The sequence below is a fragment of the Olivibacter ginsenosidimutans genome (assembly GCF_039542865.1).
Classification (GTDB): Bacteria; Bacteroidota; Bacteroidia; order Sphingobacteriales; family Sphingobacteriaceae; genus Olivibacter; species Olivibacter ginsenosidimutans.
Window position 1 is genome coordinate 115,343 of sequence record NZ_BAABIQ010000040.1, and the last position, 57,671, is coordinate 173,013.

At 42.6% G+C, this 57,671-nt stretch carries 33 protein-coding genes (2 of these 33 running past the window's edge); 9 read left to right on the forward strand and 24 right to left on the reverse strand.

Annotation, left to right across the window (positions count from 1 at the left end):
• On the reverse strand, positions 1–2,015 hold the 5' portion of the coding sequence (locus ABD930_RS15380; protein ID WP_345232665.1) for a glycosyl hydrolase. Its footprint begins 1,243 nt before the window's first position; 2,015 of the gene's 3,258 nt are visible here — the first part of the coding sequence; the start codon lies at positions 2,013–2,015; its stop codon lies off the left edge, out of view.
• 200 nt (positions 2,016–2,215) lie between these two features.
• Positions 2,216–3,190 carry a glycoside hydrolase family 43 protein gene (locus ABD930_RS15385; RefSeq protein ID WP_345232666.1) on the reverse strand — a complete coding sequence of 325 codons (975 nt, stop codon included), beginning with the start codon at positions 3,188–3,190 and terminating at the stop codon, positions 2,216–2,218.
• 222 nt (positions 3,191–3,412) lie between these two features.
• On the opposite strand from ABD930_RS15385, the gene ABD930_RS15390 reads away from it, so the two are divergent.
• The gene (locus tag ABD930_RS15390) at positions 3,413–4,600 is read left to right on the forward strand and encodes a DUF4185 domain-containing protein (RefSeq protein WP_345232668.1); all 1,188 of its coding nucleotides are present in this window, start codon (positions 3,413–3,415) and stop codon (positions 4,598–4,600) included.
• A gap of 87 nt (positions 4,601–4,687) precedes the next feature.
• Entirely contained in the window at positions 4,688–5,458 is a 771-nt protein-coding gene (locus ABD930_RS15395; protein WP_345232670.1) for an SDR family NAD(P)-dependent oxidoreductase, read from the forward strand.
• On the opposite strand, the gene ABD930_RS15400 is transcribed toward ABD930_RS15395, so the two are convergent.
• The 12 genes from ABD930_RS15400 to ABD930_RS15455 all read right to left on the reverse strand — a co-directional run bounded on the left by ABD930_RS15400 (position 5,455) and on the right by ABD930_RS15455 (position 29,402).
• Entirely contained in the window at positions 5,455–7,740 is a 2,286-nt protein-coding gene (locus ABD930_RS15400) for an alpha-L-rhamnosidase-related protein (protein ID WP_345232672.1), read from the reverse strand. The two genes, ABD930_RS15395 and ABD930_RS15400, sit on opposite strands and share 4 nt — an antisense overlap.
• Positions 7,741–7,775: 35 nt before the next feature.
• Positions 7,776–10,676, reverse strand: coding sequence for a glycosyl hydrolase (locus ABD930_RS15405; RefSeq protein WP_345232674.1), 2,901 nt, complete (start codon positions 10,674–10,676; stop codon positions 7,776–7,778).
• 21 nt (positions 10,677–10,697) lie between these two features.
• Positions 10,698–12,419: a RagB/SusD family nutrient uptake outer membrane protein gene (locus ABD930_RS15410; protein WP_345232676.1), complete on the reverse strand. Its 1,722-nt coding sequence runs from the start codon at positions 12,417–12,419 to the stop codon at positions 10,698–10,700.
• Between the two features lie 172 nt (positions 12,420–12,591).
• Positions 12,592–15,990 carry a SusC/RagA family TonB-linked outer membrane protein gene (locus tag ABD930_RS15415; protein ID WP_345232678.1) on the reverse strand — a complete coding sequence of 1,133 codons (3,399 nt, stop codon included), beginning with the start codon at positions 15,988–15,990 and terminating at the stop codon, positions 12,592–12,594.
• Between the two features lie 50 nt (positions 15,991–16,040).
• Entirely contained in the window at positions 16,041–17,240 is a 1,200-nt protein-coding gene (locus ABD930_RS15420) for a FecR family protein (protein ID WP_345232680.1), read from the reverse strand.
• 237 nt (positions 17,241–17,477) lie between these two features.
• Positions 17,478–18,044 (reverse strand): RNA polymerase sigma-70 factor, encoded by a 567-nt coding sequence (locus ABD930_RS15425; protein ID WP_345232684.1) that lies wholly within the window; start codon positions 18,042–18,044, stop codon positions 17,478–17,480.
• A 321-nt stretch (positions 18,045–18,365) separates the two neighbouring features.
• Positions 18,366–21,026 carry a glycoside hydrolase family 78 protein gene (locus tag ABD930_RS15430; protein ID WP_345232686.1) on the reverse strand — a complete coding sequence of 887 codons (2,661 nt, stop codon included), beginning with the start codon at positions 21,024–21,026 and terminating at the stop codon, positions 18,366–18,368.
• A gap of 239 nt (positions 21,027–21,265) precedes the next feature.
• Complete coding sequence (locus tag ABD930_RS15435; protein ID WP_345232688.1) at positions 21,266–21,457, reverse strand: hypothetical protein; 192 nt, start codon at positions 21,455–21,457, stop codon at positions 21,266–21,268.
• 69 nt (positions 21,458–21,526) lie between these two features.
• Positions 21,527–23,083, reverse strand: a complete 1,557-nt coding sequence (locus ABD930_RS15440) for a sulfatase family protein (protein ID WP_345232690.1) — start codon at positions 23,081–23,083, stop codon at positions 21,527–21,529.
• A 33-nt stretch (positions 23,084–23,116) separates the two neighbouring features.
• Positions 23,117–24,310, reverse strand: coding sequence for a DUF5000 domain-containing lipoprotein (locus tag ABD930_RS15445; protein ID WP_345232692.1), 1,194 nt, complete (start codon positions 24,308–24,310; stop codon positions 23,117–23,119).
• A gap of 17 nt (positions 24,311–24,327) precedes the next feature.
• Positions 24,328–26,208, reverse strand: a complete 1,881-nt coding sequence (locus ABD930_RS15450) for a RagB/SusD family nutrient uptake outer membrane protein (RefSeq protein ID WP_345232694.1) — start codon at positions 26,206–26,208, stop codon at positions 24,328–24,330.
• An 8-nt stretch (positions 26,209–26,216) separates the two neighbouring features.
• Positions 26,217–29,402: a SusC/RagA family TonB-linked outer membrane protein gene (locus ABD930_RS15455; RefSeq protein ID WP_345232697.1), complete on the reverse strand. Its 3,186-nt coding sequence runs from the start codon at positions 29,400–29,402 to the stop codon at positions 26,217–26,219.
• A gap of 1,001 nt (positions 29,403–30,403) precedes the next feature.
• Here ABD930_RS15455 and ABD930_RS15460 point away from each other — a divergent pair.
• The gene (locus ABD930_RS15460; RefSeq protein WP_345232699.1) at positions 30,404–30,652 is read left to right on the forward strand and encodes a hypothetical protein; all 249 of its coding nucleotides are present in this window, start codon (positions 30,404–30,406) and stop codon (positions 30,650–30,652) included.
• A gap of 26 nt (positions 30,653–30,678) precedes the next feature.
• Here the strand turns inward: ABD930_RS15460 and ABD930_RS15465 are convergent, their stop codons facing one another.
• The 4 genes from ABD930_RS15465 to ABD930_RS15480 form a co-directional block, all read right to left on the reverse strand.
• Positions 30,679–33,765, reverse strand: coding sequence for a glycosyl hydrolase (locus ABD930_RS15465; protein ID WP_345232701.1), 3,087 nt, complete (start codon positions 33,763–33,765; stop codon positions 30,679–30,681).
• A gap of 232 nt (positions 33,766–33,997) precedes the next feature.
• Complete coding sequence (locus ABD930_RS15470) at positions 33,998–36,757, reverse strand: alpha-L-rhamnosidase (RefSeq protein ID WP_345232703.1); 2,760 nt, start codon at positions 36,755–36,757, stop codon at positions 33,998–34,000.
• Positions 36,758–36,938: 181 nt separating this feature from the next.
• Entirely contained in the window at positions 36,939–38,489 is a 1,551-nt protein-coding gene (locus tag ABD930_RS15475) for a RagB/SusD family nutrient uptake outer membrane protein (RefSeq protein WP_345232705.1), read from the reverse strand.
• Positions 38,490–38,502: 13 nt separating this feature from the next.
• Positions 38,503–41,577: a SusC/RagA family TonB-linked outer membrane protein gene (locus ABD930_RS15480; RefSeq protein ID WP_345232708.1), complete on the reverse strand. Its 3,075-nt coding sequence runs from the start codon at positions 41,575–41,577 to the stop codon at positions 38,503–38,505.
• Between the two features lie 209 nt (positions 41,578–41,786).
• Here ABD930_RS15480 and ABD930_RS15485 point away from each other — a divergent pair, with 209 nt between their 5' ends.
• A complete protein-coding gene (locus ABD930_RS15485; protein ID WP_345232710.1) occupies positions 41,787–42,677 on the forward strand; it encodes an AraC family transcriptional regulator in 891 nt (296 codons plus the stop codon).
• Positions 42,678–42,696: 19 nt separating this feature from the next.
• Here the strand turns inward: ABD930_RS15485 and rhaM are convergent, their stop codons facing one another.
• From rhaM to rhaT, 5 genes are all read right to left on the reverse strand, one after another.
• The gene (gene rhaM, locus ABD930_RS15490) at positions 42,697–43,014 is read right to left on the reverse strand and encodes an L-rhamnose mutarotase (protein WP_345232713.1); all 318 of its coding nucleotides are present in this window, start codon (positions 43,012–43,014) and stop codon (positions 42,697–42,699) included.
• 14 nt (positions 43,015–43,028) lie between these two features.
• Entirely contained in the window at positions 43,029–44,411 is a 1,383-nt protein-coding gene (locus ABD930_RS15495) for an FGGY-family carbohydrate kinase (protein ID WP_345232716.1), read from the reverse strand.
• Positions 44,412–44,550: 139 nt separating this feature from the next.
• Positions 44,551–45,825, reverse strand: a complete 1,275-nt coding sequence (locus ABD930_RS15500) for a sugar isomerase (RefSeq protein WP_345232718.1) — start codon at positions 45,823–45,825, stop codon at positions 44,551–44,553.
• A gap of 85 nt (positions 45,826–45,910) precedes the next feature.
• Complete coding sequence (locus ABD930_RS15505; protein WP_345232720.1) at positions 45,911–48,037, reverse strand: bifunctional aldolase/short-chain dehydrogenase; 2,127 nt, start codon at positions 48,035–48,037, stop codon at positions 45,911–45,913.
• 59 nt (positions 48,038–48,096) lie between these two features.
• On the reverse strand, positions 48,097–49,173 hold the full coding sequence (gene rhaT, locus ABD930_RS15510) for an L-rhamnose/proton symporter RhaT (protein ID WP_345232723.1): 1,077 nt from the start codon (positions 49,171–49,173) through the stop codon (positions 48,097–48,099).
• Positions 49,174–49,548: 375 nt separating this feature from the next.
• Between rhaT and ABD930_RS15515 the strand changes: the two genes are divergently transcribed.
• Positions 49,549–50,004: a GNAT family N-acetyltransferase gene (locus tag ABD930_RS15515; RefSeq protein WP_345232725.1), complete on the forward strand. Its 456-nt coding sequence runs from the start codon at positions 49,549–49,551 to the stop codon at positions 50,002–50,004.
• A gap of 30 nt (positions 50,005–50,034) precedes the next feature.
• On the opposite strand, the gene ABD930_RS15520 is transcribed toward ABD930_RS15515, so the two are convergent.
• A complete protein-coding gene (locus ABD930_RS15520) occupies positions 50,035–50,625 on the reverse strand; it encodes an RNA polymerase sigma factor (RefSeq protein ID WP_345232727.1) in 591 nt (196 codons plus the stop codon).
• A 131-nt stretch (positions 50,626–50,756) separates the two neighbouring features.
• Here ABD930_RS15520 and ABD930_RS15525 point away from each other — a divergent pair, with 131 nt between their 5' ends.
• The 4 genes from ABD930_RS15525 to ABD930_RS15540 form a co-directional block, all read left to right on the forward strand.
• A complete protein-coding gene (locus ABD930_RS15525) occupies positions 50,757–51,893 on the forward strand; it encodes a FecR family protein (RefSeq protein WP_345232728.1) in 1,137 nt (378 codons plus the stop codon).
• A 180-nt stretch (positions 51,894–52,073) separates the two neighbouring features.
• Positions 52,074–55,382: a TonB-dependent receptor gene (locus tag ABD930_RS15530; RefSeq protein ID WP_345232729.1), complete on the forward strand. Its 3,309-nt coding sequence runs from the start codon at positions 52,074–52,076 to the stop codon at positions 55,380–55,382.
• A 29-nt stretch (positions 55,383–55,411) separates the two neighbouring features.
• Positions 55,412–56,875, forward strand: coding sequence for a RagB/SusD family nutrient uptake outer membrane protein (locus ABD930_RS15535; protein ID WP_345232731.1), 1,464 nt, complete (start codon positions 55,412–55,414; stop codon positions 56,873–56,875).
• A gap of 32 nt (positions 56,876–56,907) precedes the next feature.
• On the forward strand, positions 56,908–57,671 hold the 5' end (the start) of the coding sequence (locus ABD930_RS15540; RefSeq protein WP_345232733.1) for an arylsulfatase. 934 nt of this gene lie beyond the right edge of the window; the window shows 764 of its 1,698 coding nt (coding positions 1–764); the start codon lies at positions 56,908–56,910; its stop codon lies beyond the right edge, outside the window.

Consider the following 57,671-nt stretch of genomic DNA (forward strand, 5'->3'; position numbering starts at 1 on the left):
ACATATTTTCCTTGCTGCAAGAGATAGTTACACCGTTTCAAATAACGGACGAACATATCCATATCATAGAACCAAGTATTAAAGCGGTTAAACTCATTGCCAAACCAAGCGTTGACTCCAGGTTTTCGGTCTTCATAAGGCTGTTGAATGTAAACATGCAATAAGGTATTATTAATGCCTTCGGCAAAAAAGCGATCGCCACGTTGCTTCATCATGGCCGGATAACGGCCAAAGGTATTGCCCGCCGCAGTGAAGGACTCTGCCGAAACTTTGGTTTTACCATAAATATGCGCTGCCGAAGAAGCCGCCCGATTTTCGATATTACCTAAATCGCCTTCACTCCAAAACTCGCCCCCAATCTCATCCGATTGCCCACCATACTGCAAAAATTCGCCAGGGAAGCCCCAATGTCCATAGTTTTCCAGCCAAATGGTTAAGCCATTTTTGTGACTGATATCCCGCAAACCACCAACATATTCATAAGCCACATCGTCAGCAATTAAACGCCTTAAGTCCCAAAGAAAGCGGTCCGACTCATCTTGACTGCCAACCACATTTCCATACATCACGGGGATATAGGCCGTAGGATCGTAACCATAACGCGCCTTAAATTTGTTAATAAAATCATCCGTCCAATTCTGTCCGCCCATTTCATAACTATCTTGTACCGCAACTTTCCACGTCTTCCGGTCTGCGGCCGGTATGCGGCGTAGAATTTCACCCATAAAAGCATCGAAATGCTTCACGACTTGCTCGTGGTTCATCTTATCCACTTCCAAGCCTGTACCTTCCGGCGGAGCTGGACTATTTTTTACCCCCGTAGGTACCATACCGGTACGGAGCACCACCCAGTCGCCAGCAGGAGCATCCCAATTTAACGTACCATCTGCCGATAGGTTCGCCGATATATCCTGCACATCAGACGGTGTGATCAGAAAATCTTTATCCGTTATCTTGGCTTGTGTTTCCCATTGGTAATCGTGCCAATAAGGTAATGGAGTAGGATGCATCCTAGCCAATATTTTCTCCTTAAAACGTTCCACTTTAGGTGTAGGGGTGAGAGCAATTTCTGCTACACCAGCATCTGCCGATACCTCATCAAAAGTTACGCGAAACGACTTCGCTTTAATGGCATCGAAAGATACTGCGACGGGTGCAAATTGCTCGAAACCAACGTTAAGTTGATTATTACTGCGATCTATCGTGAACTGCTTCACCTGCTGATAATCGTTTCCTACCAAGGCGTCGAGGGTAACCTGCATTTTCATATTCCGCTTGGATGGCCATACGGTCAAACTTCTGGCGTCAAAATCTTCAGGGACAGTGAACGTAATCGCTGTTGCTTCTTTTTCAGGCAGCTTCACTTCCGTTTCCTGGTTATTATCCAACAGGTTGTGCAATAACGGCAAATGGGGCTTTGAGGTTATTTGAGTCGAATGATTAGCTAACGATTGGTTATATCCTTTTGGTGCGCGGAAGGCCACTACCCGCACATCTTGAAAATCCTCGTTCGGTTTAGGTAGTTTTACAGAAACTTTTTCACCTCCATGTACTAAGGTTTCCGAACTAGCCAAATAGCGCATAGCCTGTTCCGGCTTTATCCATGGTCCTCCCGACTGGCTCCAACCCGGACTATTAAAGAGTCCTATTTCGATATTCAATTCGGTGGCTTTCTTTAATGCGGCATGCAAAATGTCCCACCACTCATCGGAAAACAGTTGCACCTTTCCATAAGGTACATCATCTAAGCCAATGTTACCGATAAATGCACGGTTAATACCTACGGCCTTCATCGCTTCCAGATCCTTCTCAACCCCTTCTTTCGATATATTACCCGAAATCCAATACCAATACACACTGGTTTGGATAGAATCGGGTGGTGTCTTAAAATTTTCAGCGATAGTAGTCAAATCTGCTGATTGTTCTGATTGCTGCTTTTGCGAACAGGAAAATAGTAAACAACTAATTAGGCAGGTAATAAGTCTAACGGTAATGGTGTTTGTTTTAGTCATCATTCGAATCAGGTTTTATCTGGTATCTTAGAAGCCGTTTAAAAAAATCGTCCTTTCAGGTGGCGAGCTTTTTTCGCTTCTTAATTTATAGTTGGCAAGATACTATTAATGTTTATGACCATCATCCTGTACCCTCATGTTTCCCTGCTTATAAAAAACGCCATTGGCGATTATTACATGTTGTTGTCAGTATAGTTATTCCTTTAATTTGGTATAAATTTCAATTTACCCGATTGATCAATCAACAATTTTCCCACATGACTATGCCGTTTCTGGTTCTCCGGATGCTTCGGATCTGCATGCGTATGGTAGATAATAAAGTATTCATTCCTTTTTGACGTGGCAAGCAGTGAATTATGCCCGATACCGGAAACACCCATCTTCATGTTTTTATTGGCAATCGGATTTTCTATTGCCTTTGTCCAAGGGCCTAAAGGAGAAGATGCTGTTGCATAGCCAATACCATAGTTGGGCTCAAAGGTATGATTACCTGAATAAGTCATATAATAGGTGTCTTCATATTTAAAGACGGTCGGTCCCTCATTGCAACGATTGTGTGCCCAATTAACACGCTCCCAATCTTGTGAAGCCTCCAATAACTTAACAGTATCTGTAACAACAGCAGAAAGATCCTGATTTAACTTCATTCCATAAATTATACCATAACTATAACCATTTCGTTCGCCATTTTTACTAAAAAAGAGATAGGGTTGCCCCTGATCAACAAATATATGTCCGTCTATAGCACCAAAACCGCCATCGAATAAAGGGGCATAAAGATCGGTAAATGGTCCTTCGGGTTGATCACTAACAGCCAAAGCCAAACGAAGTCCTTTGAACTGATCACTAAAACCGCTATAAATCAGATAGAATTTGCCCATATAAGAAATTACTTCCGGTGCCCAAAATGCCCCTTTAGCCCAACAATTTTGCTTCTTTTCCCATAAAAGCCCTTGATATTCCCAATTGATCATATCATATGACACATAGCAAGGAAAGCCTTGATCGGCTGGGCCCGTTCCGGTTAGGTAATATTTATTGTGATAAGTATACATAAAGGGATCACCTAAAACGATAGGCTTACCTTTACACATTAACGGTCGGTGGGTCTTTTTGCCGACCTGCGCAACGGAAACAAAAGAAGTCGCTAATAGGAATAAAAGAAGAAACTTGTTCATAAAAAAGCAAACGTTTAAAATAGCTTATCAATTAGGCTGTTTATGTATCTGAATAAACATGTCCCAAAATAATAAACACTTTAGAAATAATTGTCCTGTACTGTTAAGGAAAAACAACGTTTAACAGGCTCAGTTCAATGGAATATGGTATCTGAGTAATCATATTCCATATAAAATAAAAAGGGTATCTTTAGTGCAATTAACACCATGATACGAGTGACGATGCAAACAATTTTTCGACTAAGGGTTTTACGTTATTCATTCGTTATAGGGCTAAGTAGTTGCTGGATTTTTAGCCGTGCCCAATCGCTTCCATTTCATTTCCATGTGGAAGAAGCTTCCGAATGGACTACCTTATTTGCCCATGATGATCACTGGATCGGTGGCGACGGTCTTTTTTCTATGGCTTTAAATGGCATTGATACCAGTGGAGCGTTTACCGATACGAAAAGTTTATTGGTATTCAGCGATAGCTTTTGGGGGAAAAGAGCCAACGGACAGGTACTTTCGGGCGGAACGATGGTTAATAATTGCGGCGCTTTTATACAAAAAAAAACAGGTCAGCCTATCGAGCTACATTTTTTTAATGGCGGCAACCTCCAACAACCGCAATCGCTTTTTAAACCGACCATTCCCAAAGCAACGGCGAAGAGCTATTATTGGTTAGGAGACGGTTTTGTCAATCAAGAACAACAGGGAAAATTATATTTACTGGCATACCTAATGGAAAATACCGGAGCAGCTGTTTTCGGATTTAAAGAATTTGGGAATGCGTTGCTGATCATTGATCATCAAAAGGAAGCCCCGTTTAAACAGGTAAAACAACTACAAACGCCTTTATTTGCCGATTCGGCAGCGCATCGAGCGTCTTATTCCTTCGGTGCAGGCGTTCTGGTCAATACCACTTGGGCCAAAGTATCCCGTCCAGATGGTTTTGTTTATATTTATGGTGTACGCGGAGCAAATAAAGCGTTATTAGTAGCCCGGGTACGGCCAAAGGATATGGAACATTTTGATCGTTGGACCTACTGGAATGGCAGCCAGTGGGATCCGAATATTTTGCATGCCACTAAAATCGCGGATCAAGTTGCTAATGAATTGAGCATGACACCACTTGCAGATGGACGTTATTTGTTAATCTTTCAAAAAAACGGCATTGAACCGACGATTGCTATGCGGGTTGCCGAAAGTCCTATTGGGCCTTTTGGACCAACGATACCCCTCTACCAATGTCCGGAACCAGCTCAAAACAAAAATTTATTTGCCTATAATGCCAAAGCTCATCCTACCCTATCCAATAAGGGTGAATTATTGATTAGCTATCATGTGAACTCTTTTAATTTTTTGGAAGATTTTAAAAAGTCACCCAACACCTTTTCGCCAAAGTTTATTCGGTTGGTGTTTGAATAGAGAAAGAGAGATAATCTAACCTTATAGCAGGAATTAGCTAGCGAAATACCATTTGCAGGATTAGTTTTTAAAACCCTATCTTTAGCTATGCTAACGAACAAAAAACCACCCGTCATTATCGTTACCGGTGCAGGAATTGGCATTGGTTATGAAATTTGCCGGACCCTGCTAGAAGAGGGTTATCATGTCGTACTGAACGACATTTCGGAAGATCTTACCGAACAGGCTGTTTTCAGCCTACAAGATAAAAAAGGCCAGTGTGTTGGTCAAGCTGGCGATGCATCCGACATGCAGGCTATTCAACGGCTTGTCACTAAAGCTGTTACCACCTTCGGGTATTTGTCTGCAGTAATTGCCAATGCTGGTATTACGGTCTATGGTGATTTTCTCCAATACAAACGGGAAGATCTACAGCAAATTTTGCAAACCAATATCATAGGAAGTTTTTTTCTTGCACAGGCAGCTGCTAAACAATTTATTGATCAACAAAGCGGTGGTTCCATCCTATTGATGTCTTCCGTAACCGGGCACCAGGCACACCGTAATTTAGTGGCTTATGGAATGACCAAAGCTGCGTTAGAAATGTTAGCAAAAGGATTGGTCATCGAACTTTCGCCTTACGCCATAACCGTCAACGCCATAGCGCCTGGGGCAACCCTGACGGAACGCACGACGCAATTTCCGGATTATGAAAAAATCTGGTCGGGCATTACCCCCTTAGGCAGACCGGCATATACCGCTGATATTGCTGCGGCAGCTAAATTTCTGATTAGCAAAGAAGCTAAGCACATTACCGGACAAACCTTAGTCATTGATGGTGGTTGGACGGCCGTGAGCCCTTCACCGCCGTCGTCCTAATTGGCAACAGCAATTTGGTAGTTACCAGATCCTAAAGCCAATAATTTTATCCAGCCGTTCACTGCGTTGGCTGCTTGTTGCTTACCATTGACCTGTACCTTTATCTTTCCTTTTACCTGTTTTGCAGGAATCCATAGGTCGGCCTTTGTATTAGCAGGAATTTTGGCTTCTATAAAAAATTGACTATCTGACTGCTGGCAATCAACTTCAATTGCTCCTTTAATTGTAGGCACCTTTATCCGGGCATATTGCAGATTGCCTATCTGTGGTTTAATCTGAAAATGATCCCACCCTGGCTTTAGGGGTTCGACTCCCATTAACTTCCGCGGAATAATATTAGCCGGCACGGCACCCCAAACATGATTCCAGTCCTGATTAGGCTTATATTGATTTCCCCAAGCTTCCATCGTTATCGTACTGCCTTCGCGAATCATGTTATACCAACTTCGTTGCGCAGTATCGGTCAATAAGGAAAGTCCATAATCTCCATCATCGGCATTATAGATGGCGTCCATTAAAAACTGGCTTCCGTAAACACTACAAGCCAAACCCCTACTACGCACAAAGGCAAGTACCGTGGATTTATATTTTTCTGGCACCAGCTCAAAAGCGAGAGCAAACATATTGGTATGTAAAGAAGCATGGTTGGTGCCTATACCATCCCGGTAAATCTTTTGTTTAGGATCGAAAAATTGCTTTTGAAAAACTTGATAAACCCGTTCCGCTTTTCTTCCATAATCGGAAGCTTCCTGTTGATAACCCAAAGCCTTGGATAGCTCGGCCATACCGCGTAAGGCTTTATAATAATAGGCATTCACCACGGCATTATAATCCGTAAACACAAAACCATCGGTCTCACCTACATCATCCTTTCCTAAGCCTAGGATACCGCTGTGTGGCCAATCTACGATATCCTTCAAGGCTTCACCATTGAAATGTATAGACCGTAGAAAGTCGGTATGCTGCTTACCTGTAGTCGTACTGATTAACCCGTTGGCTTCTTCCAACGCCGTCAGTGTCTTCGCTTTCAGATCCGCATAATATTTACGTGCCGAACGTAAATCGCCTGTATAAAGATAGTCGTTCGTTGCCATAAGCACCGATTGTAGAATCCATTCCGTTGGCCAGGTCGCGTGTTTGATAAGGTATTCGTGCGAGTAGCGAGCAAGGGAATATTCCTTGTCTACCGCATAATGACAGAGTTGATTGATATAGGCATCTGCCTCGTAGGGTATTCGTTCCCGATCGCCATCGACGTATACTCCAGCAAAGGTTGTCGCTTTCACGCTATATTTACATAGTTCCCATATTTTATTCAGCACGGAGTCTGAACTCTCAAAAAACGCAGCCTCATCATTAAACGGATAATTTACCACGCTACGCACCACATTTTCTTTGGTTAATTTTCCTGCATAGCCTTCTAGTTCGATGTAGCGGAAGGGCAAGACCTCTCCAATATAATCGGGCATCAACACCGCCGTACTTCCCGTATTCCGCTTATCCGGATGAAAACGGATCTGATAGGTATGGATACCTTGTTTCAATGGTAAACGATAGTTACGGTAGCGAATCGTTCCTCCCGGTTGTCGATTAATACGGCCATCGGAGGTTAAGGCCTCTCCAAAGTGCACAAGTACCGTATCATCCTCCGTGTGGCACGCCAACGTCAATTTCAATTGACCAAATGCATCTTTTCCAAAATCGGCGAAGACCAATCCCGTACCTTGTCGCATCGTTTTCGGATAGGTATCTGTTTTTGCCAGCGGGTAGCGGACGGTTTGGTAATCGACTAAGGTTTTACCGGTATAAAAGACTACAGGCTTGGAGTAAGGGCTTTCTTCGCCAGACGTATCCCAGACCTTCACTTTCCAATAATAGCATTTTTGCTCCTCTAGTGCAGGCCCTTTATAATCAACAGCAGTAGAAGCTGATGCACGTATTTTCCCTGAATCCCAAATAGTTCCCTTATTGGCAGCCAAGCTATCCGGGTTATCTGCAACCAATAGGCGATACGCTTGCTGCATGATATTTTCGCCCTTGGAAGCTATTTCCCAGCTAAAAGCAGGCATTTTGCTTAACAAGTGTACCGATTGTGTTTGTTCAAAAGCGGTCTTATTCCACTGTGATGGCACGGGATAACCATTCACCGATTGGTAATCGGAAAAGGCTAAAAGGTCACATCGCAGTCCGACAGGAACAAGCGAATGATTGACAGCTGGTGTTTGCGCTAATGTTGTGGTGTACCAAAGGAAGGGTAATATTAATCGAAGGATTTTGTGCATGTTATTTATTTGTTTTATTGCTAATAGTCCTATTTTTAATATAGTCTTTCAACTTGAAGTGTTACTGGCCCCAGCAAACCTGCCTTCAATAATTGCCAATCATCACGGATGGTAATGTTTGTCTGCGTATAGCGCTTTTCCTTTGGTAGCGCGCGATCGCCCACTAGTCGATTACGCCAACTATTGATCACCTCTACTTCCAATTGATTTTGTTGTCCCAGTTTCAGTCCATCTAACTTTATCCGATAGGGTGGCGACCACACAATCCCTAGATTTTTGCCATTCAACCATACGCAGGCAATGCCTACATCCGCTATCTGGCCTAAATCTACATAGTATGTTTGATTTTTGCCTCCTTTTGGGATAAAAGATTGTTTATACGTTGCAGCGCCAGAATAGTATTTGATGTTTTCGTTCGTATGATCCGCCCAGCTGATCAACGTTGGAAAGCTAATGTGCTTCGGCTGCCCGAAACGGTTTTCAAACGCAACTTCCCACGGTTGCTTGAGTGTATCTACCACGGTGTATGATGCGAAATTTTTACCAGAAGCAGCACCCTGTTGATCGAAAGGGATCGGCTTTCGGAAAACAACAAACCACGAACCATAAGGTCTAAAAGCAATGGGCACTTGTGTCACGCCATTCTTCTGCTGGTATACCCTGGCTTCCCGGATTTCGCCGGTTTCAGGATTCCAAAACTCAGGTAACTTTCCACTTACGCGAAAATCAACCGTCGTTTCTACGGCTTGTTTATTTTGGCTACTCAGGAAATAATAATCTTCTTTCCCTTGTCGTTGCTGATGAATATAATCAAAAACCGTCGAGTCACTCGCATCTACGAAACGGCAATCCGGTTGTACATGTTGTGCCAATAGCCATTCTTTTGCCGTATATCCCCATGCAACAGTACCTTTTCCTACTTTCCGACTACCCTTGGAGGTGCTTACTTTTTCTCCCCATAAGGTGTTAGCCAATTGGTGAATCGTTTTATTAGCAGCTACTTCCTCCTCCAAACTCATGGTTCTTTCCGTTTTTGGTCCAATGACCGTTGCACCATCTTCCACCAATTGATGGATTTTCTGCAACGCTTTTAGTGACAATACGGCATGTTTCGGTAATACTAATACGCGGTATTGCATCCCATACGGGAGTTTGATCCAGCCGTTTGCCACATGCAATTGCAGTAAACATTCTTCATTGATCACATCATAATCAAAGTCGGGTAAGGCCTTTGCTGGATCACTAGCCTTCAACGTAGCAATGTTCGGTACTTGATCACCATAATAATACAACACATCGGCAATAAATTGACCATCCTGCATCAGGTATTGTACGCGGGCCATATAATCAAAAAAGGCCTTCGAAAATTTCCACCAAGTGATATTGGGATTAAAATGTGTTCCTGCAAAGTATTCTTGTCCCGGCAGCCCCATTTCTTTGGGCGAATTGGTAAAGGTATGGAGATACGCTTTATTGAGTCCGGCACAAACCTCGTGATCAAAGCTGGGCTTCATATCCCTCCAGATCACATCATCCCAATGATGACCAATAGTGGTAAAACCCTCGGCCGCGACCAACTTTTTCCCATAAATATGGGCAGCGCTGGAAGCCTGTTTAACAAAGAAGCGTGCCGCTGGCGTTGGTCGATGGCCGGAAGGCGACCAAAATTCGCTCATCACCAGATCACTTCTGCCGTAATTTTTAAGTCCATCGATAGGTCCAAGATGCGGACCACCTGATTCTGGATGAATCCCGATGCCATATTCATGTGCTTTTTGAGCAAAAAAAGCATAGTGGTTATCTGCGATGCAATCGCCGATGGTCTTTCTAAAATCAAACAAAAAGCGATTACTTTCCGTCCGGCTATTGATAATTTTTCCAGCAATAACCGGTAGGTAAGATAATAGGTCATAATCTCTACGTTGCTTAAACTCCGCACGAAAATCATCCGTCCAATTCACTCCACCAAGCTCCCAGCTATCGGTATGCAAGTAATTCAAGGTCGTTCCAGCCAAGGTGTCGATGCTTTCGAGCAAGGGACGAACATTGCTATTCCAATAGCGCAGAAAATGCTTTTTACTCATATAATCCAGTACAAGCCCTTGCCATTGTCCGCTAGCTGTAGACACATGCGCACCATTGGTGGTATAACCAAAACGCATGATGGTCCATTTACCAGCCGGAGCCTGCCACTGCAAGACACCTTTTTCATCCATCTGTTTAGTTAAATCCATTACCTCCTGGATTGTCGCATGTGCTTTTTCGTCCTTTCCGTAGGTATCGTCCAAGAAAATATGACTCATATCCGTAGCCGAACCCGCTGCTTCTTTGGAGGCAATTTTCACCGCTAAATCGCTTACTGGCTTAATAGTTGTATCACCATCATGCGCTGGAATGGCGACAATTGCAATATCCCGATAGAAGTTGTCGCGGTGTTGCGGCAGGGCTAATGGAAGCTGCAATGCCCTGTTTCCAGAAACCGTTATTTCTGACCAAGTCAGCAATTTAGCTGCTTCTTCTGGTTTTACATCCGGGCCTCCTAAGTTCCAGCCGCTTTGAATGCTTAGCCCCAGTTTCAATCCTAGGCGATGTGCTTCTTTCACTGCATGCTCAAATAAAGCCCTCCATTCGGCGGACCCGAATAGTGGGCCTTGGGGTACCTGATCGTTGCCTCCTTGATCTTGGCCTCCTGCATCGAAAATTAGAGCACCATTAAAGCCCTTTTCGTGCATGTCTTCCAGATCATGCGTGATGGAAGCTTTTGTAACATTTCCATTCAGCCACCACCAAAAACAGCTGATACCATCTTGAGCAGTTGGACGCCGGAAGCGATCTTCCGACAATAAGGGCTGCTCATTGGTCATGATCTGTTGATCTCGGGCGCCGAGGCATAAAACGAAAAGGAACAGTAAGAGTACTTTCGGTAAAAAACGCATGATGATGAAATTTAAAGAAAACTATCTATTTTCCCAACCGGGGTTTTGTTCTAAAATTTGATCCTTATTGGTATCAATGATCGTATTCGGGATTGGCCACAGATTATAATTAAAAGTCAGCGTTGCTTTCGCTTCCGGCCAATAGGCATATTCTTTAATACGATCAATCGCAATGGTCCCCGACATCCGCAATAAGGTATTCCATCTATTTTCTTCGTACACCAGTTCTCTAGCCCGTTCGTCGAGAATAAGGTTAAACTGATCATCTACATCGGCTGCTGTCACCAAATAAGTACAATGTGCTCTGTTACGTAGCAAATTAATATCGTCTGCGGCGCCAGACTTATTACCTAAACGTTGTTTCGCTTCGGCACGCAATAAGATCGTTTCCGATAAGCGGATAAAATAATCGTCCCGAAAGAGGTTGCTCATATTCTCACCATCTTCAACCCCTGTATATTTATCTGTGGCAATTTTACAAGATACGGGATAACACAAACTCCGGTTTGCTTGATTCGTTGCGGCATCGCTACTGCTATTATAGAGCACTTCCCAAGGAACTGGTTTCCCATAATAAGGTGAACTTGATACATTCCCAATGAATTGACGCTTAAAAACAATATCCGAGTTACGCATATCGTTGCTCCATTTATCTTCGTATATCACATCCCTGGTATACATCGTTGGAATCAACTGGGCAATCCCTCTACCGCCCACATCTGGCCCAGTACCTGTTAAATGTCCTGAAGAGCCATCCCGGAATACCGGCCCATAGACTCTTGAATAGGGTAGCTTCGATTTACCATCTTCGGCTTTGTACGCGGCATAATCAATCTGCAGGGCCCAAATACATTCTTTATTACCATCTTGATAGTTTACATTATTCTCTTGAAAGAGATCCCAATAGACATTTCCTTGAGATTCTTGTGCCCGGGCACCAAAGCGATTGGTCATGAGCGAAAAAGTACCCCCGTCGATCACTTTACTCGCATAGCTTATGGATTGATTAAATGCCGATTGCGCATCTCCTCCATCAACGGCGAGTTGGATACCTTGTGCCAAGTAAGCCCGGGCAAGCATATGCTGTACTGCGCCGCGCACCAATCGTCCACCTTCCGCAGTGGTTTCCGGCAAGTCATTTTCAATAGCTTTTAGCTCATCGATAACAAACTGGTACGTTTCCACCCGGCTTGTCCGTTTAAAATCATATTTAGGTTCGGTCGTAATATCCGTTACGATAGGTACCCCGCCAAATAGTTCACCCAAATTAAGGTATGCAAAAGCCCGAAAAAAGCGTGCTTGCCCAACAACATAAGCTTTCTCTTGGTCGGTAGACCACGTAATATTCGGCAAGTCGGCCGAATAAATAGCCAAATTAGCTTTCGCAATAAGCTGATACCACGTACTGTACACATTATAAAATACCGTATTATCCGGATTGATATTTCCATAATTATTAAAGCTACTTCCGCGGCGAATACTGGCCACGTCGTACATGTCTGTCCCATTACCCTTTAAGGCAAGTATCCATTCCTCACCATCAGGGTTCGCCCATAAATCTCGTAATTGTGAATAAATAGCCACCACAGCCTGGTCGATCTGTGCAGCCGTACTGAAAGCATTATCCACCGTATAAAAGGTAGGTGGCGTTTCCTTTAAGAAATCTTTATCTGACTGGCAGCTTGTTGTGCTTAGAAGGATTCCCATGATCCCCGTTAAGCTATATATTAACCATTTTTTCATCTGTTTATTTTTGTTTTTTAATTGTCAGATGGAGCCTTTGATGATTAAACCCCGAAAGGGCTCATGAACACAAAAGCAACATTTACAATCCGTGAATAAGTAATTATTACTTTGTGTGCTCAACCATTATTTTAATCATGTCGGGTTCATGTCCGTTTCATTTAGTACCTCATTAAAAACTCATATTAACCCCCAGGGAATAAGTAGACGCTACCGGCATGCGTGCTCCTGCACTGGTATCCGATTCTCTGAGGCGTGCACCAACTTCCGGATCACCACCTACCCAATTGGTAAAGGTGGCTAGGTTTTTAGCGGTAGCAAATACCTTCAAGGCATTGATATGGGCATTTTTCAACCAAGGTTGATTAAAGGTATACGATAAAGTTACATCTTGTATGCGTACAAACCCCCTACTTTGCAAGCCCAAGAAACGCCCATCACCTGCAAAGGTTGCCGATGGGTATTCGTTGCTTCTGTTCTCGGGTGTCCAATAAGGAATATAAGGAAGATTATCGTTAAAACGGCCCGTACCATTTACCAAATAGGCCGTTGCATTGTCTTTCAAGAAGGAATTATTGCCTCCGAAGGTACCGGTAACCATGACATATAAACCGAAATTTTTGTAATTCAGGTTACTGCTAAAATTTAATTTGAAATTTTCCTTTCTATAGCCCAATATCTCTCTATCGGCCGCTGTTATACCCGGTACCCCATCCAAATCCTGGTATTTCGGTGCTCCAGCCACCGCTCCAGTCAATTCCATGTATTCGGTATCTTCGGGTTGTACAATACCGATTTGTCGATAGCCGTATATAGCTCCTAAAGCATGTCCGATAAACAGGCTATTGGCAATATCATCATCTTCCCATCCATCCCCATCCAGATCATCTCCATAGAGGGAAACCAATTTGTTGAAATTCTTCCAGAAGGTAAGCGATGTTGTCCAATGCAGATCATCTTTTTGTACATTGACGGTACTCAAGGTTGCTTCCAAACCCGTATTATTAACCTGTCCCATGGACGTTTTCATCTGCTTAAATCCCGTCATGACGGGTATGTTTCGCGTAAAGATTTGATCAGTCGTTTTGGCAAAATAGGCATCGAAGTTAAGCGAAATTCTATTATCCAACCAAGCAGATTCAAACCCGGTATTCCAAGAAGAGGTTGTTTCCCAACCTAGCAAAGAGTTGCCCAATGTATTTTGGAATAAACCATAGTAGATTTTCCCCGGATCATTCGAAAATTCATAGCGGGCACCGCCACTGGCTGCATTAGCGACAGTAGACAAGGTTCCATAAGGCTCAACTCCCTGATTACCATTTTGCCCCCATGAAAATTTAAGTTTTAAGTCGTTTAGTAAGGTAAAAGATTGCATAAAGGGCTCATTCGTAACTCTCCAGGCCAAGCCAGCAGCCCAAAAATTGGCCCATTTATTATCGTCGCCAAATACCGAAGCCCCATCCCTACGGTAAGATCCGGTGAAGAAATACTTATTGTCAAAGGAATAATTCACACGGCCCAGATATCCGATATTTGTTCGAACGTAGGGTTGCGGGTCTCCACTCAGATCGATCTGCTGTACAGTAGCCTTATGCAATCCGTTAATGCCTAGAGTGGTATTTCCATTGGCGGCAAAGTCACGACCAATAGCATTTACCCGTTGATAGCGTGTATAGTCGCGCGTTGCCACGGCAGTGACGTCTAATGAATGTTTCCCAAATAGCTTGTTATAGTTGATAATATTGTCGACTACGTAACTATACGTTTTGCGGTTATCCATGCTTCCATTGGCATTCGTTAGAAAACCTTGTACTGTCGCCGGACTATATCGATCGGGCGATTCCCCTTCCTGAATATAATAACTTTCGTAATAAAAATTACCATAATAGGTTTGATCCTGGTTTAACAGGTAATTGATGCGATAACTCAATCCGTCTACCCAGGGCACTTTGATCGTCGCATGTGAGTTGAGACGATAATTATGCAAGAGATCCTCATTATCGCGTGTTCCATCGTTAACACCCCATAGCGGATTGACGCCCGACTGGGTATAGGGATATTTTTCTAGATTTCCCTGATCGTCCCGATACATGACCCCGTAAGGCGACATGGTTTGTGCTTCAATAATATTCGCTGCGACGCCCGAATAGTCTCGACGTGAAAAACCAGCATCCACACCAACTTCCAACCAACTGGTAATATTAGCATTCAACTTGCCCAAAATAGACATCCGGTCGAATTGATCACCTACGACGACACCTTTATTATTATCGTATGAAGAAGATAAGTAGTAATTGATATTCTCGGTAGCTCCTGAAATTGCTGCCTGATAATTCTGCATGACCCCTGTACGACTTACCTCGTCTAGCCATACGGTTTCCTTTCCTGCTTCGCGATTCGCCAATTCACCACTCTTCATCCAAGTGGTTGTTCCTTCCGTATATTGATTTCGGGCGTTCACCATGTTGATCCAATCTTCACCCTTGAGCATCACTGGTTTGTTTTGCCAATTCTGGAATCCAGAGGAGGCGTTAAAGCTGATCATCGGTTTTCCAGTGCGCCCTTTTTTGGTGGTAACGGCAATCACACCATTAGCCGACCGTGAACCATAAGCAGCTGCGGAAGTAGCATCTTTCAATACATCAATACTGGCAATATCGTTTGGATTAATGTCGCTCAGGCTACCCATAAAGATGACACCATCTAGCACAATGAGTGGCGTATTGGTGCCACTAATTGAATTTTGTCCGCGAATTTGCATGGCCGGTTCTCCACCAGCAGTATTACTGGCACCAATATTCAGTCCGGCGATATTACCTTTTAATGACTCTAATACATTGACGTTTGGTGACATGGCTATGGGAGAATCCTCCAGTTTTAAAGACCCCACAGAACCTGTAAAATCTTGCCGTTTTACCGTTCCATATCCCACCACCACTACTTCATCCAATGCCGCTTCATCTGGCTTCATGGTAATGGTTAAAGAAGCTTGTCCGTTATACGCCACTTCTTGTTTCTGGTAGCCTAGGTAACTTACGATGAGTACGGCCTGTGGCGGTATATTAAGCGAAAACCGACCCTCATTATCGGTGCGAGTTCCCAAGCCCGGATTAGCTTGAACGCTAATTGATACACCTACCATGGGTTCTCCCGTTTCATCCCGCACCACACCACGGACAGGTACATCTTGCGGGGCTATGGCCTTTTGCTTCTCCCGAATAAGAATCGTTTTATCGGCATAAACAATATCAAATGCATCGTTTTGGTTAATATACATTGTCAACACCTCTTTCAGGGGCATATCCTTCACATCGAGGCTTATCGATGGGATTTTGGCCTGCACAGTACCATCACTAATCACGTTATACCCTGTTTGTTTAGAAATTTGATACAAGACATGTTTTAAGCTTGCATGTTTAGCTTTCAAGGTAATTTTTTGCGCATAACTGGTTGCGTGTCCCTGAAATATCGTCAATACGAGTAACACTAGTGTACATTTGACGACAAATAACATTTTCAGTAGGTAAGCAGATACACTTCTACTTAAAAAAGTAGTATGGTTAGTATACATAGTAATCAAAAATTTATAATGGTTGGTTTATTTAATTTCAAATTCGTTGTTTAGTTTGCAATGACCATAATCCTCCTTTTTTTAGTTGTCTGGTTCGCTGGAATAATATCAAAAGATACCTTTCCCATTAATTCGATATCGTTTAATAGTTTTGTTAAGCTTTTCGAACGGTCATAAACTCCAAGAAAATGAACATTTTCTACAGGTCCCTGATAGCTCACATCGATGTCGTACCATCTCGCTACTTGTTCCATAATTTCTTTCATGTTTTGATTGTTGAAGATAAAATAGCCCTCTTTCCATGCTAGCGCCTCATCTAGATCAATGGACGAGACTTGAATATTAGGGTCATTTCTACGTGTCAATGCCTGTTGACCCGGCTGCAGCATCACATGATGACCTAACAAGTGACTGTCTTCACCGGTTACAACTCGCACTGCACCACTCAATAAGGTTGTCGACGATTGGTTTTCTTCCGGATATGCGCTAACATTAAATTTTGTTCCTAGAACTTCTATTCGTTGCAGACCAGCATCTACAATAAAGGGCTGTGTCTTTTTTTCAATCTCGAAGTAAGCTTCACCTTTTAGTATAACTTTTCGTTCTTGCTTGGAAAAACGTGTTGGAAAGCTAATAGAAGACGCTGAATTGAGATAAACCAGCGAGTGATCGGGAAGCATAATTTTAAACTCGCCTCCTCGCGGAATATCGATGGTGTTCCATGCGGTTTCTTCTGCAGAAGATATATCAGTCGTATCGGTAGCCAAAGAAAGCGTAACCAAACCTTCGGACACTTTAGCTAAGCTTATTCCCTGTTGTTCCACGTGCGTACCAACAGGTGCATCGCTCAATGCGATTTGTTGTCCATTGGCCAAGGTTAGCATCGCTCGGTGTGTTCCAGGTGGAATAGTTGTATTTAGGTGATCAGCTACCCTTGACTGCCCCACAAAGCGTTGCATATATCCCATATAGGCTGCGACAGTTGCCAGCAGTAACACTGCGGCAGCAGCTATTCGTTTAATCCATATCTTACGTGACCGCATAGCAGGTTTTGAGTGAATGGCCTTTTCGATATGGTTCAACATCCGTTGTTTATGTTTTTTTTCGCTTGTAGCAAATGCTTCCGGAATGTAGAATTCTTCATCGGAAAATTGATCATACCAAGTCGAAAACTCTTCCATTTCCTCCTTGGAAATGGTTTTATTTAACCATTTGGCAGCTAGCTCGTGATATCTCTTGTTCGGATTCATAACCTTGGTTTACTTATAGGTCAGCTGTATTCACGGAATCCCTTAGTCTAGTATCTTATTTTTTGCAAAAAAACTCACGTCTGGGATTTCGCTACAATCTTTGTACTAAATCGTTAGGTTTTCACTTAACTGTAGTTGTTGTAATCGAGGACACGGGGGGTGTTAAAAAACAAGGGAAGCATTGAAAACATTAAGACAATAAAGGCATGGTGAGACAACCTAATAAAATGTCCTTAATTAAAGCAAGGTATATAAAAAGTGGCTCAATTTAGCGCGTAACGTTTTGGTCGCTTTATTCAAATGTGCTTCAACGGTTTTTTCCGCAATCTGCAACTCTTGGGCGATCTGTTTTTGGGAAAAGCCATGGTCGCGACTCAATTGATATACCAATCTACATTTCTCGGGTAAGTCGTGGATTGTTTTGGCTAGCTGTTCCTGCAGTTCTTCAAAAGCCAACCATTCTTGGGTGGAGTTGTCTACGGTAGATGTCTGCAACAAAGCATCAATATACTGTTGTTGGTTGTGGTATTTGCTGAATGTATTGATAATTTTATATTTTATAGAAACCGCTAAATAATTGGAAAGCGTTGTTTGAAGCTGAATCTTTTGTCGGCGGTTCCAAAGGCTCACAAAAATATCTTGTACCACCTCTTCCGCATCTTCCAAACAATCCAAACGTTTGGCAGCAACCAAAAACAGTTTTTTCCAATACCGATCATAAATGGTTGTGAAAGCCTTGTGATCATCATGATCCGCCAGCAAGCAAAAAAGTTCCTGATCTGTTAATAAGCGATAGCTTTGCATGGTTAAATTGGTTGGTGCTGCTATAAAGCACCAACAAACTTAATCAATCGCTCAGATACGAGTGTCCTGTACTGTCTGTAATCCAGGGCAATCCGAAATAACGTAAATTTTCTCGATTAGCTATGCTTTCTCGAAAAACCAAATTGTTTAGGAATATCCATACTACCATGTAATACACGAATAATCCGGATACCATATTGCATTTGTGCGATAAAAAATAACATGTTCTGATAAGCAAAACTCATCAGGCCTTTCCTAATTTCATTACGAATCCGTCCGGAATCTGGAGCTCGGCTAAAATTGCAATCGCTTCAGGTTTGGCTATTCCTTCCATTCGAAGGTATAATTCCCTGATGTTAACGCTTTGCTCCCTTGCCTAGGTAAATGCAAGGTTGCCGTACTATTGGCCGGTACTACGACGGTGAGTTCCACCTTTTTGCCTTTACGTTTCCAGGATGTTTTGATTTCGCCGTATGGCCCAACATGGGAAGCTTCGAAGTTATCCAAACCTTGAACGAAATGCGGTTCGAGCAGGACATGTTTAAATCCGGGCTGCCTAGGATCCGGTTTTATACCTCCTAAACCCTTATACAGCCAAGCGCCAATTTCTCCAAACATAATATGGTTCAGGGAGATATCCCGTTCAGAACCAATATTCCAGTTCTCATATAAGGTGGTCGCTCCATTTTTGATCCACCATCCCCAGGAAGGGTAATCCTCTTGGGAAGCAACCTTATAAGCCACATCTGCATATCCATTTTCACTAAGAGCATTTAAAATGGATTTGGTGCCCAATAATCCGACGTCCAGGTGAAAATTATCCGCCGCAACCCGCTTAGCCAAATTATCGGCAACTTTTACCTTGAATTCCTCTGGAACAATCCCCCAATACAAGGCCATACTTAATTCCGTCTGCAGTCCTTCACCGTATATACCGGTTTGCTTATTGAAGTATTTTTGATTGATGGCTGTTTTGATTTTATCCGCCAGTTGCGCATATTTTTCTGCGTCGTCTTCCTTGCCCAATAACTTTGCCGCTTCACTTAGAATACGACTATCGGTATAATAATAGATGGATGAAGAAAATTCTACGGGCGATTTGGACTTTACCGGTACCCAATCCCCCAAACCCCAACTGGTTAGACCTGTAGGATACTGTTCTTCGACATGATTGACATAGCGTTTAATCGCATCGTACGAATCACGTAACAGTGTTGCATCACCATAGAAAAGGTATACATTCCACGGAATGATCGCTATGGTACTCGTCCAATCCAGCCCGTTACCCCATTCATATCCCCAACCATCCGTTGGAATGATGGAAGGCAATACGCCATTCGGTTGCTGTTCATCCCGATGATCTGCTAGCCACTTTTCGTAAACACTAATGCCATCAAAATTATACAAGCCTGTTTCTATCGCGATATGGGCATCACCTGTCCATCCATTTTTTTCTCGTTGCGGGCAATCGGTCGGGTATCCAAACAAATTAGAAAGATACGCCTGATTAGTAGCCGCCCAGATTTTATTGATGACCGGATTAGATGACCGGATTGTCCCTACCGGCGTCACGTCACTATGCATGAAATAGCCCGTCAGGCTCTCTTGTTTGAGGTCGATTGGTTCACTGCTGGTCACTTCGACATATTGAAACCCTTTATAATTGAATTTAGGCATAAAGGTATCGCTACTTCCACTTAAAATGACAATATCCGTTTGGAACGGATCCTTATCATCTGTTGGCCGATAATGTTGGTCAATATTAGAGATATCAACATGACCGTTATCATACAAGCGCTCTCCATGTTTTAGGCGGACTACCGTTCCTTCCTTCCCTTCCACATGTAGTTCACTTACGCCAGAGAAATTCTGCCCGAAATCAAAGACATAGGTCGTATCGTTCAGTTTGCGCATACTCGTAGCCGCTATCTTTTTTACATTTCGGATAGGGGGCATTACCTGCGAAACGACATGTGTAGAAGGAGCCGATCGATAGATTACATCCTTCCACTTACTCGCATCGAAAGTTGTGGTGTTCCATCCCTTTTGTTCCAAACGTGCATCATAATGCTCAGCCGTGTAGATGCTGTTGAAAATAATCGGACTTAAACTCGTCTTCCAGCTTTTATCGGTAACAATGGTTTCGATGCTACCATCATCATAGGTTATGCGCAAGTCCAAACAAAAAGTAGGTCTATTTCGCCAAGGTGCTTTATCGAAAAACCAAACCGCTGTTGATTGGTGGTTGTACCAGCCATTACCCATTAATACACCGATAGCGTTATTTCCTTGCTGCAGCTGTTGGGTTACATCATAGCTTACATACAAGTTTCGCCGATCAAAACGCGTATAAGCGGGATCCAGGCGATGATTACCTACTTTCTGGCCATTCAAATATAATTCATATAAACCACCTGCGGCGATGTAGGCTCTGGCTGATTTTATTTTTTTTGACGTTTGGAATTGCTTTCTAAAATAGGCAGCCGGTTTTACCGCAATACCATTATCATCCGATATCCACGCGCCTTTCCAATTCTCCTGTTTACGCATACCCGTTTCAAAGAATGCTAGCTGTTGCGCAGACCGCTGTTGCCCTTGATCATCCCAAAGTAAGACTTTCCAGTAATAACGGCTAAAGGGTTGCAATGCTTGACCGCCATAGCTTGCCTTTAAGGCATCGGATGATTGTTTACCGCTATCCCAGCTTTCGCCCCTATTATTGGCCACCGCAACTGAATCAGTACCCACAATAACCTGATAAGCTACCTGCTTGGCTCCTTCCCGCTTACTTTGTTGTTGCCAACTAAAACGCGGTTGATCCACATCGATCCCAATAGGGTTGACTAAATTTTCTGTTTTCAATGCAACTATTGTTTCGTTCTGTGCCTGCGCAATCATCACTGTTAAACAACATGTTACCATAAAAAAAAGTCGCTGAAGAGCTTGCTGTTTACCACTGGTTATATGTACTGTTCCTTTCATTTCGGGGTTTATATATTGAGCTTGTTTAAACTTTATCTTTCGATCTTCAATTGCGCCTCTGTCTCCCACTTTTTAGCTATTTTCGGTCTTGTAGCAACCAGCTACGCATCCAAAAATGAGCTTTAATTGGGGAAAAGATGCATCCATTTCGACTTCAAAAACCAAGTTTAAACAAGCTCATCGAATTGATTAACAAAACTAACATAAAAAATGAGACTAAAAGGTTTTACTGTCCTGCGCTATCCTGCATTCAAACGGTCTACAAACATTATAGTCAAGAGAATTAAGGAAGTATTTACTACAAGGCCTATCTGGATAGATAACATTTGTTGTTGTTCTAAAATCTCCTTTTCTAATTGATCATCGAGTGAAGCTTCTTTGCTAGTCATCTTGAGTGTAACCAAGGGAGTCGGCTCCTTTCGATGCCACATCGTGGGAAAGGAAAGAAAGAGAAGTTCGAAAGTTTGAACGGTTTGGATCCGCTGAAATAGTCGAAGAACCTATTCATTTTTAATTTTATCTCTATCAGGATTACGCTGGTCCAAAATATATTTACCTTTACTATCTCGTAATGCCGTATCGGCATAGGCTGGTATCTTAAATCCTACGAGACGTTTTTGTTCTTCTAATGCTGTTTCCAGTTCTTCTTTTAGTTTAAGAATGGGTAGATTACGGTATTGATCTTTTTCATTTAGGTGTATTTCCTTAAGATCTTGGTAGAGATTATGTTTTTCATTGGGATCTGTGGTCAGGTCGAACATCTCGGCCCATTCTTCTTGTCCGGGGTAGACCACTAGCTTGGCATTTTCCGTACGTAAGGCAACAACCGTTGGCGTATTAAAATTACGTTCATAGAAGTATTCATATAAAAAAGATTTACGCCAAGGAATTGCCTTTCCTTCTGCCAGTGGCCCCCAGCTTTCCCCCTGAAAAGTATGTGGTGTAGGAATTCCAGCAAAATCAAGGAAAGTTGGCGCAATGTCTATATTAAGCACCAATTTATCAACGACCTTTCCTGGTGGTAGATAGGCGGGATACCTGACTAGAAGCGGTACACGCATTGATTCTTCATAGGCCGCTCGCTTATCTCCTAAATGATGTTCGCCTAGAAAATAGCCATTATCTGTTGTGAAGACAACAACGGTATGCTCAGCGAGACGCATGGAGTCTAATAAATCCAAGATATGACCCACATTTTCATCTACAGCTTTGAGTACCCGAAAATAATTGCGAATCATTTTGTCGTTCTTGGCTGTCCACGATACCTGTTGCGATTCTATCGTCTTCTGACCTATATCTTTGTTATTTTTTCGAGGTCTGTTTACCGCCACCTTTCCTTTGTAAGGTGCATCTACTCCTTCGCTTACCGGTGGGGTTAACTTCACTTCACTATAAGCGTTGGCCAACCGTTCCGGTGGAGACCAAGGTCCGTGTGATGATTTGAAAGCCAGCGCCAACATAAAAGGCCGATCAGCATTTCGTTTAATAAAGGCCAACGCCGAATCTGTCGAAACATCATCCACCCAACCTTTCGTTTCGATGATCTGATCACCATTTAACTGAAAAGGGCAATCATGGTATTTACCCTGTCCAAAAAAACTAAAGGAATAATTAAATCCAGGTCTTGGCCCCCGCTGATTGGCCATATGCCATTTACCAATAAACCCGGTTGAATAACCAGCCTGTTGTAGTTCTGTCGCATAAGTAGGATCGGTATTCGTAAATACGGTATGATTATTCGCAATACCGTTTTGATGGTTATACTGGCTAGTCAACATTGACGCTCGACTAGGTGAACACAAAGAGCTCACCACAAAAGCATTGGAAAATCGAACACCTTCACGTCCTATTCTGTCGATATTCGGTGTTTTAAACCAAGGAAACCGAGCCTTCGCTGCTTGGGCTTCCTGCACCAAGCTCAAGGCGTCAAATCGCTGGTCGTCTGTATATATAAAAACGATATTGGGTTTATTGACGCTACTCGTTTGCGCATGTGCGCCAACCAATGAGCAAAAGCTCAAGCAATGGATAAGTACATATAAAATAGACGACCTCATAGCGATTTCTGTTAATTTATGATCCTTATAATACTAGTTGATTTCATCAAAGCTATTCGCTTCACTACCAAAAAATGTTAACTCATAAATGGCGATATTTCCGGCAGACCAGACCTCTAATGTCTTGAACCGGATATAACGAAATGGGGGGGTACCAACTGGAAATTCATAATCAATACCAGCTTCAATATAAGCCACATCTTCGGCTGTGTATTCTCCATCAGGAGATCCAGAAGGTTTACCCATTTCACAATCTAGCAATTTGGTCCAATGCGACCAATCGCCATCAGCAACATTAGATCCCCATATTTCAAAATACCGCGGTGAATTCTTATAAATCACACTGCTTTCTGACCGAGGATAATATTTAAAGCGACTCAAATCTGCGGTTACTCCTAAGTCGAATGATAATGTCTGCGGAAAGCCGTGTCCATTAACAGTAGCAAAAAAATTACTGTTTGTCCCGTTAGCGGTTACGCCATCCCAAAGATTTGATAGACGCGAAACGGAATTATTATTGGGTGTGTTGAAGTCGCCTGCCAGATTCAGCTCCCGGAACTTATTTTTATCCAACTGTTGCTCATATAGCGGTGTTAAGGTGGTATACAAGGTATCCGATAAATTATCAAAACGGTCGCGAACAAATACACCAAACTCGCGTTCACTGCTGGTAAAGCCGCGGCTAGCCAATGTAGCTTCCTTTGATTGCACATAGAATGTTTCCACCAATTTTGGCGATCCCGCTTCTTTAGTTAACAATACGATCTTAAGTGCTGCTGTATCAGGATTATCCAAATGGATGACAACCCCACCGAATGTTGGCTCCAATGAAAGTGTTTCTGCCACCGCCTGGTAAGGCGGTTTTTTGGGTGACACGTTTATAGATAATGGTTCGGAGCGTTGTTCACCTTCACCTACTGCATACAGCGTTACCGGGTAATCATCGGCATGAGGAAACCCTTCTACCACGAGCGAGTCTTTAAATCGGGAAGATTTTGTGGAACGTGATTCGCCTGAACTTGTTTCATATTCTGCCAGCACGTAACTGGTGTGCTCATCGGCTATTTTATAGTGAATAACCGCCGCTCCAGCAATATTCTTAACCGAAACGTCGGTAATCTGCGCCGGTTTTTCTCCGGTACCTGAGGGTCCTATTTTTTCCTCTGAGCAGGAAATGCAGGCTGTTAGGCCCATAAATACGATATTAAAAAGACGTTTTATTTTCATTATCTTTTCTATAGTTTTTACCAACCGGTATTTTGCACCAAATTTCTGTTCACGATGATACTGTTTTCTTTGATCGGCCATAGATATTCCCGCTTATTAAAGGTTTGCTTAAATAATACCACGGGTTTATAATAATCACTTATCTCTCCCTTTTGCACCGACCAACCCACCACATCTTTATTCAATTCTGTTTCGGCCTCTTTCCATCGGCGTAAATCCCAGAAGCGGTGTCCTTCAAATAATAGTTCAATGAGACGTTCTCGATGAACGATGGCCCGCAGCCCTTCTTTAGTGGTATATTTGCTAGGCAAAGAAGAATAATTTGACCACGAAGATTGCACCGATTCCAAGCCAGCACGTTTGCGTATTTTATTCAGATAGTCAAAGGTCTCCTCATTGGGACCATAATATTCGTTAGCTGCTTCTGCGTACAACAAATACAGATCAGCTAGGCGAATAACAGGCCAAGGATACCATTCGGATACGTAGGCAGATGCTTCTACCAGATTTTCATAGCTAATCACCTTTTTTGGCCAGTATCCTGTTACATTATAATTGGTAGAAAAAATGCCCGTATACTGTCCATTTCTAGCTTCCAGATGCCATGTTTTGTTGTCATCGTATTTTCCCTGACCATACCAAATACCGCCATCAAAACCCAAATCAGCGTAAAACCGATTTTCACGATTAAAATTCTGAATGGCCGTAGTATAGCCATTTGCGATATTATAGCGATCGGCATACTCCGCCTTTTTAACACCATAACGGTTGGCATAGTCCCAGGTTTTGTCCTCTTCAATCGGCACCCCATGCTCCGTATAGAATAGATCGACCACTTTAAACGGAATACCATATCGACCACTTTGATTGGTATTGCTTTTATCCGGATCCCAACTCCTTGGGGTTAACCAAGCTTGGTTAAAAACGCTATTCGGATCGGCCCAAATCACTTCTTTATTCCAGCGCTCCGCCACTACATTGCGGATACTCATTTGAACACGGGTAGTATCTGAAATAGTTGCCTGTAGGTTTCCCGGTTGGTATTCGTATAGGCCAACCCCCTCCTGATGCGCCATGGTTATTGCTTCTTTCGTGGCATTTAGCGCCCTTAACCATTTTTCCGCATTCTCTGTCTGACTGATTAGCACTGTGCCATCGGTATTTTTCAGTGCAGCATAATCTGTGTTTCCATTGAAAATAGGGCTTGCTGCCCATGTCAGTACATAAGCTTTTATTGCCAAGTCTATGGGTTTCGTGATTCGGCCCAATTCAGAAGACTCATTGGTAATCGTACTTGGTAAGTTCGTTCTGGCCTGATCCAGCAGACCAACCACGTAATTGATACAGGAATCTACCGGTGTGCGCGACTGTCTAACGTCATCAATACCTGCGTCAATATCAAAATTGGTATCCATCAGCACAATAGGGCCGTACATTCGGATCAACCAAAAATGGTAATACGCTTTCAAGAAAGTAACTTCTGAGATCCACCGTTGCCGTTCGTCTTCCTGCATATCGGGCACTTGCCCTATATTTTCCAAAAAGATATTGCAATCGCGTATAGCTTTGTACATCGAATTCACGGCACTGCCGCCATCCCAATAATTGAGCAGTGGATCAGTGACATTCTGTTCACCCCGAGCGATGCGCCAAGACGTTTGGCCATTTACCCCATAAGTACCCCAGTATTCATCGCCCGCAAGAATCGCCGGATTTACTTCCTTATTATCGAGGCTCGAAAAATCGGGCAACCAAGAATAACAGGTAAATAAAAATTTCTCGGCAGTACTACGCATCGTAAATGCATTTTCTATGGTTGCGACATTATCGGGAACCACATCTAAATAATTGCATGCGTTGATTAACAACAAAGCAGCGAAAAACGATATTTTCTTCATGATGTTATTTAAAAAGTAGCTTGCACACCAATATTAAACACCCGTTGCACGGGGTATCCTAAACCATTTCCAGCCATTTCCACATCCCAAAGTTTGAATTTGCTCCATACCGCCAAATTCGTTGCACTCAGGTAGATACGAAGTCTTTCAATATACGCTTTCTTAGATGCCTGTTCAGGCAGCGTATAGCCTAGCTCGACCTGTTTTAATCGTAAAAAGGCACCATCACGCATAAACCAAGAGCTGGTCTGTTCGTTATTTTCATTATGGTTCGGGCTAAGTCTTGGCCATAAGGCATACAAGTCTTGATTATCTTCTGACCAATAGCTATCTGCATACGCCTGTAGCAGTTGATTTTGCAATAAGGTTGCTGCGGGGATTGATTCATCAGCATACGTGTAACGCGCAAATGGACTCGTTGCTGCCGTATTAATCCAAAATGATTCACGTGCTAAACCTTGAAAAAAAGCCGAAACATCCCATTTTTTAAAGCCCAGAGAGAATCCAAAACCATAATTAATCTCCGGGGTAGTTGGATAACCTAAAGGCACTTTGTCTAAATCGGTAATCTGACCATCTCCATTCACATCCTTATATTTTAAATCGCCGCCCATGGTCTCTCCGAAGCTTTGCAAGGGAGAATTAGCTACTTCTGTATCGTCAACGAATAACCGTTCGGCTATAAATCCCCAGTTTTGCGTTAAGGATTGCCCGATATGCGACAGCCAGGGTTCATTATAGGCCGGTTCTTCGTATACTTCGTACTTGCTTTTAGCAAAAGTGAAATTACCTCTCGCCTGCAACCACCAATCAGACGTGATATTTGTCGAATAATCGACCGAAAGATCGACACCCCGATTGCTTGCTTCGCCAATATTGGCATATACCGTCGATGACAGACCGACGGTGGTAGGAATATTGGTTCGGCTCATCAGAATATCAGACCGGCGCTCCTGAAAAAAATCAGCTGTTAACTGAACCTTATTAAAAAGTCCTAATTCGAGTGCCAAATTTGCTTTTTTAGAGCGCTCCCAAGATATATTCGAATTGGAATACCTAGAAATTGAAACCCCTTTTCGTGAATAATTTCGGTTCGTACCAAAAACGGCCGACCGATCATCATTATTCATGTCGACATTGGAAAGGTAAAAGAAACGCGTAGATGCATCGCCTATATCATCATTTCCGACTAAACCGTAGGTTCCTCGGATACGGAGGTTACTAACCGTTTCTTTAAGCGTTTCCCAAAAAGGTTCATTCGAAACACTCCATGCAAGTCCGAAGGAAGGAAAGAATCCAAAGCGTTTATTTTCGTAGAAACGTTCGGAACCATTATATCCAAAATTAAATTCCGCAAAATAAGTAGCGTTATACGCATACGTAAACCTACCAGAAAGCCCAAGATTGCGATAAGGCAGTGATTGTTGTAAGTCTCCTGCATTGCCCGTCAGTCGGTTTCTTAAAATACCAACCAATAAGCCACTCAAGGTATGTTTCTTGGCAAAGGTTCGATTATAGTTCAACGCCGTTTCCATATAAACAACAGACTGTACTGTCTTTTGGCCTTCACTATAATTCAGGTATTCCGTTCCCTGCTCCTCGTTAAGTAGTGTGAGGGCATAATCACCATTTTCTTCCAGTCCGTTTACCTGATAATAAAAGGGCGTATAACTACGCTGTACATCAAAATATGCATTTCGACTGGTGTTAAACAGCGCACGAAATGACAGTCCTTCCGTCAGTACCTTAAGATCCTGCTTAAATTCCAATTGTGCTAAAATATTTGACCTTGAATATTCTTTATAGCCTTTCACTAAATCAGCATATGGGTTTACGTAATTGGCTTCACCGTAGTTACCAAATAAAATGTGCTTGACAAAACGGGTATTCTCCTGTGAAGGATAATAAGGAGCGAACAGTACTGGATTCGTTCGCATAATATCGTGATAGACCTTAGTAGCCCCATCGATCGGCCCATTATAGTCGTCAAAGGCGCCATGTAAACGGATAGACAACTCGCTGGATTTTGAAAGATTAATATTAATATTACTTCGGAGTGAGTAGCTTTTAAGATTAATATTATTGTTAAAATTACTCGCATTTGGTACCTTCAAGACACCGTTATCTTGGTTGATTGCACCCGATACAAAGTATCTTGCAACCCCTCCACCTCCACTAACGCTTAGGTTTGCCCGCTGGTTTATGGTACGATCTTTCAATAAGGTTTGCTGCCAATCGGTTTGCGGATATAGGTAAGGGTCTGCTCCTGCAATGGTTTGATCAATTTTATTGTCGGAATAGGGTAAAACACCCAAGGGATCCCGGGTTAAAACAGCCTCGTTATGCAGTTTCATGTACGTAATGGGATCTGCCAATTCTAGATCTCGTGTTGGTTCAGAAACAGCGTTCTCCAGGCGAAGCGAAATAGCAGCTTTCCCTTCCTTTCCTTCTTTTGTTGTCACGAGTATCACCCCATTAGCACCTCTTGCACCATATATTGCTGTAGCTGTTGCATCCTTCATAATGGAAAAGCTGGCAATATCATCAACCTGTAAGCGCGCAAAATCCGTTGTCGTTACCTCGACGTTATCCACTAAAATCAAAGGATCCACCTTATACCCAAAAGTTGTTACCCCTCGGATAAAGAAGTCGGCATTGTCCGCTCCCGGTTCACCACTTCGCTGATAGGCGATAACGCCCGCTACGCGGCCAGCCAATGCAGTGGTCAGATTGCTGGAAGGCACTTTAAGATCGTTGGGTTTAACCGATGTTACCGAACCAACCATGTCGGTCCGCTTTTGTGTTCCAAAACCCACAATAACCACTTCATCAAGAGAACCGTCTGCAGTTAATTTAATATTGAGTGGACTCGTTTTGGCTACTACTTTACGCGTTTTATAACCCACAAAACTGACGACAAGGGTATACGGAAATTTTTGACCCGTAACGAAACTATAGTTTCCGTCAGCATCGGTCTGTACCGTATGCGTTACCCCTTCAATCTGAACAGTTGCTCCGATAAGCGGTTCATTGGTAAGCGAATCCGTCACTTGCCCACTCAAGGTCGAGTTAACTAAAGGCGTTGTTTCTTGAGCATATATGCAGGCAGGAAGAAGAAATAAGCCTACAAATAGGTCTTTTTTTGACCATCGATAAAAGCACGCAATCAGGCCTTTAAAGGAAAAAGTTGTCATGATATATCTAGTAAAAAACGATGAACGGTTAGGAATTTTGTTGCTAGGATTAGGTTAACAGCAACAATGTTCGGCGTAGGAAGTAAAGTGGTCAAAAGAAAGACTGTCAGCCAAATAGGATCGTTTTAAAATCAAGTATAAATTTTCCATTATTTAATCTATAGTTTTAGTAGCTTTTTCGTTACAAAGAAACGAAATAGACACTATAGTAAATAGGAACAAATTATACCTATTTGTGGAATAGTTGATTCGTAAAGAACTTATATTTAGATATAGCACCCCGACATTCCTTACCTTCCTGATCGAAGACTTTATCTTGAAAAACTCGAAGATCGGCTGGAGACGGCTTCGGGGTTTCATGCTTATTTAAAGCGTACTTCATGCAGACTCGAAGGCAATCCGCCCATTCGAGTCCAGTCTGAAACCAATACAAGTCCAATCTGAGATCGCATCGAGCACCCAAGCGAGGGCGAAGACTTCTTCAAGCCGGGGTTCGCATTATCCCACAACTTTTACACTTGATCCATTAATTTTTCTAAGCCATTTTTTCTGATATTTCCTTTAAAAAGTCCGTTCAAGTCCGCTCACACTATAACCTTTCTTCGCTTATCTTTTAGCTATCCATTAGCCTCTCCCATCCAATAGGCTTTAATATACAAAACGAAGAATATCCAGGCTATAAGGATTTGATTCGCATTGTCGAAAAAAAGATTGATCAGCTTCGAAATAATAAGTTGCCAGATCGGGTATTACATGTTGAAGAACAAATACGACATGTAATACCTGGAGCGATTTTGCGAAGTCAACTTTATAGACAATTTCCGAACTATGTTTTTTCTTTGGAAATTTCTCAAAAAGAAGAAGGTGGGGTAAATAGAACCTTATGGATGATACTTACCATTTCACTGTTAACGAATCACTATACCATCTATTTCCGCGAATGGTTGAGATTTTGTTGATGCGGAGAAAACCATCTTTTATATAAGCCGTTTACAGCACTCATGACATCGTATGAGACTAATTTGTTGCTCAATAAAGATAAGTATATACAGCGGATAAAGAATATCACGAATGCCTCGTTCCCTGATTATGAGTTCATTGATCATAGCTTTTTATTTGCACATAAAGTGAAGTATGCGGTGCCGATGAATGGAACGTTTTATGATCATAACAAACCTGAATATCCAATTTTTACGTATCTTTTTGACAATGACCCTGACCCATTTATTGATCTGATTATAAAGCCATAATATTGAATATTTTTAAAAATCAAACCTTACAACTCCTCCACCCGATAATCTTCCAATAAACCATAATCATACAAATCATACGCACGACCTGCCGGATATTGTTTTACACCTCGCCAAAGCCATGGCGACACCATGCCCGGTTTAGGCTGGTTATGATGTGGGCCAAGTGTATTTTTTAAACTGCCTACAACAATTACTTCAATGGTGTTCTGGCCATTCCGCAAATTACTATCCAGCAAACATTGGTAAGGTGGATAACTGACATCGTTTACTACCTGTCCGTTTACCTTAACCACCGCAGCCGTTCCATTCCACTTACCCAATTTCAGTTGGTATTTTTTCCCTTTTGTTACCGTAATTTCCTTGCTATAACTTACCTGTTGGCCATACATAGGTTTACCCATCGTTTTCCAGCTACCTAGTTTCGAAGCGGTTGCTGGAATGATCGTCCATCCTTTGTCGGCCGACTGCAAGTCAAAATTTCCCAGGATATAAACTGGCTCTACTTCAGCATGCACACGCATTCTTTTTGCAGAAAGAGTCAATTTATTTTCACCAACAATCGCTTGTCTCGCATCAAAAACAATGAAATCTTTATCCAAATACCATTTACCCGCCATCGGATGGATGGGTTTACCGTTTAATGAAATTTCCCATAACCAAGGGCGTTCTATAGCTACTGTTAAGGCCTGTCGATCAACGCCTTCCTTGATGGTAAAACGGTAATCTACTTGAAACCCTTCCTTCATGCCAAAAGTATCCCGTCTAATCGTGTGATCTTTAAACTGAACCGATGTATTCCACGGATTACCATCAACGAAACCAAAATGTTTATAAATCGTATCCGATGCATGAAATACTTGCTGATCGCGTATTAGGGTATCGCCCAAATGTACATCACAAAAATCAACTGTCAGTACATTCGGCGATAAGAAATGGACTTGTGTAGTTAATGGGATTGGTTTACCAATTGACTCGGCAACTACCGTTTGCATGGGTATATCCGAATCGTTACGATCGCTCATAAAAAAGAGCTGACTTCCGGCAGGCGATAAATCATAGGTGAAGGTTTGGCCTTTTCCCTTAGCGAAAGAGGGATATTTAGCCACTTTACCTGTCATTAAATCCAAGTGATAAAGGTATTTACCTTTTGCCTCCACCGTACCTTTTGCGCCGTGTTCCAAGCTTGAATTAACGAGAAATAGCAGTTCGCCATCTGGGAATATCCGTCGATGATGATATAAATCGCCCAACGTGTCTTGCTGTGCGATCCGTATCGTTTCGGTTGTCCATTTACCCAAAGGTAAGTCGCTCGTCTGTATACGATACGTCCGAATCACTTTTAATGGTTCCGGCTGTTCCACTCCATCCAGATACTTTACGTCTTCCAATACGATGAGTTTCCCTCCTTTTTTTATAAATTCTTTTAATAAAGTAGCTGTGCTATGATTCAAGTTCTCCATGCCTGGAGGAATCACTACAGTAGGATATGCACGCTCGCCAATTATGAACCGATCCCCTTCTATCTTTCCATGATCCTTAATGATATTCTCCGATCCCAAATCGTATTCTATCTGCGCTTTCTCCAATTGGGTGATAAACGACTGAAAAGTTTGTCCGATTTCCTGCCTTCTCGGCATGGACTGTTGATACGTAGAATACATCCAAGCCGAAGTAGTGGGCTCTAGAATCAGGATATTATTTACTTGTTCACCACTAGACAAGGCCATCGACAAACGTGCAAAATATTGATTTAAGGATTTATAGTAAGGCCACCACGGGCTATGGTAGGAAAAAGATTGTGGATAATCGTATTTACGTGCACCAGCCATGGTCATGTATGACAAGTGCTGATTGAGGGTATTCACGCCCAATACAAACTCCCAATCGCCTAAGCGTTTCATATCCTCAAAGCGCAATTCCCAGCCACCGCCGCCATAGGTTTCCGATAGGGTACGTTTTTTACCTAACTGATTCGCTACACTTGCCAATTCCTTCACCGAGCGGATGTTGCCAAACTGGGCATTCGGACTTTTTTCATCAAACTGGTTGAACAGCATATCGATCGCGGGCCGTTGGTGCCAAGCATACATGGCCATGTTATCACCTCCATGATTGGGATTGGGCCAACCATGTTCCCAATAATGCCCCGTCCATTCCAACCCCTTTGCTGTCGTATACGCATGCCACGGTTTTGACCACCGGTCAATAAATAATTGCAATAGTACTTGATAATAGTTGTGCCTAACTTTGCGCCAGTCTCCTACTTGTTCGTAAAGCGAGGGTAAATGGGGTCGAAGATCATAACCCCACGTTTTTTGGAATGTAGTAAAAAGATCCGGTGTCCAGCGGATATTATTTTCCCCTTGAACCTCAATATTAGGCTCGTCGGTAAAAACCCCCGGCACCGTTTTACCAAATTCTTTGCCAATGTTTTGCTCATAGCCCGACATGGTGATGTCGATGAATTTCTCTGTTACCCCTTTTGCCATCAGATCGACATAGGAAAAACCACCGTACCACGGTGATTTACGGTAATAGTCTTTTCTGAAAATATAATAATCGCCTTTAGCTGTTGGTTGTGTTTGACGATTGATTAGTTCAAAGCCAGCACTTCCTTTTTTTAATGCTAAAAAAACCGTTGTATCGCCAACAGGCAATGTTGCAGCTTTCTCCAAGTGTAACATCTGTCCCTGGTTGTACGAACTAGGCATTTCTTCCGGCACATGTCCGCCGGCAAAGCCACTCGGATAGGAATTCTCATCGTATATCCAGACGTCTAAATCCAATGCTTTTCCTTTTTCGACGGTATACCGGTATAAATCAAACCATTTATCCGACAAATACGGTGTAATCAAGCCTGGGCGGGGGTGTACGAATACACCACCAAAAGCATTTTCCTTAAACTCATACAACATGGAATCGATCTTCCCTTTAGTTACATCCGCATTCCATACCCATAGGGGTGCGCTTCCATACGTTTTTCCAGGATTTTGGAAATGACTTAATAACGTGTCGATATAATCCGTATGTGGTGCTTGCTTGATTTGTGCTTTTAAACCGGAGGCCAGCAACAAAAGGCTCCATAAAATACATTGCAGGTATCTGAACATAGTAAATAATTTTACGTTAATTTTTATCGAAAAAAGCAATCAAAGAACTTCCGGTTTGACCTGAGGAGCAAGCTTCATTGCCCTTTAAAACAAACACGACAATGAAAAATCTCCTTTGAAAGGCAGTGCAGTTATTTAGCCTGTGCTATCCGGATATTCTAGGCCGGCTTTAATATCTTGAACGGCTTTTCCTTCGATATTCTTCCAGTTCCCTATGATGATGAAAAGGCCTTCAATTCTTTAGCGTTAACGCATATGAACCGGATTTTACCTGAAGCTTCATCTTATCACCTTGTTTACCAGCTATAGTTACATACTTATTTTTTTTCAAGGGCTTACCATCCACCTGAATAGCATCTTCATCTGTTGCTGGTACTAGTAATAGCGCGTCTGTATTAGCCGGGATCTCTATAGACAAGCGTGTGTTTTCGCTTTCTTTTTGCCAGTGCATGGCAATAGTGCCATTGATGGATTCGTAGCTTGCCCGCACTTCGTCTAAGCCATCAACCATCTCTGGTTCCAGCAGGAGGTGTTTGAAACCAAAATCACCGTTCTGTTGTTTAATTCCGGCCAAACCGCTATATAACCATTCCATCAGATGCCCTAGCATCATATGATTATTGGAAACATATTTCAAAGCAGGCCAAGATTCGGTTAAGGCGGTGGCACCATGTTTCAATTGATAACCATAGCCCGGCACATCATTCCGGTTATTCATTTCATAAATCAGCTGTGAATCACCTGCTTCTTCCAATGCGCGTAACAGGTAACGATAACCCACATCTCCAGCGGTAAGGGCATTATTCCCTTTTTTTATGGAATCAATGAGATTGGCTTCTACTTTTTGACGATCGGCTGCATCCACGATACCCATATACAGAGGCATGGCATAGGATGTTTGACTTCCCGTAGCATAAACGCCTGTTTCTGGATGATAGAATTTGTTGTTGAATGCACCTTTGATGGCTAGCGCCTTTTCTCTAAACCGCTCCGCATCATTCGTTTGGCCAATAGCCTTTGCAATCTGGGTCATTAAGTCAGCATCGTAATAATAGGTTGCTGTAGCTGTCAACGCGATCGGTGTTAACTGCGATACTCCAGGATCTTTTGGCCCTAAATCAAACCAGTCGCCCAAACCATGCGACAGCATATCATCCGACGCTTTCGTTTCCAAATAAGCGAGGTAGCGTTTCATCATCGGATATGCTTTTTCCAATATGCTTTTATCACCATACCATTGGTAGAGATACCAAGGAATAATGATACTGGCACTACCCCATTCGGGTGAATCACGGAAACCACCTTCAAAGGGAACATATTCGGGTACGATATCAGGCACTAAACCGTTAGGCAACTGCCCTTCGATCATATCATCGATAACTTTATTGTATAAGTTATAGATATCAAAATTATACTTCAAGGATGAGCCAATTAGGTGCGTTTGCTCCAACCAACCCAATTTTTCGCGATGCGGGCAGTCGGTTGCCACACTGGCCAGGTTGCTTTTTATTCCCCAATTAATTAAATCGTTAATTTGATTGAAAAGCGGATTGGAGCTGCTAAAAGAGCCGACAGTAGGTGAGCTGTTACGGGTATGTAACAGGGTTAATTGCAAAGACTTGGCGAGATCAGCCGGACGATCACTTTTTAGCTCTACTAGGGCATAACGGAAACCATAATAGGTAAATCGGGGTTCCCACATTTCTTCCTGGTTTCCGTGGAGCGTATATTCGAAATAGTAAGGCGCACCAGATGCTTTTTGGTATGGTAACCCATCATCATCTAATACTTCAGCTGGTGTAATTTTTAGTTGATCACCCCTATTTCCTTTTACTTTTAAGCGAATAATGCCCGAAGCATTTTGTCCGAAATCAATTAAAAACTGATGATCATTAAGCGCTTTCCTTTCCTTTACTTCAAATGTTTGCATGACTTTTAATGGGTAGTCTTTTTGTGCAAACATTTCACCGCCTGGCCCCTGAATCACGATTACTTTTTTCCACGAGGCGTCGTCAAAACCGCTATTATCCCAACCTGCCTGTTCCTGATTTGCATCATAATCTTCTCCGCCATAAATGGTACTGAATGTGATGGGCGATGGACTGGTTTTCCACGATTCATCGGTATGGATTTCTTGGGTGGTCCCGTTTTCATAGGTAATGAGCAGCTTAGCCCGAAGCATAGGAAAACCTTCTGCCCGTACCATTTTGCGATAACGCTCGCGATTGATATACATAAAGCCCGTACCCACTAGTGCACCCAAGGTATTTTCACCCTGTTTTAATTGCGTTGTTACATCGTAGGTGTTGTACAAACAACGTTTTTCATAATTCGTCCATCCCGGTGCTAAAAAGTCGTCTCCTACTTTTTTACCATTCAAGCGTGCTTCATATTGCCCCAATCCACTAATAAACAATAAAGCCTGTTGAATTTTTCCTTGAACGCGAAAAGGTTTACGAAATTGTGGTATAACGGCTCTTTTCTTTCCTCTTTCGCCCAAATGATCGCCACTCAAGTGAACGCCCGGCATAATGATCTGACTGGATGGCAACGCTTCATAAGCAATCCATGACGCATTATCCCAAGCCTGTGCGTTGAGGAGCGCCGTAACAAAAAAAGAGGGTTTACTCCAAGAAGAAACCGCTCCTGTTGCCGACCAAATTTTTACCCGCCAATAATACGTATGCGCTGCTTCTAGGGGTTCGCCTCCATACCTAATGAATTGTTGCGCTGTACTTGTTATCTTTTTGGAATCCCAAAGGTCAGGCTGATCTGCCTGTAGCTTTTCGCGGCTAGACGCCACCTGAATTTGCCAAGCCGATTGGACATAAGCCCGCTGATCGGTTTCGATTGTCCAACCGAAACGTGGTTCTTGGGTATCTATGCCTAGTGCTTCAACTTTATTTTCGACCGTAAGTTTTTGCGGTGTACTTTTGGCCAAGACATGCATATAGAGGAATAGCGAGATAACGATGGACGCAATATATTTCATTTGATTTATATAAATGGTTCTGAAGCTAATATACGCTTAATTGTGTGATTCGCTGCTGCAACTATCCCGTACTGTTATGTTAGCATACAGTATAGCGGATGCACGGATTTTGTTGTATACCCAACATGTGCAACCTCCCTTTAGGCTTACAGGCCCAAAACCAATAACTAACAACCAATAACTAATTATACCCCGGGTTCTGTGTGAGTTGGTTATTCAACTGTAACTCCAGATACGGTATCGGAAAAATCAAGCGGTTTTCGGTGAGGTTATATGCATTTTTCGAAATATAGTTGTATTGTTGTTTCATTTCTATTCCATGTGCATTCATCACTTCAATAGCTTTACCTGTTCTCACCAGATCATGCCAGCGATGATTTTCAAAGGCTAGTTCCACTCGCCGTTCATGCGCTATGGCTTCTGCCAAGGCCTCCTTTCCCGTAACTGTAACCGGAGGCAGTTCAGCCCCGGCCCGCTTTCTAACCTGGTTGATATATTCCAGAGCCTCACCAGCCTTACCATTTTCATTTAAGCATTCTGCCAAGGACAACAATGCATCCGAATAGCGGTAAATTGGCCAATTATCATCAGTATTGCGCTCCCGACTATGGGTGTGTAAGTATTTTTTGATATAAAATTTAGCAATCTTTCCCGCGGGAGTCGTATACCCGTCGCTACTTTTAACAGCTTGTATCGTAAAGCTACCATCCGAGCCAATAATGCCTTCGGCAACTCCTACGGAAGCGTCCTTTCTCGAATCACCCGCTTCGTAATCTGCCATCATATCATCCGTCGGAACATTAAATCCACCGGAGTTGACCGTATTGGTTTTGATACCTGTTAAGAGGCTAACATCGGTAGACTTTGGAATAAACCAATAAGTAAACATACTTTCCTGTCCCTGATTACCCTGCATAAACTGTATTTCAAAGATCGATTCCTTACTGTTTTTATTAGCAGGTAAGAAAACATCGTCGTATTTTGAAAGAAGGCTATAGCCCATTGTCGTGATCGAGCGCAAAAGAGGTTCCGCCGCTGCAAAATCCTTACGGGTCATATATACTTCAGCGAGCATCATCGACGCAGCACCTTTTGTTGCCCGGCCACTTTGTGGGAAAACTGGTGCCGGAAGTTTTTCTATAGCTTCCTTCAGATCACTAATAACGACGTCATACACTTCATCGACAGAAGAACGGGGCAAAAATGCATCTTCCTGTTTTATCGTCTCCTTGAGGTATAAAGGAACTCCACCAAAGTAGCGTACCAGGTTAAAATAATAATAAGCCCGCAAAAACTTGGTTTCTCCGATGATTGGATCTTTAGCCGATTGGTCAAACGCTGCCCCTTCAATGCGTTCCAAAATTGTATTTGCCCTTGAAATGCCCACATAACTGTTATTAAAGTAATCGTTCGTCCATTGATTCTGCGAATCGTCTAAAAAATCGTCAATATTCTCCCTGCGTACCACATGAATACCACGGTCTGGTGCATAATAATCGTAGTGCGTATTATCCGAACGCATTTCACCCATCAAATAACCACTTTCATTAACTGTATTCCGTAGACTTTGGTATACGCCATTTACAGCTTGTTGGAATTGTTCTTCGGTTTCAAAAAAATCATCTGAATTATACTCAGAATCAGGGGTCATACTCAAAAAGTCGTCTGAACAAGACGATAAAACGAGTGTTAGCAATAAAAGCCAACTGTATATATATTTATTGATCTTCATAACCTTGCAAAAATTAAAATCCAACATTTATTCCGAGTGTGAAGGTACGTGGTACCGGATACGCCGTTTGATCGACCCCTAATTGTAGCGGATTGTCTGCTTTGGCACTTACTTCAGGATTTACACCTGGATAGCTCGTGAACATCAAGGCCTCTTGCACGCTTAGGTAAGCTCGGATATTTTTGATGTAATTATTGTTTTTAATGGCAAAATTGCGTCCTAAAGAAATGTTGCGCAAAGCCACATAAGTAGAGTTATAGACCCACCTTGAATTGGTAAAACGGAACAATTCGGTCGTACCAGCGAGGGTACGTGGCACTTTGCCGTTACCGGGGTCTTCCGGCGAACGCCATGCATGAATCATTTCCTCTCGCACATTAAATACGCCGTCTAGGTTTTCGATATTCTCATAGGTAGCGGCCATGGTTTCTCCACCAATGGAACCCGCAATCAGAAAACTCAGATCCCAGTCTTTGTAGCGGAAAGTATTGGTTAAACCAAAGATAAAATCTGGATTGGGATCGCCAATAAAGGTGCGATCGTCCGTGTTGATTACCCCATCATTATTGATATCTTTCATCCGCACCGTGCCAATCTGTGATGACTGGTGTTTCGGTTGGCTATCAAATTCCTGCTGCGTCATGTACACGCCGTCGTATACATAGCCATAAAACTGGCCAATCGGATGCCCTACAGCCGTACGGTTAAAATCACCCTGATCACTATAACCTCCAATAGGTGTATTATTCGTTCCCAGCGCTAACACTTCATTCCGATTTAGGGTAACATTCAAGTCTGTTGTCCATTTCAGATCGCCATCCAAGTTCTTTGAACTAACACCGAGTTCATGCCCCCAGAACTTAAATGCACCGATATTGGTCTGCACCGAACTAAAGCCCGATCCTCGAGGTAATTCTACAGGATAAAGCATACCATCCGTTTTCTTGTGATAATAATCATAGGTGAAGTTGATACGGTCATTGAATAAGCCCAGTTCAAAACCGATATCCAGCTGTTTGGTTCTTTCCCAACTTAACAAGGTATTACCCAAGGATGTAGTAGACAAGCCCTGGACGAGCGAACCATTGAAAACATAATTAGTTGGCGACATTCGAGATATTGAGGTATAGTTACCGATATTGTTATTCCCAACGAGGCCATAACTCGCCCTTAATTTGAGAAAAGAGATTTTATCGTTATCCTTCAGGAAATCTTCTTCACTGGCTATCCATCCCACGGATGCTGACGGAAAAGAACCCCATCTTTTATCACTACCAAAGCGTGAAGAACCGTCTCGGCGCATCGATGCCGACAACAAATAACGTCCCTTGTAACTGTAGTTCAGGCGGCCGATGATCGATTCCAGTGACCATGCCGTGGTATTGCTTCCAGCACTATTAACCGTTGCCGCTGCGTCAAGCCAAGGAATCAGATCATTGGGATAGTCCGTTTTATTAATATTACCATTTTCCTGACGGTATTTCTGTGTGGTATAGCCTCCTAACAAATCAAACGTATGCTCACCGATAGTTTTGGTGTACGTCAACACATTTTCATTAAGCCAGGAATAATAGCTCTGGGTACCGTAAGATCCCGTGGCTAGCTGCGGGGGAGCTACAAACAGGCCACCACCAGCAGTAGAAGGAACAAAATTCAGTTCATTAAATGATTCCGCATCGACGTTAATGCTGGTTTTAAACTTTAGTCCATCGAGAATTTTATATTCTCCAAAAGCATTCCCCAGTATACGAGTCCGTTTACGATTATCCAGTTTTTCTTTCAGCACCCGTAACCAGTTCGGATTCTGGAACATGTTGAATGTATTGGTAGTCAAGGGAAGTGAACCATCAGGATTGATAGCTGGGGATATCGGACTAGTAATAAAAGCGCCGTCGATTACCTGTCGTTGACCATCGGTATTGATCGTCGTATTATGATCCAATTGTAAGGTTGGTGCAATGTTGAATCCCATTGTCAATCGGTCATTTGGCCGAAATTCATTATTTGCCCGGAAAGAATACCGTTGATAGCCCGTATTGTACAAAACCCCTTGTTGATTAAAATAGCCTCCAATAATGGAGGTGCTAAACTTCTCGCTATTTGCGGTAACCGACAATGAATAGTTCTGAATCGGTGCACCTTTTCTGAGGAGTACATCATACCAATCGGTTCCCTTTCCATATTGATCCGGATTTTTATAATCATCCGGAATTTCAGGCGTTCCCGTAACGGGGTTCACCCAATCTTCGTATTTGATCTTATCCGTAAAATAATTATTCATAAATTGTGCAAACTCGTGCGCATCCATCACATCTGGCCGGCCACGCTGAGGCACATATTGTACACCACCGTAACTGGATAAACTGATATTCACGCCATCGCCCTTTCCCTTCTTCGTCGTTATCAAGACCACACCATTAGCAGCTCTTGATCCATATAAAGAAGTTGCCGATGCATCTTTTAAGACGGAGAAGCTCTCGATTTCGTCTGGATTGATATTGCCAATATCTCCGGTAATAGGTTGACCGTCCACTACGTAAAGCGGTGAGCTTCCAGCATTCATAGACGCGGAGCCCCGTACGCGTACGGCCATCCCCTGCCCAGGCCTACCCGTATATTGGCTAATTTGCACACCCGGTATGCGCCCCTGTAATTTTTGCGAAAATTGCCCTACCGGTACATCCTTCATTTCCGTAGCTTCTATTTGCGCAATAGCGCCCGTAACTTCCTTTCGTTGCTGTGTTCCATAGCTAATGACCACTTCATCTAAGGTCTTGGCTTCGGAACTGAGCTTCACGTTGATCGAACTGCCCGTTACCGTAATGACGGTATCACGATAACCAATCGATTTGAAAACCAGTTTAGCTCCCTTTTCAGCTTGTAGTTGATACCTACCCGAAGCATCGGTCTTAGTTCCTTGTCTAGTGTTTTGTATTAAAACAGAAACACCCGGCACCGGCCCCTGGTTATCTCGGACGGTACCATTCACCGTCATCTTTTCTTGTGCAAAAACGGCTAAACTTGACATCCATAGCACAATGCCGCAGATGAAGCACATGCTGCGCCTTACTTTTTTCTTGTCATTCATAAGCTAGTAATCGTTTAATAATTGCCTAATTTCTCGCAGACTATCCTGTACTGTTATGGTATTATCTCCTGCGGCTGTAACGCATTTATTGGAAATAATACCCTAGTTTTGCTTTAGCACAAAACCAGTTATTGCTCAAAAATCTTGATTCTTCGGTAAGAAGTAAATATAGATTTTGATACTTAGTATATATTTTTTGACCATGAATTATGCATACATTCCATAAATATTTAGCCATCAATCCGCTTGACCAAAAATGGGGTTTATACGTACTAAATGCTGGATTTGGACCGATTAGGCAGGCCCTGCACTACCCTTCGACGCAACACCCCGATACCTATTACTTCGATTGGCGAAGAGGCCGAATTTTAACAGAATATCAATTAATTTATATAACCGCTGGTGAAGGTATTTTTGAGTCGGAACACAGTGGTACAAGACAGGTAAGAGAAGGTTCAGTCATCTTTCTTTTTCCCAATGAATGGCACCGTTATAAACCCAATGAAGCAACAGGATGGAATGAATATTGGATTGGTTTTAACGGACCAGTTGCCGATCAAATTATCCAAAATGATTTTTTTAATCCGTCTAAACCGGTTATTGAAATGGGTTATAAAGATGATATTGTAGATTTATATGTCAATATTGCTGAGCGCATTAAAGAAGCTCAGCCCGGTTTTCAGCAAATTATTTCCGGACAAACTTTACATTTATTAGGTAAAATCTATGCCTTATCGAAAGGGAAATTCTTTTCATCTCCCCCCTGCCCTTCGGAAAACATGGTCAATAAGGCAAAGCTCTTGCTTAGGGAACATCTAGACGAAGCCATATCTATTGAACAGATTGCCGAACAGCTACAGGTAAGCTACTCCCAGTTCAGGAAGCTTTTCAAAAAACATACTGGTTACTCTCCAGGTCAATACTTTATTCAACTTAAAATAGAAAAAGCCAAACATTACCTTAACCATTCGGACCGGATGATTAAAGACATTGCCTATGAGCTGGGCTTCGACTCTTGTTTCTATTTTTCCAAACTTTTTAAGGAAAAGACTGGTCTTTCGCCAGAGTTTTACCGAAAGGAACAGCAATTTGGACAATAATCAATTATTCATTGATCAGCTAATCCAGATGAAACATCATTGGAAGCGGATGAGCTACAGGTGAATCATCGGCATTCGTTTCCATGATATCAGCCATATGTGTCCACCATTTTTTCATGACCAACTGCTGGCCGAGAAGATGCGAAGTGGACCCTTCGGCCAATCGCTGTACCGCAAACAGACCGTTGGTTTCTTCATCGAAGAAAATGGAATAATCCGATATACCATGCTCCTTTAATAACGCGCATAATTCTGGCCAGATGGCATCATGCCTTTTCTTGTATTCCTCTTGGAAACCTGGTAGCAGTTTCATTTTGAATGCAATTTTTGCGGCCATGGATAATTTTCTAGTTAAGAAACCTTCCGATGACTCGGCGCATAATATTTCAGCTCGATAATGTCATTTGGAAACGGCAAGCTATTCCAGGATTGGTGAATAGCCAAAGCTGTTCCGATGGCAGTGGCTTGTGCCATGGAAGCGGCAAACACCTCCAATTGCGGAAAAGCTTCCGCCAATAAATTCATATAGATTACATTTTTACCGAAGCCGCCATCAACAAACAAGCGTTTTACCCGTGAATTGCCTATGGCTAGCTGCGTTGAGCTTACCTGAGCTTCTACCAAATCGATCATCAATTGATGATATGCTTCTATCTCAGAATTAAAAAGTGTCAGCTCCCGCTGGCCAAATGCAGCAAGCTGTTCTTGTGGTGTAGATTTTTTTTCAATCTTGAATCGCTCCCGCAGTGCTTCCGTCACGTTAGTATCGTATGCAATGTTTTTTAATCTGGCCGGTGAAACGTTAAAATGAGCTGCAATGCGCTTCATTTGCTGCTCGTGCTCATAACCCGCAAATAATCGGGAGGCTTTTACCGGTTTGCCTTGATAGTGGATATAACATAAGCAATCGGCACGCAAATCGTCGACCGTTAGGGCTTGCTCATTAAACGGATTTAAGCTGATACACCACGTACCTGTTGAAAGCAATACAAAAGGTTTTGAAAAACTAACTAAGTAAGGAATTAAGGCAGCAGAACTGTCGTGAAAACCCGCACCCACAGCATAATTGTTACCAGGAAAAGAAGCAGGGAATACCGCATCTGCAGATACGATAGGTGCCAATTTGTCTAAAACACCTTCCTTCGTTACCCACTCATGGTATCGGTTATGTTTGAAGTCCCATAAATTGGTGTGGCAACCAATACTTGTCATATCGGTATACACCTTCCCAGAAATCAGGAAGCTCATATATTGCGGAAGGTGCAATGCCTTGTATAGTTGACGAAAGAGATCTGGTTGCTCATATTTAATACGGTACAATTGCATACCTGAATTCAAGCTGCCCAGCACAGGCGAAGCCGTAGCCAAGGCAAAAGCCTCCTCTCCACCATAGGTATGGTAAAATTTTTCTTTTAACGCTTCGGGATAGGGTTTTAAATAATTGTATAAAGGAGCTAAGGGCTTCCCATGCTCATCGATATAAACGAAGCTAGCGCCATATGTAGAAAAGTTGATGGCTTTGATATCAAATTCCGGGCGTCTAAAGACCTCATGCAAGGAGTCGAATACGGATAATCGAAGGCTAGCTAAATTTTCACAGGGATCTCCATCTTCATCCACCGTTTCGGTGAAACGCGCAGAGCGTTCAAAAACAATTTTATAATGCTCGTCAAAAAGAAATAGTTTCTTATTCGTTTTCCCGACATCAAATACGGCTATAACCGGAGTCTTCATATAGTTATGTGTTGTGAGTTGCGAGTTACGAGTGGCGCCTGGCTCACAACTCATAGCTCGCAATTTTTAAACCTATAAGGTTTTTATTGAACTTTATGCTTTCCGCTTTATGCTTTTCGCTTTACAGCTTTCCGCAACACTACAATCCTGTGGCTACTGTTTTAGAACCACGCTCCTTAATTAATTCTTGGCGAACGTTTAATGACCGATAAAGTGCTATAGGATCTAAAGCGCCACCAGCACGCTTCCGCGCTTCTGCCACCAATGGCCGGACATCGGTTCTAAAGGCGGCTTGGAGAATCTCCTGTGCTTTGGCAACATCATTTTCTTCCTGTGCAGCGTTGAGTGCAGTGCGGTCAACCAATAAGGCTTGTGCATAGGCAATCATGATGGCTTCTACTGATTGTAATAAATCCTCCAGCGGATCCTTTACATTATGAGATGCATCAATCATCCACCCTAAATCTTTCGTATGATCTAGCTGACGAGCATCCATTCCCTCAACCAATTCATTAAAAATCAGAAACAATTGATACGGTTTAATGCTTCCAGCGGTAAGATCATCATCGCCATATTTGGAATCATTAAAATGGAAACCTCCCAATTTACCTTCCATCAATAATAACGACACAATTTGTTCAATATTAGCATTTGGCAGGTGGTGACCAAGGTCTACCAAGGTATATGCCTGAGCACCTAGCTTACTAGCATATAAAAAGGATTGTCCCCAGTCTCCCACGGTTGTGGAGTAGAAATTGGGTTCAAAGGCTTTGTATTCTACAAATATCTTCCAGTCGGCCGGCAGTGCTTCATACACTTCCTGTAAACTTTCCAACGTTCGTTGGAATGCTTTGCGGAAATTAAGCTGCCCGGGGAAGCAAGAACCGTCCGACAACCAAACCGTTAGCGACTTCGATCCCAATTCGATCCCATGCTTAATTACTTCTATATTATGGTCTACCGCTTGCTTACGTACCACACGATCAACGTGTTGCATGGATCCAAATTTATAACTCAACGCTTGATTAGGCTGATCTTGGAAGGTATTGGAATTCATGGCGTCGAATGCCAAACCGTATTGCGCCGCTAAGGCTCTAATTTCCTGATAATTTTCGGGTATATCCCAGGGTATGTGCAGCGAAATAGCACCGCTCGATCGGTTTAGTGCATGCAACAAACCGACATCTGCTATCTTCTCTTCCAAGCTCCTTGGTTCACCACCTCCGGGAAAGCGTCCGAAACGTGTTCCTCCTGAGCCTAATGCCCAGCTAGGAATAGCAATTTGGAAATTTATCAGTTTTTTTAAAATCTCCTGATAATTATTAATATCTTCAACAAGGCCTTCCAGTTTTCGAGTATGCTTCGCATCTGCCTGTTGGTTATATTCCTCAATTTTATACTTTTCTATATTCATAATCTTCATCGGTTAGCTTTTATTCGAAAGTGAATTTATAATATACATTCAAGATTCATCCATTAGCTAATTAGCCAATTGGATTTTACCGCACAAATGCCATAGCCACACCTCCGTCCACGTTTAGTACATTCCCGGTAGATTTATTAAGCAAACCACCCACAAAAACAAAACATGCGTTGGCTATATCCTCTGGCAGGATAATCTCATTAAGCAAGGTACGTTTAGCATAAAATGCAGGCAACTCTTCCACCGTAATACCATAAGCTTTTGCCCGACCTTCTGCCCAAGCGCCTTCCCAAATCTTGCTATCAGAAATTACCGCATCGGGATTAACTACATTCACACGGATTTTATCTGCTCCCAGTTCTGCTGCATTTAACCGACTTAAATGTAATTGGGCTGCTTTAGCCGATCCATATCCTGCATTATTCGGACCCGAAACCAATGCATTTTTACTAACAATATTGAGTACATCCCCTCCAATCGCCTGTTTCCGCATAATAGCAACCGCTGCTTGCGTTACTTTAAATTGGCCTTTTACCAATACATCATATAGCAGATCCCAATCTTTATCCGTATGTTCTTCAATTGGTTTGGATATCGATAAACCTGCACAATTTACAACGATGTCTATTCCTCCAAAAGCGATATTCCCAGCATCAAAAGCGGCTTGTATATCTTCATCCTTGGTTACATCTAATTTAGCTGTAATATAAACATCCTTGCCAAATTGCTTGCCAAATTCTTCATTAGCCTTAGCTAGCCGTGCTTCATCATTATCATTTACAATAACGACCGCTCCTTCTTCTGCAAATTTAACTGCAATTGCTTTTCCAATTCCGCCAGCGCTTCCTGTAATTAAGGCAATTTTACCCGACAACGCTTTAGGTTTAGGCATACGCTGTAATTTAGCTTCTTCCAACAACCAATATTCAATGTTAAATGCTTCTTGTCGAGGCAGTGAGGTATATTCGGAAATGGCTTCCGCCCCTTTCATGACATTAATGGCATTAATGTAAAATTCAGCAGCAACCCTAGCCGTTTGTTTATCTTTGGAGAACGAGAAAAGGCCTACGCCGGGATACAGGATAATGACGGGATTTTTATCCCGTATAGCCGGACTATTTGGATGTTTACAGGTTTCGTAATACGTGGTATATAGCGCACGATAAGCTTCAAAAGCGGGAACTAGCCGTGCTTTTATGTTGCTTGTATCACTCAAGTCTTCGTCTGGCGCCAAATCAAGTACTAGGGGACTGATCTTGGTACGCAAAAAATGGTCTGGACAGCTAGTACCCATCGGGGCCAGCCTTTCCAAATCGTTTGAGTTGATAAATTCTAGTACCCGTTCATCGTCTGTAAAATGACCGACCATATGGCGTTCTGAAGAACAAAAGCCTCTCAGTATTGGCGCAAGCGCTGCCGCTTGCTCTTTACGTTTTTCCCAAGGTAGGCTTTCTATTTTATTGCCTCCAAATACCGGCCTTGTTTTGCCATAATGTTCTTCTATATATGTTGCGCAGGTTTCAATAACTTCCAGGGTATTGATATAGCTTTCATAGGCAGTATCTCCCCAAGTAAATAGACCATGCGATCCTAACATAATTCCACGGATACCCGGATTTTCATCTAAACATTGCTTTAATTTTAATCCCAAATCAAAACCTGGCCGTTGCCATTCTACCCATCCTATCGTTCCGTTAAATAGTTCTTTGGTGATTTTCTTACCATCTTTTGCTGCTGCAATAGCGATAGCAGCATCTGGATGTAGGTGATCGATATGTTTAAACGGAAGAAACCCATGCAAAGGCGTATCGATTGAAGGCGCCTTAGAAGCTAGATCATAGATGCTGTGGTTGAAGAGTTCGACCATCTCATCTTCGTGCTCAATGCCTCGGTATACGTTCTTCAGGTTACGCAACCGCTCTACATATAGGGCAGCCAAACCACTCTTCTTTAACGTACCCAGATCGCCACCTGAACCTTTTACCCACATCACTTCTACCTCTTTTCCTGTTAATGGGTCTTTTGCATACGCTTTGCACGAAGTATTTCCACCACCATAATTCGTTAAACGCAGATCGGCTCCTAATAGATTGGAGCGATAAATCAAGAGTGCCACCTCATCGCCAGCTAATTTTGCAGCCTCATCATCATCCCATAAGTAACTTACATGTTTAAAGCTCTCTTTTCTTACAATTTCAGACATATTTATTAAAATTTGAATACAAACGCTCATTTATGCCCATAGACGGCACGATTAATTTTTTAACCTATTTCTTTTGCAAAACCAACAATAATAACCGAAACAATGATCACCACGATACCCGATACTATCGTTAAGTACGTTTTTTTACTAACTCCTTTCCATTCTTTCAAAACAACACCCCATACATTAGCCAATAGAATGATAAAGGCCATGTGCAAAATCCAAGAGCTTGCGCCATTGCCTAATTTACTTTCTCCCATGCCGTAGAAGAAAAACTGTAGGTACCAAGTAGTTCCAGCAAGGGCACACAACAAATAATTCTTTAGCAAAGGTGTTTGGGCATCAACGTAATTTCCGTATGTTTTGTTGCGGATGTTTAAGAATAAACACCAGATGAAATTAGTGGTTAGGCCGCCCCAAAGGATAACGACATACGATACGTTATTTTGAAAAAGAAACTCCCCATCATTAGGATGTGCAGCTTTCCATAAGTCATTTGCAACATTAGCCATCGGTTTGCCTGCCTCGATACCGAAATTGAAACAAGCACTTAACACCCCGGAGATAATTGCCACAAGCAAGCCTAAACTTAAATTAAATTCATTGTTTCCACTCGCATCGCTGTGGCCGCCCAAATCACGCTCTTTACGCACCCCCGCCAGGCCACAGAGGTATACACCAACGATACAGATCGCCAAGCCGAACATGGTATATAGCCCCCAAGAAGTGCTAAAGAACATGCCGATGGTATCTTTGCCTACGGCCGGAAAAAACTGATAATAAATAGAAGGGATCATAGAGCCGATCACCATGGTTAAACCGAGCATAATGCTGCTACCAAGCGATACCCCAAGGTAGCGTACCCCCAAACCGTATGTCAATCCACCGATACCCCACAGTACACCAAAAAGGTAGGTATATCCCAATGTTGAACTGGGTGTATCAGCAATGATACGTGCAAAATCAGGAATGGTTAACCATGCGGCCAATGGTGGTACCAGAAGCCAGGAGAAAAGTCCACCTACAATCCAAAAGCTTTCCCAAGACCACGCCCGAACTTTCTTATAGGGTACATAAAAACTGCCCGAGGCAGCGCCCCCTATAAAATGAAAAATTACGCCTAATAATGCCTGCATAAAATATAAAGGTTTTTGTTGGTTACCATGCCCGCAAGTTAGTATATCACCTGCGTGCAACTGTCATGCCCTGTTATGACAAACAGTGGCGATAAGCAGTGATCAGTAACGAGTTTTAAGGGGCAAATGATGTGTATTTAACTCACAACTTTAAAAGGCACTGATTACGGATTACTGCTGACGAGCAATTATCTCAAGATCAAAAAATGGTAATTTTATCAGTAGCTTTGTAGGATATTACTAGAGAAAACGCTATCTTTTCCTTGTTTTTGATAAAATTTAAGATTTATGGTCTTTTCACCCTATGATAACGGGGTAAAAGCATTTAAAAACTACGTATGTGTAAACGTCATCACCGCTAAAACAATTATACAGATGAAAATAAGACAGGCCACTATGGCAGATTTAGCCGCCTTAGCAACTGTATTTGCCGACTACCGTTCTATCTCCGGCTTAGCGCATAATCTGGAAGATGGAAGAACCTTCTTAAAGGAGCGCTTGGAAAAAAAGGACAGCGTGATCTTCATTGCTATTATTGATGATGAAATTGTGGGCTTTACGCTATTGTTTCCTTTTTTTACACCCGCTGGAATAAAAGAAATCTGGTTACTGAATGATATCTACATTGCCGATGAATACCGGCATCAGGGAGTAGCCCAATCGCTATTGAGTGAAGCGGTTTTTTTCAGTAAGAAAACCAATAAGAGTAAGGTTTACCTAGCTACCAAAGCAGATAACGTAAATTCACAAACGCTATTCGAAAAATTTGGATTTAGGCGTACCAATTATGTAAACTACGAATTTATTACGGAGAACAATACGCAAGACTAAGGATATCCGTTTAGCAAATCTTAGCTGTTATTATAACATTAAAAATCTTTTCAAGCCTAAGCGGATGTGCTTTAATGCATATGTTATTTGATTTTCCACGGTACGTTTTGATATGTTCAGTCGATGGGAAATCTCCTGATTACTCAGCTGTTCATCCCTGCTTAAACTAAAAATTTCCTGACATCTTTTGGGTAGATCTTTCAGCAAGGATTCTTTAAATACACTTAACTCTTCTAAACGTTCATTGTATTCAGCACTGTTTATAACCGTTTCAGTCTTTAAGGATCTTAATGCCTGATCGTTCATAAATGTTAGCGCTTCTTTATAGCGTGTTTTCAAATATTTATAGGCATGATAGCGACAGGCATTTCTAACATATGCTTGGAATTCGCGTATTTCCAACTGTTCACGCTTGATCCAAATATTGACAAAGATGTTATGCACAATATCTTGACTTTCTTCAGCATCCTTTAGCAGATGAAAAGTACGCACATAAGCCATTTCCCAATGACGATTAAAAAGCTGATGATAAGCATTTCGATCACCAGCCTGCGTACTTTTCCATAAGTCGAGATCTGTTTTCACTTGATTAAGTCTATTAAAACCGTAGAGTTTTTCCAAAAATACAATTTCATGTGAACAAACAAAATAAATTAACGATTAACCCGGACTAAGAACCGCAAGAAAAATAAATTTCATTTTTTTATGTGCGTACCGATCAAGTTAAGGCTCTTATATATAACCAATCATATATGACCAGAGAAGCGTATATTATTTTATATGAGAAAAGAGCAGATGGCAGATGCACTCCTGAAGAGCTTGAGCAATTAGCCGCTTTTGAGGAGTTTCAGTTGATGCAGGAAAACGGGGAATGGGAGGCCGTGATGGGGAACAGGGACGAGATTAGGGATAGGCTTTCCAGGCGCATAGAAAAATCTTTACAAGAGCCCAGAAAGCGAAACATACCGTGGGGTATATGGACCGGTGTGGCTGCAGCAATTGTCCTACTGATCATCGGTTTTCTTGGGTATGATTTGAAATCGTATATCGATAAAGCGCAAAAACCGTCTCCTCCCCATCTCGCCCTTAATAATACCAAGGCGAGGTTAACCCTGAGTGACGGTTCTATTAAGGAGCTGGATGGAAATGAACGCGGTTTATTAGTAAAGGATGATCATTTAGCTGTTTTAAGCACTGCCGATGGACAATTGATTTATCAGTTCAATGAAGGGCACGACACGATGGAAGCAGAAGAAAAATGGAACAATTTAGAAACTCCAAAGGGAGGAACGTATCAGTTGCAATTGCCTGACGGATCAAAAGTATGGCTAAATGCGGCCTCTTCACTGCGCTTTTCCAACCAATTCAATAGTCGGGAGCGTGTATTGGAATTAAGAGGCGAAGCTTATTTTGAAGTCAGCAAATCCAACAAACCTTTTCGGGTGTTGGCTGGCAACACCGAAGTGGCTGTCTTAGGGACCCATTTCAATATAAGCGCCTATGGCGATGAACAATTTACAAAAACCAGTTTATTAACGGGCGCTGTAAAAGTTAATTATGGCGATATCCATCAATTATTGAAACCGGGGCAGCAGGCTGTTGTACAGCAAGGAAAGCCGAACATTTCTATACAGCAACTAGATATGGAAGAGGCAATCGCCTGGCATAAGGGCCTTTTCCTATTTTCTAACGAAGATATACGATTAGTCATGCGAAAAATACAACGTTGGTACGATGTTGACGTCGTATATAGTCCGGATATAACGAATTATCAGCTAAGTGGCAGCATATCCCGTGATGGGACGCTTAAAGATGTGCTGCAAATGCTTGAATTAACAGGAATTGTTCATTTTAAACTAGAGGGAAGGAGGATTTATGTCATGAAGTAAACAGCTATCAATAGGACAAAAGGAGCCGGAAGTGCGGTAACACTTCCAGCAAGTTGGGGTCCTACACTTAACAGAGAAAACGTAACCATTAAATAACCCAAACTGTTCAAAAGTATGAAATTTTATACTGTATCCCTATACGGTAAAGGGTATTACATGCTAAAAAAATCCTATCGGATTATGAAGCTAGCACTTATACTAACCATGCTGACCGTCATGAAAGCTATTGCAGTAAGCTACGGTCAGCAAATCACGATTAAGCTGAAAGACGCTTCAGTTGAAGAAATGCTGAAAGTCGTTCGCCAACAAACGGGCTATAATCTGCTCTATAGTCCTCAAATTATAAGCAAAGGACATCGTTTTGACATCGATGTGGAGCATGCACCTCTTCAGGAAGTACTTGATCATGTATTTGAAAAACAACCGTTGGCCTACACGATCAGTGGCAAAACAATTATACTCAAAGAAAAGCCAGCTCCTGCAATAACATCAGTAACGGAACAACAACACCTTGAAGGCCAAGTTGTCGATGAACATGGGGTAGCTCTGGAAGGCGCTACCGTATTGCTTAAGAATACCACAATTGCTACCCAGACCGACAGCAAGGGAATTTTTCGCCTTCAGGTCCCTAATCAGCAACGCATAACGGTACTAATTGTCCGTTCTGTGGGTTATGTTTCGCAAGAAATACCTGTTTCAGGTACGGAAAAAGTAAAAGTCGTGTTAAAAGAAGAGCAAACCAGCTTGAATCAAGTGGTGGTCATTGGCTATGGAACACAGAAAAAAAGCGACATCACCGGTTCTGTGAGTTCGATTAAATCATCGGATTTCAACAAAGGCACCAACACCACCTTCGACCAGATGATAAGCGGGAAGGCTAGTGGTGTCCAGATTATACAGAACAGTGCAGAGCCCGGTGGTGGTGTTTCCGTTCGGATCAGGGGAGCCAGTTCTATTAACGCCGGATCCAGTCCGCTTTACGTTATCGATGGTTTACCCATTGACAATGCTCCTGCAGTAACGGGAGGTGGAGCGAATTTCGATGCACCAAGAGTTCCCAGAAATCCATTGGCCGCACTAAATCCTGCCGATATCGAGTCTATTGAGATTTTAAAAGATGCCTCTGCCACGGCGATATATGGGGCACGCGGAGCCAATGGTGTTGTCATTGTAACCACCAAAAAAGGTAAAGAAGGGGCTACACAGGTTTCTTATAACGCTTCGACAGGCCTGCAACAGGTTGCACATAAGATCGATCTGCTGACCACCAGCGAATATAAAGACGTACTCAACGGTATCATCGATGCTGGAGGTGGCGCCGAAACCTATCGTATTGGAGATGATTTATCGACAACCGACTGGCAGGATGAGGTCTTTAGGAAAGCCATCATTCAAAATCATGCACTATCCTTATCAGGAGGAAATAACAAAACCAAATTTTATACCTCCTTCAATTATTTTGATCAACAGGGGGTAGTTAAGAGTACCGGGTTTAAACGTTACAGTGCGAAGCTAAACCTCAGTACGGCCGTTACCGATAAATTAGAGACAGGCGTTTCATTAAATGTTAGTTATACTCGAGATGATTATGCCCCTGGAGGATTTGGTATTAATGCTGAGTCGGGCACCATATACTCCATGTTGAATTTTGATCCAACATTAGCCCTTAGGGATGCCAATGGCGTTTATACCCTATCTCCCTTTTTAGACATGGATAATCCGCTGGCCTTACTCGAGGGTGCTAATGCCTTGGCCAACACCTATCGCACATTTGGTACGGCTTATGCCAAATACCAGCTACTGCCCGGTTTATCGGCCAAGATAAACCTTGGTGGCGATTTTTCCAATCAAAAACGCGACGTGTATGTTAGTCGGATTACCCGTGTTGGTGGACCATTAGGCGGTTCTGCCTCCATATTGCAGGGAACATTAAGCAATTACCTGGTAGAGGGTACCCTTAATTACGACAGACAGTGGAACGAGCATACGGTAAGCGCCGTTTTAGGAGCCACAACCCAACGCTTTATTACCGATAATACCAATCAGAATGCCCGTAATTTTCCTTCCGATTTAACGGGTACCTACAATACCGGTTTAGGCGATCAAAGTACCTATCGCTTGGGCAGTGAACGCCGGACAAATCGTTTACAGTCTTATCTCGGACGTATTAATTACACCTTCAAGGATAAGTACCTCCTTACAGGATCTTTCCGGATGGACGGTTCCTCACGTTTTGGTACGAATAATAAATTCGGTTATTTCCCATCTTTTGCACTGGGCTGGAAGTTACATCAGGAAACATTCATGCAAGGAGCAACGGCAATTTCAAACTTAAAACCACGTTTAAGTTGGGGCCAAACCGGTAATCAGGAAATCGGAGATTATGCCGCGATTACCACCTTCAGCACGGGGCCGAGTGCTATTCTTGACGATCAGCTGGTCACCACCACGCAACCTGCACGCATTGCCAATCCCGACCTAAAGTGGGAAACAACCGAACAATTTAATATAGGCGTGGATTTTGGCCTTTTCAATGAACGTATTTCCGGTACAATCGATTATTTCCAGAAGAAGACATTCAATATGTTACTCGATCTGCCCATACCCACGACCACTGGTTTTACTTCCATCTTATCCAATGTAGGCAGTATACGAAATACCGGTTGGGATTTTGGCATTACCACACAGAATTTAATAGGAGATTTCGCATGGACTACCAATATCAATCTATCCACCCTACATAATAATGTATTAAATTTAGGAGGGATTGGACAGATTATTACCGGTGATGCTGGTCAAACCAATCAAGTGTTCATCATCCGGGAGGGATTACCTGTCTATTCTTTTTACGGTTATCAGATTGACGGCATTTGGCAGACAGACGACGACTTTTCGGTAACCCGTGACCCAGTAGCTCCCGGAGATATCAAATACCATGATAGCAATGGAGACGGCGTAGTCAATGCCGACGATCGGACGATCCTGGGCAACTCATTTCCGAAGCTTACCTGGTCTTTGGGCAACAACTTTTCTTATAAAAACTGGCAGCTTTCGGTATTCCTTGAGGGCGTAGAAGGGATTAAGATGTTAAACAATAATCTAGTAGATGCCTATTTCCCAGTACAATTCCGTCGTAATCGTTTTGCCGAACCTTATTTAAACCGCTGGACACCAGAGCATCCTTCCGACAAATATCCATCCTTTGTCAATCCAACAGGACAAGGAAGCAAACTGGTAAACAGCTATACAGTAGAAGATGCTTCCTATCTCCGACTGCGCACCTTAACCTTAGCGTATAACTTACCGCTGAACAAAAAGTATATGCGTAACCTAGGAGTCAGTTTAACGGCAGAGAACCTATTTACCATTAGTGATTACAGTGGTTTTGATCCTACGGTTAACCCGAATGGAGGAGCTTTTAATCGAATTGATTTCAACGCCTATCCCATGGCCAAGACCTTTATCTTAGGCGTATCGGTAGATTTTTAACAGATTACAGAACCATGTATAGCATATCCATGAAAACTCATCAACTATATTTCCTGTTATTCATCCTCATTGGATTATGTGGATGTGAAAAACAATTAGAAGAACCTGTATATTCTCAGCTCGAACCAGAGGGTTTCCTCGCGACAGAAGAGGGCGTAAACTCCTTACTTAATGCTGCCTTTGCAGAAGGGTATATTAATGGTTACGAAGGAAAAAACAGGGTCATGCTTGAAAATTGGTCGACCGACATCGAATGGGAAACCGATGGTGCTGAAAACAGAACCGCTTCACAAGTCACCAATTTCACCTTAGACGCATCGCTCGATTGGTTGTTCGGCACCATGTGGCTCCGGCCTTATCGCGCGATCCGGAATGCCAACCTTCTTTTGGACAACATAGACAAAGCCACCATTTCAGATGAAGATAAGGCTGTATATGTAGCAGAAGCACGATTTATACGTGTATTAAGTTATGTTCACCTCTACTCATGGTTTGGGTCGGTACCCTTACGGACATCCTCCAATGATCCTTTAGAACTGCCCAGAGCTGAAGATGCGGTGTTACGCCAATTCATAGCAGACGAGCTGCTGGCTGTAGCCAAGGTTTTACCCGATCCAGGAAGTGAAAAAAACTACGGACGCCCAAATAAAGGAGCCGCCATGGCGCTTCTTTGTAAGTTTTACCTCAATACGAAGCAATGGCAGAAAGCAGCAGATCAGGCACAGGCCCTTATCGACCTTAACCTGTATAGCCTGTATGCCAACTACGAGAATTTGTTTAAAGTGGAAAATGAGCGGAACAGTGAATTCATCTTAGTAAATCCACAAAGCCCTCAAGGCGCAGGTATGAACTATATGAATGGGGCATTTCCTCCAGGTTTTGCAAGCGATCCACGAACCGGCCTTACGATGCGTAGCAATTGGGCCAATTGGGCTGCACAATACCGCTTGTATGATACTTTTTATAATTCTTTCGATGATGATGATAATCGTAGGAATCTTATCCTTACGCGTTATATTAACACACAAGGGGCTACGGTATCCTTACTAAATAACAACAACACCCGTTCATTTAAATATTGGCCTGATGCCAATGCTATTGGCAATGAGCATGGAAATGATATGTCGGAAATTCGTTATGCCGATATCCTTTTGTCTCGTGCGGAAGCATTAAACGAATTGAATGGCCCTAATCAAGAATCCATAGATTTGGTTAATCAAATCCGGCAACGGGCAGGTTTGGGAGCTAAACCGCTAACCATAGGGCAATTTTCCAGTAAGGAAGATTTCAGGGAACACTTGCTGAAAGAACGGGGATGGGAATTTTATGCTGAAGTAGGTATTCGACGGGAAGATTTGATCCGAATGGATCGTTTTATTGCTTCTGCACACGAACGCGGTAAAACCAATGCACAGGATTATCATCGTTTCTTTCCCATTCCGCAGGCCGCGCTCGACGCAGACCCCAGTTTAGCACAAAACGAAGGATATTAATTTTATGTATTGAAAACGAAGTATAATACATTATGAATAAGATAAATCGACCCCATTTAAGCATCGTGACCATAATCGCCTTGTCGATTTCTGTCAACCTTTTTGCACCTCCCACTTATGCCCAAGGTCAGGATACAAGGCCCAACATCCTGTTAATTCTGGCCGACGATTTAGGCTACTCTGATTTGGGATGCTACGGAAGTGAAATTGAAACACCCAATATTGATAAGCTAGCAAAAAACGGACTTCGGTTCAGCCAGTTTTATAACACATCCCGTTGCTGCCCATCACGTGCGGCCCTACTTACGGGCGTTTATAATCATGATGCCGGTATAGGTGAGATGACCACTAAGCGCGCCGAACCGGGTTATCAAGGGCATATCACAGAAAACACCGTGACGTTGGCTGAAGTGTTAAAACAAGCCGGTTATCAAACCGCTATGGTAGGCAAGTGGCATGTATCCAACACTATTGAGCAAAAAGATTCGGAAGAGCAGTTAAAATGGCTCAATCATCAGGTACATTATCCCCTATTCTCTCCGATAGAACAGTACCCAACCCGTAGAGGTTTTGATAAATTCTACGGAACGATATGGGGTGTCGTTGATTATTTCGACCCCTTTAGTTTGGTAAACGGAGAAGAAGCGGTACAGGAAGTGCCCAGCAATTACTACCATACCGATGCCCTGAATGACACTGCTGCTCATTATATCAAAAGCCTAGTTCAAGGTGATCAGCCATTTTTTCTATATCTCGCTCACAATGCGCCACACTGGCCATTACAAGCACTACCTGA

What these genes read in the sequence shown, in the direction of transcription:
- ABD930_RS15450 (WP_345232694.1), bottom strand. Translation starts at nt 26,208, where the DNA reads ATGAAGAAAATATCGTTTTTCGCTGCTTTGTTGTTAATCAACGCATGC.
- ABD930_RS15505 (WP_345232720.1), bottom strand. Translation starts at nt 48,037, where the DNA reads ATGTCTGAAATTGTAAGAAAAGAGAGCTTTAAACATGTAAGTTACTTA.
- ABD930_RS15475 (WP_345232705.1), bottom strand. Translation starts at nt 38,489, where the DNA reads ATGAAGATCAATAAATATATATACAGTTGGCTTTTATTGCTAACACTC.
- ABD930_RS15410 (WP_345232676.1), bottom strand. Translation starts at nt 12,419, where the DNA reads ATGAAAAAATGGTTAATATATAGCTTAACGGGGATCATGGGAATCCTT.
- ABD930_RS15535 (WP_345232731.1), top strand. Translation starts at nt 55,412, where the DNA reads ATGAAAACTCATCAACTATATTTCCTGTTATTCATCCTCATTGGATTA.
- rhaM (WP_345232713.1), bottom strand. Translation starts at nt 43,014, where the DNA reads ATGGCCGCAAAAATTGCATTCAAAATGAAACTGCTACCAGGTTTCCAA.
- ABD930_RS15400 (WP_345232672.1), bottom strand. Translation starts at nt 7,740, where the DNA reads ATGCACAAAATCCTTCGATTAATATTACCCTTCCTTTGGTACACCACA.
- ABD930_RS15465 (WP_345232701.1), bottom strand. Translation starts at nt 33,765, where the DNA reads ATGTTCAGATACCTGCAATGTATTTTATGGAGCCTTTTGTTGCTGGCC.
- ABD930_RS15515 (WP_345232725.1), top strand. Translation starts at nt 49,549, where the DNA reads ATGAAAATAAGACAGGCCACTATGGCAGATTTAGCCGCCTTAGCAACT.
- ABD930_RS15430 (WP_345232686.1), bottom strand. Translation starts at nt 21,026, where the DNA reads ATGAAAGGAACAGTACATATAACCAGTGGTAAACAGCAAGCTCTTCAG.
- ABD930_RS15470 (WP_345232703.1), bottom strand. Translation starts at nt 36,757, where the DNA reads ATGAAATATATTGCGTCCATCGTTATCTCGCTATTCCTCTATATGCAT.
- ABD930_RS15530 (WP_345232729.1), top strand. Translation starts at nt 52,074, where the DNA reads ATGAAGCTAGCACTTATACTAACCATGCTGACCGTCATGAAAGCTATT.
- ABD930_RS15390 (WP_345232668.1), top strand. Translation starts at nt 3,413, where the DNA reads ATGCAAACAATTTTTCGACTAAGGGTTTTACGTTATTCATTCGTTATA.
- ABD930_RS15500 (WP_345232718.1), bottom strand. Translation starts at nt 45,825, where the DNA reads ATGAATATAGAAAAGTATAAAATTGAGGAATATAACCAACAGGCAGAT.
- rhaT (WP_345232723.1), bottom strand. Translation starts at nt 49,173, where the DNA reads ATGCAGGCATTATTAGGCGTAATTTTTCATTTTATAGGGGGCGCTGCC.
- ABD930_RS15455 (WP_345232697.1), bottom strand. Translation starts at nt 29,402, where the DNA reads ATGACAACTTTTTCCTTTAAAGGCCTGATTGCGTGCTTTTATCGATGG.
- ABD930_RS15395 (WP_345232670.1), top strand. Translation starts at nt 4,688, where the DNA reads ATGCTAACGAACAAAAAACCACCCGTCATTATCGTTACCGGTGCAGGA.
- ABD930_RS15385 (WP_345232666.1), bottom strand. Translation starts at nt 3,190, where the DNA reads ATGAACAAGTTTCTTCTTTTATTCCTATTAGCGACTTCTTTTGTTTCC.
- ABD930_RS15445 (WP_345232692.1), bottom strand. Translation starts at nt 24,310, where the DNA reads ATGAAAATAAAACGTCTTTTTAATATCGTATTTATGGGCCTAACAGCC.
- ABD930_RS15420 (WP_345232680.1), bottom strand. Translation starts at nt 17,240, where the DNA reads ATGAATCCGAACAAGAGATATCACGAGCTAGCTGCCAAATGGTTAAAT.
- ABD930_RS15425 (WP_345232684.1), bottom strand. Translation starts at nt 18,044, where the DNA reads ATGCAAAGCTATCGCTTATTAACAGATCAGGAACTTTTTTGCTTGCTG.
- ABD930_RS15495 (WP_345232716.1), bottom strand. Translation starts at nt 44,411, where the DNA reads ATGAAGACTCCGGTTATAGCCGTATTTGATGTCGGGAAAACGAATAAG.
- ABD930_RS15415 (WP_345232678.1), bottom strand. Translation starts at nt 15,990, where the DNA reads ATGTATACTAACCATACTACTTTTTTAAGTAGAAGTGTATCTGCTTAC.
- ABD930_RS15435 (WP_345232688.1), bottom strand. Translation starts at nt 21,457, where the DNA reads ATGTGGCATCGAAAGGAGCCGACTCCCTTGGTTACACTCAAGATGACT.
- ABD930_RS15405 (WP_345232674.1), bottom strand. Translation starts at nt 10,676, where the DNA reads ATGCGTTTTTTACCGAAAGTACTCTTACTGTTCCTTTTCGTTTTATGC.
- ABD930_RS15485 (WP_345232710.1), top strand. Translation starts at nt 41,787, where the DNA reads ATGCATACATTCCATAAATATTTAGCCATCAATCCGCTTGACCAAAAA.
- ABD930_RS15525 (WP_345232728.1), top strand. Translation starts at nt 50,757, where the DNA reads ATGACCAGAGAAGCGTATATTATTTTATATGAGAAAAGAGCAGATGGC.
- ABD930_RS15480 (WP_345232708.1), bottom strand. Translation starts at nt 41,577, where the DNA reads ATGAATGACAAGAAAAAAGTAAGGCGCAGCATGTGCTTCATCTGCGGC.
- ABD930_RS15460 (WP_345232699.1), top strand. Translation starts at nt 30,404, where the DNA reads ATGACATCGTATGAGACTAATTTGTTGCTCAATAAAGATAAGTATATA.
- ABD930_RS15440 (WP_345232690.1), bottom strand. Translation starts at nt 23,083, where the DNA reads ATGAGGTCGTCTATTTTATATGTACTTATCCATTGCTTGAGCTTTTGC.